The sequence below is a fragment of the Halorubrum sp. AD140 genome, from assembly GCF_034497445.1.
GTDB lineage: Archaea > Halobacteriota > Halobacteria > Halobacteriales > Haloferacaceae > Halorubrum.
Map to the genome: position 1 here is coordinate 1 of NZ_JAXRUU010000018.1, position 50,776 is coordinate 50,776.

Here is a 50,776-nt window from a genome sequence, read left to right on the forward strand (position 1 = left end):
GCCGGCGCCGGGCCGTCCGCCGAGGCTGGGGAGGCGTGAGGCTGCGGTTGCGGCGCGGGGCGGGATGGGACTCAAAGGGGCAGTCGCGAGGGCGACGGCGGCCGACGTAAGCACCGCAGCGAGCAACGCGAGCGAGGAGCGCAGCGAGGCCCCCGAGCCGTCGCGACTGGGGCTTTGGCGGTGTTCGTGTCATTCGGCAGTTTATAAACAGCATCCAGCCGAGCGGCTGGGGTTTGGCGGTGTTCACTGTCGTTCCAGTAGTCGTTATTTATAAACGAGTGACTGGGGGCTTCGGTGGCGTTCACCGGTGTGTTACCGTATTCTTCATTCGACCCAGCACAGCGGCCACCAACCACCGCTCGACACGCCACGTACGGAGCCAAACCGCTTTACGAGCGCCCCCGTAAGGGCCGGTAATGGCGACGTGCGACGTGTGTGGGGAGTACGAGAACCTCCCGTACCAGTGTAAGCGGTGCGGCCGGACGTTCTGTGCCGACCACCGTCTGCCGGAGAACCACGACTGTCCGGGGCTCTCGGAGTGGAACGACCCGGGCGGCGTGTTCGACAGCGGCTTCGACGAGAGCGCCGAGGTCGACGGAGCGAGCGCGTCGGGTTCCGGCGGGTCCGCGGGCGTCACGGACCGCGTCAAGCGCCGCATCGACCGCGAGACGAGCACGGGCGGGCTCGTGAGCTACGTCCGCGGGAACGCGACGTACGCCCTGTTGGCGGCGATGTGGGTGACGTTCCTCGCGCAGTGGGTCGTGACGCTCACCCTCGGCGAGGCCGCCCACAGCCAGATCTTCGTCCTCCGGTCGGACGCGATCGGCAACGTCTGGACGTGGGTGACGTCGGTGTTCTCCCACTCGCGGGTCCAGCTGTTCCACATCATCGGCAACAGCATCGTGATCCTGTTCTTCGGCCCACTCGTGGAGCGCGCGGTCGGCTCCCGGCGCTTCGTGGCGTTCTTCTTCGGGGCCGGGATCCTCGCCGGCCTCGGCCACGTCCTGTTCGCGGTCGCGACGAACGCGCCGACCACGGGCGTGCTCGGCGCCAGCGGCGCCGGCTTCGCGATCCTCGGCGTGCTCACCGTCTGGCGGCCGAACATGCAGGTGCTTCTCTTCTTCGTCATCCCGATGAAGATCAAGTACCTCACGTGGGGGATCGCGCTCGTCTCGGCGTTTCTCGTGCTCCAGACCGGCACGGGCGGCGTCGGCGGCATCGCGCACCTCGCGCACCTGATCGGGTTCGCGATCGGGCTCGCGTTCGGGAAGCGCAACGAGAGCCTCGCGCGCTCCGCGGGCGGCCCGGGCGGGATGAACATGGGCGGCGTGCGCGGTCCGCGTGGCCCGGGCGGCCCCGGCGGACGGTTTTAAATGGCGCCGTCGATCGGCCCGGACGCCGTGGCGCGCCCGGAGTTCCTCCCGGACCCCGCGCTTTCGCGGGCGGAGATGGAGTCGCTCCAGCGCGAGCTGGCCGCGGCGGCGACGTTCGCGGACGACCACGAGCTCGACCCCGCAGCGGTGGCGATCGAGGACCCGGCCGACCTCTCCGGCGGACTGCCGCCCGCGCGTCCGGACGCCGGCGCACCCGACTCGCGGATCGATCCCGGCCTGTCGGTCGGCCCCGACCCCGACGCGCCCGTCGTGGTCGGCGTCGACCAGGCGTTTCTGACGCCAGAGGACGGCGAGGACCGAGCGGTCTCCGCCGCGGTCGCCGTCCGAGACGGCGCCGTGATCGAGTACGCGAGCGCGACCACGCCACTCTCGATCCCGTACGTTCCGGGCCTCCTCGCGTTCCGCGAGGGGGAGCCGATGCTGGCCGCGCTGGCCGCGCTGGACGCCGATCCCGACCTGCTGGTCTGTGACGGCTCCGGCCGGATCCACTTCCGGGAGGCCGGCATCGCGACCCACGTCGGCGTCCTGCTGGACGTCCCGAGCGTCGGCGTCGCGAAGCGCCTGCTGTGCGGCGAGCCGGCGTCGACGACCGCCGAGCGACCCGAGGGGTGGCGGACGCCGATCCGCGCGGACGGCTCGGTGGAGACCGCGGATCCGGACGCTGCGACCGTGATCGGTCACGCCTTCCAGTCGCGGCAGTACCCGAACAGCCGCCGAGTGAACCCGCTGTACGTGAGCCCCGGTCACCGCGTCTCGGCCGAGACGACGGTCGAGCTGGTCGAGGCGCTGTGTGCGGGATACAAGCTCCCGGAGCCGACTCGCCTCGCCGACGCGCACGCCGACGCCGTGAAACGCGAGCGCGACTGACCGCCTCCGACCGACGCGTTCGAGCGGCCGCCGCTCGGAACGACGGTGACACCGATTGGCTCGGCCCGTCGGTTTATATATCGTGGCCCGCGAACGCGAAGGTATGGGAGACGAGGACACGGACGGACCGATGTCTGCCGAGGAGTTCCGAACGCTGCGCGACGGACTGGTGCGCCAGAGCTCCGGCGGGGGGACGACCGTTTACAAGAACGCCGCCGGCGTCGGCTGCCCGAACCCCGACTGCGACCGCGGCGTGTTCCAGACGCTGTTCGTCAGCGACCACGGCTGGCAGCAGATCGGCGCGACCCGCGACGGGATCGACCTCTGCCTGTGTAACACCGAGACGAAGCGGCTCGTCTTCATCCACGACGAGTAACCGGCCCGCTCCCGCGCTCCGGGCGGTCGGGACGCCTGAGACCACCGGAACGCCTGAAACCAGCGAGAGCCCTCTCAGTCGTCGTCGGCCGTCGACCCCGCTCCGGCGTCCGCGGCGCACCGGTTCGGTCCCAGCTCCAGTTCGATCGCCGCGGTCTCGTCCGGCGGCGCGTCGACCCCGCGGTTCGCCGCGATGACCGCCTCGTAGTTCGGCGGCTTCTCCGGCAGCGTCGCCGTGATCTTCTCCACGAACGCCTCGCGGTCGAGGCCGAGCACGCCGAGCCCTCGGCGCGCCGCGCCCACCGTCGTCGTCACCGGCTCGCCGGGCACGACGTCGCCGGTCGTCCCGTCGTTCGCGACCGCGAAGTGGCCGGGACAGACGACGACGCCGTCGGGCTCCGCGAGCAGCGTCCCGTGGAGCGAGTCGTAGAGCCGCTCGGCGCCGGTCGCCGCGCCGGCGATCTCGCGTTCCGCGGCGCCGGCGTCGTGATCGGCCGCGTCGTCGCCGCCCGCCGAGAACTGCAGCTCCGTTCGACCGACGCTGTCGGTGAACAGCGTGTCCCCGGTGAGCACCGCCGACCGGCCGACGAGGTAGCTCGCGGCGTCGTCGGTGTGTCCGGGGGTCGCGAGCGCCTTCACGGCGACCCCGCCGACGTCGAGCGTCTCGTTTCGCGCGAGCGGCTCGAACGCGTAGTCCACGTCGCGCTCGGTGGCCGCCGCCGGGAGGTAGTAGGGCACGCCGAGCTCGTCGGCGAGCGCCCGGCCGCCCGAGAGGTGATCGGCGTGGACGTGGGTGTCCAGCACCGCCGCGATCGACGCGTCGCGCTCGGCGGCCGCCTCCCGCCACTCGTCACCGTGTCGGGAGACGTCGACAGCGATGGCGAGGCGATCGGAGCCACCGGAATCAGCGACGGCGACGCGGTGGGAGCCGTCGGGATCGGCTTTCCGGTCGGCCGGCCGGCCGCCGACCACCAGGTACCCGAGGCACCCCTTCGCGCGACGCTGGACTTGGACGATCTCGAGCGGGTCGTCGCCGGCGTCGGGCAGCGGGACCGCGGTCCGGTCGTACACGCTCGACCAGCCGCGCATCCCGTCGGCGAGGACCGTGACGTCGTCGTAGCCCGCCGACTCGAGCTCCTCGGCGAAGTCGAGCGACGCCTTCCCCTTCGCGCAGGCGGTCACGATCGAGTCGTCCGGTTCGAGGCCGGTCTCGGCCTCGAAGTCGTCGACGTCGAACTCGTGGGACGGCTTGTAGAAGTAGTGGACCGAGTCGGCGATCCGCCACCCCTCGTAGCTCTCCTCGGGCCGGGTGTCGACGACCGCGAACGACCGCTCCCCGCGCCGGCGCTCGTCGATCCTGTCGCGGAACGCGTCCGCGTCGATGACGGTTGGCATGACCCACTGTTCGCGCCGAACGGCAAAACGCTGTGCGGTGGGATCGGAACCGCGCTCGCGGCGGGACCCGCGCCGCGGTGGCGGCTCCCGATTGCTCGCGATGGACAGCTTTTAGCCCGACGACCGGACAGGGTACGGCATGGTCGAGGCGTTCGCGGTCGCCAGCGGGAAGGGCGGCACGGGCAAGACGACGAGCACGCTCGCGCTGGGGATGGCGCTCGCGAACGAGCACGACGTCACCGTCGTCGACGCTGACACGGGGATGGCCAACCTCCTCTTTCACACCGGGCTCGACGACGCGACGGTCACCCTCCACGACCTGCTCGTCGAGGGGACCGCGACCGACGTCGCCGAGGCGACGTACGACCGGTTCGGGCTCTCGGTCGTCCCCTGCGGCACGTCGCTCGCGGGGTTCGAGGCGGCCGAACCGGCGCGGCTCCGCGACGTCGTCGCCGAGCTCGCGAGCGACGCCGACGTGCTCCTGCTCGACTCGCCGGCCGCGCTCGGCTCGAAGTCGGCCGTGCTCCCCGTGGTCCTCGCGGACCGCGTCGTGGTCGTCGTCGAGCCGACGATCCCCGCGCTCTCGGACGGGCTCAAGGTCCAGGAGTACGCCCGCTCGTACGGCACGGAGACCGCGGGCGTCCTGTTCAACAAGGTCCGCGATGACGCCGCCGACGTCGCCGAGCAGGCGGAGCGTCACTTCGGCGGGCCGGTGCTGGCGAGCGTCCCCGACAGCGACGCGGCCCGCGACGCGCGCCGCGCCGGCGAGCCGCTCCTCGCGCACGCTCCGGAGAGCGACGCGGCGGCCCGATTCCGGCGGGCCGCCGCCCGACTCGACGTGCGCGACGGCGACGGCGACGCGGTCGCCGACCGGTTCCGGAGCGCGGTCGTCCCCGACACGCCATGACGGGGCCGACGGACGACGCGACCGGAGCGACCGGACCCGACGACGCGACGCTCCGGATCCCTCGCGGGAACCTCCTCCGGTCCCGAGTCGTCTCCGACGTGGCGACGACCCTCTCCCGCGCGCTCGACCGGGAGCTGACCGGCTACGCGACGCTCGTCCCGCAGGAGACGCTCCTGTTGGCGGGCGAGGCGCGCGGCGTCCTCACCTTCGCCGACGGCGTCCCCGTGCTGGCGTACAACACGGTGAGCGACAGCGGCGGTCCCGACGCGCTCGCCGAGCTCGCGGTGCCCGGACCGTACCGCGTCGAGCTGTACGCGGTCGACGACGACGCCCTCGAGGCCGCCCACGGGGAGGAGGCGCTCCGAGTCGCGCCCGGCGCGCCGGCGACCGAGCTGGCGGACGACCAGCGGCTCGCCGACCGTACCCGCGAGGCGGCCCCCACGGAGCGGCTCGCGGATCGGACCGAAGAGGAGACCGACGCCGTCGCGGCGTTCCTGGCCGACGACGACCGGATCGGAGGCGGCCCGGCGCGCCGACGAGTGGGGACTCGACGCGGCGCTCGCCGGCGACGACTCCGGTCCGGACGACGGTCTCCGGGCCGATCCAGACGACGGCCTCCGGACTGAGTCCGACGATACCCTCCGGACCGACCGGAGCCGCGGGCCGCAGCGCTGAGCGGTGCGGTTTTGACGCCGGCGCGCGTATCGGCGGTATCACCGTCCTCCGCCTGCTCCGGCTGACGACTCCCGCCGACTTCGCCGACTGGTACGCGGCGAGCCGCGCGTACACCCGCCACGTCGCCGACGGCATGGGGTTCGCGGGCGCGGACGCGATCGACGGCGGACACGTCGCCGACCGGCTCCGAGACGGTCACGACACGCTCTCTCCCGGCGGGGCGCGTTCGGTCGCGGCGACGCTCCTCGCCGACGGCGCCTTCTCCGAGCCCTACTGCGAGTGGCTTCCGACCTGGTACGAGCTCGCCCTGCTCGCGCCGGTGCGGTACGGCGACTGGCGCCTCCGACGCGTCGCCGCCGCGGTCGCCGGGGCGGCCGACGTGACGGCGACGGCGCCGCGGTTCTCCCGGCCGCGCGACGTGATCGTCGACGGCGCCCCGGCGCTCGCGGCGGTGTCCGGCTTCCGCGACCGGTTCCTGCTGGCCGCCGCGCTGCTCCACTTGGAGTGGTTCGTCCACGCCGCGAACGCCGACGGGATCTCCGTCCCCCCGAGACTCGTCGAGCGCGCCCGAGGGGAGTCGCTGTCGTACTACGGGGGCGACCGAGAGGCGCTCTCGCCCGACGTCCGCCGATTTCAGCGGCTCCTGTTCGCCGACGACGCGTGGGTCCGACGCGTGAACGACCGATACGGCCTGCACAGCCGCCTGTTCGACCTCTGGGAGGGGATCCTCCGCGCGGAGCGCGAGCGACTCGCCGGCGACTGACGGCAGTCGTCCAGCGGTGTTACAGCTACTGTAACGAGTTACAGAAACCGAACACTTCCCCGGGGGTAAGTATACACGCGTGAGATTGGTACGACCATCCACGAGCCGTCGATCGGTTCGTCGCTCCCCGAATCACTTCGGCCCTCTCTCACGTCGCTCGTGCGGCGGTCGGCGTCGTCTGCGTCTTCTCCGCGTGCCCGCCTCTCCAGCCCCGGCGTCACTCGCCGCGGTGCTGACGCCCTCGCGGCCCGTCCCGTAACTCGTGACTGAGTAATCTTTTATTCACCGTTGCATCGGCCGGAAGCTTCATACGTCGGCTCGCGGATTCTCCGAACACACGAATGGCAGTACTCTGGCTGGAGGACGTCAACGCCGACGACGTCGGGACCGTCGGTGGGAAGGCCGCCTCGCTCGGTGAACTCATCGGCGCCGGACTCCCGGTCCCTCCGGGATTCGCCGTCACCGCGGGCACGTACCGGGCCTTCATCGAGGAGGCGGGGATCGACGAGGAGCTGTTCGCCGCCGTCGACGTCGACCCCGAGGACTCGGCCGCGCTCCGCGAGGCGGAGGAGACGGCCGAGCGGCTCATCCTGGAGACGCCGTTCCCCGACGAGGTCCGCGAGGAGATCTTGGAGCGGTACCGCTCGATGGGGAGCGAGGACGACGAGGCGTTCGTCGCCGTGCGCTCCTCCGCGACCGCCGAGGACCTTCCGGACTCCTCGTTCGCCGGCCAGCAGGAGACGTTCCTCAACGTCCGCGAGGACGACCTCCTGCGCCGGGTGAAGGAGTGCTGGGCCTCGCTCTTCACCCAGCGGGCGATCTACTACCGTCAGCAACGGGGGTTCCCGCACGCCGACGTCGACATCGCGGTCGTCGTCCAGCGGATGGTCGACGCCGAGAAGTCCGGCGTGATGTTCACGAGCCACCCCTCGACGGGCGATCCGCAGATCACCATTGAGGCCGCGTGGGGGCTCGGCGAGGCGGTCGTCTCCGGCACGGTCTCGCCCGACAACTACGTGTACGACCGCGAGCGCGGCGCCGTCGACGACGTGACCGTCGCGGACAAGAAGGTGGAGATGGTGAAAGACGAGGAGACGGGCGAGACCGTCCAGCTCGACGTCGGCGAGGAGCGCCGCACCGCGCGCGTCCTCTCCGACGAGGAGATCGAGGAGCTGGTCGCGCTCGGCGAGCGCGTCGAGGACCACTACGGGACGCCTCAGGACGTCGAGTGGGCGATCCACGGCGGCGAGATATACATGCTCCAGTCGCGCCCGATCACGACGATTCAGGAAGGGGCGGGCGAGGAGAGCGGAACGGAGGAGGCCGACACCGCCGGGGAGGCCCTCGGCGAGGCCGCCGCGGGCGACGCGGCGTCGGGACGGGCCGGGGTCGCCAACGGCGGCAACGGGAGCAACGGCGACGCCGAGGACGTCCTCGTCGACGGACTCGGCGCGAGCCCGGGGATCGTCTCCGGGGCGGTCCGGATCGTCCACAAGCTCGACCACCTCGACCAGGTCCAGGAGGGCGACGTGATGGTGACGGAGATGACGATGCCGGACATGGTCCCGGCGATGAAGCGCGCCGCGGGGATCGTGACCGACGAGGGCGGGATGACGAGCCACGCCGCGATCATCTCCCGCGAACTCGGCGTCCCGGCCGTCGTCGGCACCGGCAACGGGACCCGGGTGCTCGAAGACGGCCAGCAGGTCACGCTCGACGGCGACAAGGGGACCGTCCGCGCCGGAGTGGACGACGAGGCCGAGCCCGGCGAGGAGTTCGAGCCGGTGGAGGCGGCCCGCCCCGAGACGCCCGTGAAGCCGATGACGGCGACGGAGGTGAAGGTGAACGTCTCGATCCCCGAGGCGGCGGAGCGCGCGGCCGCGACGGGCGCCGACGGGGTCGGACTCCTCCGGATCGAGCACATGGTGCTCTCGCTCGGGAAGACGCCCGAGCGGTACATCGCCGACCACGGCGCCCGCGCGTACCAGGACGAACTCATCGAGGGCGTCCGCCGCGTCGCCGACGAGTTCTACCCGCGGCCGGTCCGCGTCCGGACCATCGACGCGCCGACCGACGAGTTCCGCGAGCTGGAGGGCGGCGAGGGCGAGCCGAACGAGCACAACCCGATGCTCGGCTGGCGCGGGATCCGGCGCAGCCTCGACAAGCCCGACCCGTTCCGCCAGGAGCTCGCGGCGTTCGCGCGCCTCTTCGAGATGGGGTACGACAACCTGGAGGTGATGTTCCCGCTGGTCAACGACGCGGCCGACGTCGAGGGCGTGAAGGGATACATGCGCGACGCCGGCATCGACCCCGAGACGCGTCGCTGGGGCGTGATGGTCGAGACGCCCGCGAGCGCGCTGCAGATCGAGGAGCTGGCGAACGCGGGCATCGACTTCGCCTCCTTCGGCACCAACGACCTCACGCAGTACACGCTGGCGGTCGACCGCAACAACGAGCACGTCGCCGACCGCTTCGACGAGCTCCACCCGGCCGTGCTCCGGCTGATCGGCGACACGATCGAGACGTGCCGCGAGCTCGGCGTCGACACGAGCATCTGCGGGCAGGCCGGCTCGAAGCCGGAGATGGTCGAGTTCCTCGTCGAGGCGGGCGTCTCCTCGATCTCCGCGAACATCGACGCCGTCCGCGACGTGCAACACGAGGTGAAGCGGACCGAACAGCGGCTCCTCCTCGACTCGGTGCGCTGACTCGCCCTCGTTCTCGGTGGCCGCACCGCCACGGCTCCCGTCGGCTCGGCCGCGAGGCCGGAGAGCGGAACGGGTAAGGCCCTCCGCGGCCACGTTTCGCCGAATGCAGCGCCCCGAGCCGCAGTCGTTCGACCGGGTGCTCTCCTCGATGTGCACCGAGCCGCACCCCGCGGCGCGGGCGGCGGCCGAGCGCTACCTCGCGACGAACCCCGGCGACCCAGCCACCTACGAGGCCGTCGCGTCGCTGGAGGCGCGCGCCGTCGAGCTGCTCGCGACGCTCGCGGCGCATCCGACACCGACCGACGCGGCCGGCTACGTCGCCTCCGGCGGGACCGAGGCGAACGTGCAGGCGGTCCGGTCCGCGCGGAACCGCCACGACGCCAGCGACGCGAACGTCGTCGTCCCCGAGAGCGGCCACTTCTCGTTTCACAAGGCGGCGGAGCTGCTCGACGTCGAGCTCCGGACGGTCCCCGTCGACGACGACCACCGGGCCCGGACCGACGCGGTCGCGGCCGCGGTCGACTCCGCCACCGCGCTGGTCGTCGGCGTCGCCGGCAGCACGGAGTACGGGCGCGTGGACCCGATCCCGGCGCTGACGGAGATCGCCCACGACGCCGGCGCGCGCATGCACGTCGACGCCGCGTGGGGCGGGTTCCTCCTCCCCTTCGCCGACCGCGCGTGGTCGTTCGGCGACGCCCCGGTCGACACGCTGACGATCGACCCCCACAAGTTCGGGCAGGCGCCCGTGCCGGCCGGCGGGCTCCTCGCCCGCGAGCCGGCCGCGATGGACGCGCTCGCGGTCGACACGCCCTACCTGGAGACGCGGTCGCAGGCGACCCTGACCGGCACCCGGAGCGGCGCCGGTGTCGCCGGCGCAGTCGCCGCGATGGAGGCGCTGTGGCCCGACGGCTACCGCGAGGTGGCCGAGCGCGCGACCGAGAACGCCGCGTGGCTCGCCGACGCCCTCGCGGCGCGCGGCTACGACGTCGTCGAGCCGACGCTGCCGCTCGTCGCTGCGGCGCTCCCCGAGCCCGAGTTCGACGCGCTCCGAGAGGCGGGCTGGAAGGTGTCGCGGACGGCGGCGGGCGAGCTCCGCGTCGTCTGCATGCCGCACGTGACGCGCGACGCGCTCCGGGCGTTCGTCGCCGACCTCGACCGGATCCGGGAGTGAGGGCGGATTCGACTCGCTCCCCGTCGCCGGCGAGTCCCGTCTACTCTCCGTCGTCGCCGGCGTACGTCTCCAGCGCCGCGAGCCGTCCCTCCGAGACGTCGAAGACGTCGACGAACGCGAACAGTTCGTCGCCGTCGGCGTCCAGCAGCCGGCCGCGGACCGCGACGCCCGGACCCTCCGGGTACACCGCGTCGACCGCGTGGGTCGTGTCCGTCATCGGTCGCTCGTCGCGCATGAACGTCACGAAGCGGTCGCGGCCCTCGAAGGTGCGGTCCGGCCGTCGCTGGACGAAGTCGGGGGCGAGAAGCTCTCGGAGCCGGTCGTAGTCGCCCGCGTCGAGTGCGGCGTAGTAGGCGCGGGCGAGGCTCTCGGGGTCGGTCACGACGCGAGCGCCGCGAACTCCCCGGCGGAGGTGCGCGTCCCCTTCGCGATGACGGCGTCGCCGGGGCGCAGGACGGTGTCGATGTCGTGGCCGATCAGCCACCCCTCGTCGGGCCGCCGGATCGCGATCACGCTCGTCGAGACGTCGGTCGTGGGGATCCCGTTCTCGACGCTCGTGCCCGCGAGGTCGCTTCCCTCTTGAACCACGGTGCGCGTGATGATCTCGTCGGACTCCTGGACCGCCAGCTCGACGACCGGGTGCACGCCGAGGTCGCGGGCGACGCCCTCGGTGATCTCCACGGCGGCGTCGGCGATCTCCTCGGTGGCGACGCCGAGGTGGATCAGCCCCCGGAGCGAGACCGGGTCCTCGGCCTCGCGGGCGGCGCGGAGGGTCCACGCCTCGAACCGCGACTGGAGCGCGTCGACCTCGACCTCCAGGTTGTGCACCTCCTCGGCCAGCGCCTCGTTGTTGAACAGGATCGAGCCGTACGCCAGGTCGACCGCCAGCTCGGAGAGGTCCTTCATCAGCACGATGGAGTCAACCGCGCGTTCTAGGTCGTCGATGGCGGGCTCCGCCGGCTCCTCCGGCTCGAACGGCTCGCCGGTCAGCTCGGGGTACGCCTCGGCGACGCCCGTCTCCGGGCCGCGGAGGAGCGTCACGTCGCCGGCTTCGATCCGCGTCTTCGGTCCGGGGTTGAACACCCAGTCGTCGCCGCGTCGGATCGCGATGACCCGGACCCCGGTCTTCGACTCCAGGTCGACGTCCGCGAGCGTGCGGCCGGCGTAGCCGGAGTCCGACGCGACGGTGCCGCGGACCAGCGTCTCGACGCCCTCCGTGAGCGCGCCGCGCATCGCCTCGGGGAGGCCGATCTCCTCGATGACGATCTTCGCGATGTCGCCGGCGGCGTCGGATATCTTGTCGGCCGCGCCGACGACGCCGAGCACCGGCGCGAGCGTCTCGGCCTCGTCGGGGCCCCGAGCCGCGAGCATGAGGCTCATCCGCGCCCGCATCTGGAGGACGTCCATCCGGTGTTCGAGCTCGACGACCTCGTGGGCGATCGTCGGGCTGCCGTGGAGCACCGCCGAGTACGACAGGTCGATCAGCAGCTCGGCGGTGTCTTTCATCTCCACGAGCAGGTCCTTCACGCTCGCCGGCTCGTACGTGACCGACAGCGGCGACTCCCGCCGGTCGAATCGTCCCATGCGAACACCTCTCCGGCGCCGAGTAAAAGGCTTGTTGCGGGGCGGATCCCCCGGTCCGGCCCGGGAGGCGCTCAGGCGACCGCTTCGGCCGCGTCGCCGGCGACGTAGGCGGCCGGAGCCGCCGGATCGTCGGTTCCATCCGCGTCGGCCGGCACCGGTCGCGCGAGCTCGACGAGCGCGAGCCATCGCAACAGGCGGTCCGCTCGGTCGCGCCACGTCGCCTCCCAGTCCAGGTCGCGGGCGCGGTCGTGTCTCGGGACCGACTCGCGCGTCGACTCGAACAGCGCGTCGGCGGTGAGCGGGTCCGCCGTCGTCGCCGCTCGGAGGGCGGCGAGCGCCTCCGGCACGAGCAGGACGCCCTCGCGGAGCCCCTCGCGAACCCGCGTCGGTGTCGGATCCGCCTCCGTCCTGACGAACCCGCGGGGCGTCTCCCGGGCGAGCCCCAGCGCGCGGAGGAACGCGAGCCAGTCGTTCGCGACCCGTCGGTTCGGGAGACCGCAGCGGTCCCGCAGGCGGGCGCAGCAGTCGTCGGTGCTCCCGGGGACGAGCGGCACCGCTCGCTGGAGCTCGCGGAGGTCGTCGAGGGCGGCCGGGGGTTCGGGGACGGGCTTGAGTCGCATCATCGGACCGCCTAGCGGTAGTCGAACGACTCGGCGAGCAGCTCCTCGTCCGTCTCGCCGACGGTGTAGACGGGGCCGTCGACGACGTCGACGGTGACCGTCGCGGGCGCGAAGACGCGCTCGTCGACCTCGTAGAAGTCCCAGCCGGCGTCCTCGAACACCTCGACGAAGGGGGTGCCGTACGCCTCCCGGGCGGTCGAGACGATCTGCTCGAAGCGGTCGTCGTCGCGCGCGACCTGCAGGTGGACCTCGCCGCCGTACGCGAGGGCGTCGTTCGTGCGTCCCATCGCGAGCGCCTCGTCGCGGGTCACGGGCGCCATGGGCGCGGCGCCCGAGGCGTGGAGCACGTCGGTCGGCTCGTAGCCGAGCTCCAGCAGGCGGAAGACGGCGAGCTCCGCGGCGCGCGCGGCGGTGGCGACCGACCCGGCGGTCGAGCCCGTGGCGTACGCCGGGAGGAACACGCCCTCGGGGTCGACCTCGGCGAGGTCGGCGACGTGCTCGGCGACCTCCTCGGTCGGGAGCGCGGTCGACTCGACGGTGAGGGTGGCGAACTCCGAGGAGTCGTAGTAGCCGACGCGCTCGAACTCGGTCTCCTGGCCGACGAGCGCGCGGGCGGGCCCGGAGCCGAGCCCCTCGTAGCCGGACTCGAAGTCGAGCTCCCAGCCGGCCTTCTGCGAGCAGAGCAGGGCGATCGCGGGGTGGTCCGTCGACAGCTCCACGTACTGGCGCGGCGCGCCCGCGACCTCGCCCATGCTGGTGCGGAGGTTCGCGAGCCCGGCGGTCTGGATCTCGGCGAGGAGCAGTCCCGCCTCGACCCCGCCGGCGGCGTCGACGCCGAAGTCGACGACGGTGGCGCCGTTCTCCAGCTCGTAGCCGACGACGTCGAGCTCGCCGGCGAAGTCGAGCGCCTCGTCGACGAGCTCGATCGCGGTCCGATTGATGCTTTCCATACCCGGCCCTTCTCGCTCACACATTAAGGGGCTTGTCTGTCGGCGACGGGGAGTGCGGGGCGGGATCGGCTGTCGACGTCGAGCGCTGTGACGCCAGACCGATCAGTCGCCGCCGACGGCGGCGACCGGCTCGACGTGGAACACGTAGTCCTCGTACGCGTCCTCCACGTTCGCCGGGGACTCCTCGGCGGTGTGGTCCACGCAGAGGAACGCGGTCGCCTCCACGGCGCCCGCCCCGGTCTCCTCCTGGTACCGCTCGGTGACCGAGAACGCCACCGGCTCGGAACAGCCCCGTCGGTGACACTCGGTCGGCGGGTCGGCGGTCGGATCCGGCTCGTCGCCCCGCTCTCGCGCCTCCGAGATGTCCCGCTGCATCCGTCGGCGCTCCTCGTCGCGCGCCTGCTCGTCGCGTCCCGATTTGGTGTCCGCCATACGTCCTCCTCGCGCCTCAGTGACATAACGCTACGGTCGATTCCGCCGGCGCTCGCCCGCGGCCCTACCAGAAGCCGCCGTCCGACCCGTCGGCGTCTCCGACGCCGCTCGGCCCCCGAGGTCCACGCGGACCGCTCGGCCGCGGGTCGGGGGCGATCTCGACCGGCTGGCTCTCGGTTCGGGGGTCGACCTCGATCCCCTCCTCGAACCGGACGAACGAGAGGTAGAACGGCTCCCCGCAGCCGGGGTCGCCGTCTCCGCTGCCACCGTCGCCCGCGCCCGCTCTGTCCCCCGCGCTCGCCCCGTCGCCCGCGCTCCCTCCGTCGACGTCCATCCCGCGCACTCCGTCGCGTGGGTTCCAGGCGGCCCCGTCGCTCTCGCCGCAGACGAATCGGACGCCGTCGACGCCGGATTCCTCCTCGAACGGTTCCGTCGGAGCGACGTACGTCCACCCCTCGAGGGGATACGGCGTCACGGCCTTGTCGGCGAGGTAGCCGTCGCGGTCGAGCGCGACGAGCGTCCCGCAGCGAGGGCAGTAGTAGGTGACCGGATGGCTCATGGGGTGCGTACGTGCGCGGTTTTTATACGCTCGTCGGCGGCCGGTCGCCCCTCGTCCGGAAGGCGTCGCTCCGGAGACTCGCTTTCGGCGCGCGCGTCATCGCCGAAAGTGCTTATTCCCTCGCGTCCGCACCCCCGAGACGATGGTATCCACCGGCGACACCGCGCCCGACATCTCCGCGACGGTCGGTACGAGCGAGCACGAGCCGTTCGAGCTCTCCGAGCACCTCGGCGACGGCCCCGTCGTCCTCGCCTTCTTCCCGGCGGCGTTCGCGCCGGTCTGCTCGAACGAGATGGTCGCGATCGAAGAGCGGATCGACCGGCTCGAAGCCGCCGGCGCGACCGTGTTCGGGATCAGCGCCGACGCCGCCTACTCGCTCGGCGCGTTCGGCGACGAGCACGACCTCTCGTTCGACCTCGTCAGCGACACCCGCGGCGACGCGCTCCGCGCGTACGGCGTGGAGACGGACGTCCCCGAGATGGGGCGGTACGGCATCGCCAAACGTGCCGTCTTCGTGCTCGACGGGGACGGCGAGGTCGTCTACGACTGGGTCGGGGACGAGCTGGGCGACGAGCCCGACTACGAGGGAGTCGTCGCCGCCGTCGAGAACGCGTAGCGTCGGTCCCCGTCGCGCTCGGTTCCGACGGCCGCGCTTCCCGCGGCCGGATCAACATATTCACTATAGCCCGTCACAAACCGGGAGGTATGAGCTCGGACGACGTCTCCCGGCGCGCGTTCATGCGGACCGCGGGCGGCGCGGCCGCCGCCGCCGGGGCGGCGACGGCGACGGCGGGGACAGCGGCGGCACAGGAGGAAGAGCCAGACTGGCCGAGCGGCGCCAGCGACGGGAACGTGGGGTCCTACGAGGACCTTCGCGGCGAGAGCGAGGTCACAATCGCGGTGGGCGCGGGCGACGACGGGCTCGCGTTCGACCCGACGCTGGTGTGGGTCGACACGGGAACGACGGTCACGTGGGAGTGGACCGGCAGCGGCGGCGGCCACAACGTGGTGACCGTCGAGGGTCCGGCCGAGCTCGACAGCGGCGACCCGGTCGAGGAGGAGGGAGAGACCTACGAGGTCGAGCTGGACGACGACGCGGCGGGGATCACCCACTACCACTGCGTCCCCCACGACGCGGTCGGGATGCACGGCGGCATTGCCGTCGGCGAAGACGTCGAGACGTCCGGCGGCGGCGGCGGTGGCGGATCCACCGCCGTCTTCGTCCCCGACGGCGCCCGCGCGCTCGGCGTCGCGACGTTCGTCGCGATGGTGAGCACGCTCGGTCTCGCCTTCGTGTTCATGAAGTACGGCGGCACGATCACCCCGGAAGAGTAGTCGACGCGGCCTCACGTCGCCGTCTGGCGTCGCTCGCGTTCTCGGTACGTCTCGCTCCCGAGGAGGTCCTACCTCCCGCTCCCGAGGAGGTCCCGGTACGTCTCGACGTACCGGTCCAACACCGGGCCGTGGTCGTACCCCGCGAAGTCGGGCTCGATCGACCGGCGGGGGAGGTCGCCGACGGCGACGAACTCGTCGGCGAGCTCGGCCGGGCTGGTGACGAGCCGTCCCCGCTCGCGCCCCTCGACGAGCTCGTGCGCGCTGGAGTCCGCCTGGTACTCGACGAGAGCGACGCAGCCGCACGCGAGCGCCCACAGCAGCTCCGTCGCGAACGTCTCCCACGTCGCCGTCGCGGCGACCACGTGCGTCCCCTTGAACACCTCGACGCGCTGGCGACGCGAGAGGTCGCCGAGGAACGACACCCGGTCGTCGATCCGGAGGTCGCTCGCGGTCGCCTCGATACGGTCGCGCTCGGGGCCGTCGCCGACGACGGCGGCGGTCCAGTCGCGGCCGCGGAGCTCCGCGAGTCCGAGCAGGAACGTCTCGACGTTGGCGTGGCGGTCCAGCCGCCGAGCGTACACCGCGTCGAACCGGTCGTCGACGCCGGCCGACTCCACGAGGTCGAAGTCGACGCTCTCGGGGACGACCCGCACGTCGTCCCCGTCGGCGCCGTGCTCGCGGATCCGGGTCTTCGTCGTGCGCGAGGGGGTCGTGACCGCGTCCGCGCTCCGCGCGAGCGGGCGGTATCGACGGGCGGCGTCCGCGGGGTGGTCCCGCCACCAGTCGACGACGACCGGCGTCCGCGAGAGCGTCCCGGCGACGGTCGCCCCGAGCCCCGGCGTCGGCGGGGAGTTGACCGCGTGGACGACGTCGGGGGCGACCCGGCGAAGCGCGAGCGGGAGCCGCGCCGCGAACGCCGACGGCGACGGCTCGACCGTCACCGACCGATAGGTGATCCCGTCCTCCTCGAAGGCGTCGCCGTCGCCGCCCCACCAGCGCGCGCAGAGCCACACCACGTCGTGGCCGCGGTCGGCGAGACCGCGGGCCACTCGTCGCGTTCGCGCCCGGGCCGGCGTGTCGCCGTGGCCCGGGGCGAAAAGCGAGACGAACGCGACGCGCATACGCCGACCGGACGACGGGACCGGATAAAAAGACCCGGCATCGGGCGCGACGGGGCGGGAGCGGCCCCGGAGATGGCCCCGGAAGCGGTCCCGAGGCGACCCGGAAGCGGTCCGGAACCGAACCCTCTGCCACCCGAAACGGTTTCCCACCGCGGACGGAACCGGACCCCATGCACCGGTACGACATCGAACGGTACCTCAACGTGCGGAGCGCCGGCGGCGCGGACCTGGGCCCCGACGGGCGGCTCTCCTTTCTGCTCGACACGACCGGCACCGGACAGGTGTGGTCGCTCGACGAGCCGCTGGGCTGGCCCGAACAGCACACGTTCTTCGAGGAGCGCGTCACGTTCGTCGACTCCTCGCCGGAGCGCGCCGAGGCCGTCTTCGGCATGGACGAGGGCGGCAACGAGCGCGCGCAGCTCTACCTGCTCAACTACGAGTCCGGCGAGGTCGTCGACCTCACCGCTCGCCCGGAGGCGAAACACCGCTGGGGCGGCTGGGACGGCGAGGGCGACCGGTTCGCGTTCGCGTCCAACCGGCGCGACGAGTCGGTGTTCGACGTGTACGTCCAGGCGCGGGACGCCGCCGGCGACGACGCGGAGCGCGTGTACGAGGGGGACGGCTGGCTCTCCGTGGCGGGCTGGTCGCCGGACGACGACCACCTGATCGTCCACGAGGCGCACTCCTCGTTCGACCACGACCTGTACACCCTCGACGTCGACCGCGGCGACCTCACCCACCACACCCCCCACGAGGGCGAGGCGCGGTACGGCAGTCCGGAGTGGGGGCCCGACGGCGAGGGGATCTACCTCGTCACCGACCGCGACAGCGACACGCTCCGCCTGGAGCGGGTGGAGCTCGCGACCGGGGAGTTCTCCGTGGTCGCGTCCGGCGAGGACGTGGGCGAGGCGGACGAGGACGACGAGACGGGCGCCCGCGCGACGCCCGGCGGCGACGGCTGGAACGTCGACGGCGTCGCGGTCCACGAGGAGTCCCGGCGGGTCGTGTACTCGCGGAACGTCGACGGCTACACCGAGATCGCGGTCGGCGAGCTGGTCGAGTCCGATCGGATCGATCCGCTGCCGTCTCCGGACCTTCCCCCGGGTGTCGCCGGCGGCGTGAGCTTCGGGCCGGACGGCGACCGCTTCGCGATCACCGCGACCGGGAGCGCCCACAACGCGAACGTGTACGTGGTCGACGCGACCACCGGAGAGGCGGAGCGGTGGACCGCCGCCTCGACCGCGGGGATCCCGCGGGACACGTTCGTCGAGTCCGAACTGGTCCACTACCCCACCTTCGACGGTCGGGAGATACCGGCGTTCTTCGCCGTGCCCGAGACGGAGCCCCCGGAGGGCGGGTACCCCGTAGTCGTCGACATCCACGGCGGGCCGGAGTCGCAGCGCCGCCCCTCGTTCGGCTCGGTGAAGCAGTACCTGCTGAACCACGGGTACGCGGTGTTCGAGCCGAACGTCCGGGGGTCCTCCGGGTACGGGAAGGCGTACGCCGCGCTCGACGACGTGGAGAAGCGGATGGACTCCGTGGCCGACGTCGAGGCCGGCGTCGAGTGGCTCCACGACCACCCCGAGGTCGACCCCGACCGCGTCGTCGCGATGGGCGGCTCCTACGGCGGGTTCATGGTGCTCGCGGCGCTCACCGAGTACCCGGACCTGTGGGCCGCGGGCGTCGACGTCGTCGGTATCGCGAACTTCGTCACCTTCCTGAAGAACACCGGCGACTGGCGCCGCGAGCTGCGCGAGGCGGAGTACGGCTCGCTCGAGGGGGATCGGGAGTTCCTGGAGTCGATCTCGCCGATCAACAACATCGAGAACATCGCCGCCCCGCTGTTCGTCCTCCACGGCGCCAACGACCCGCGGGTGCCCGTGGGCGAGGCCGAACAGATCGTCGAGGAGGCGCGCGAACAGGGGGTCCCGGTGCGGAAGCTGATCTTCGACGACGAGGGCCACGGCTTCTCGAAGCTGGAGAACCGCATCGAGGCGTACCGCGCGATCGTCGAGTTCCTCGAAACGCACGTCTGATCGGCGGCGCCGCCGACGGCCGGGATTTTATACACGTTCACGCGAGACGTAGAGGGGATGAACGAGTCCGAGCCTCTCGGACTGCTGCTCGACCACACCCAGGACAAGATCGTCCTCTTAGACGAGGCGGGGACGTTCGTGTACCTCAACGGAGCGGTGGAGCGGATTCTCGGGTTCACGCCGGACGAGCTCGTGGGCGAGAACGCCTTCGAGTACGTCCACCCCGACGAGGAGCGTCGGGTCCGCCGCGCGTTCCGCCGAGTGATCGAGAGCGACGGATTCGCCGAGGAGACCGTCGAGTACCGCCACGGGGCCGCGGACGGGTCGTGGGTCTGGCTGGAGAGCCGGATGTCGAACCTCACCGACTCCGCGCTCGACGGCTTCGTGGTCAGCTCTCGGGACGTCACCGACCGGGTCGAGGCCGAGCGCGAGCGCGCCGAGACCGCCTCGCACCTCCGGGAGATCGCGGCCGTCTCGGGCGACGTGCTCTGGATGTTCAACGCCGACTGGTCCGAACTGCTGTTCGTGAACCCGGCCTACGAGGACGTCTACGGGGGGTCCGTGTCGGAGGTCACCGACGACCCCAAGGCGTTTCTCGACACGGTCCACCCCGACGACGTGCCCGCGGTCGAGGAGGCGATGGGGCTGCTCTCCGAGGGGACTCCCGTCGACATGGAGTACCGGGTGAACCCCGACGAGGGGTACAGCCGCTGGATCTGGGTCCAGGGCGAACCGATCACGGTCGACGGCGAGGTGGTCCGCATCACGGGGTTCACGAGAGACATCACGGACCGGCGCCGCCGCGAGCGCCAGTTGGTCGTGATGGACAACCTCCTCCGACACAACCTCCGGAACGACCTCAACGTCATCCTCGGCACGGCCGAGGTCCTCGAGGACGTGCCGAACACGGCCGAACACACCGCCGTGATCCGTCGGGTCGGCGAACAGCTCTTAGAGACCGCCGAGAAGGAGCGCGAGATCATCGATCTCATCACCGGACAGGGGAACATCGAACGGATCCGGCTCGACGAGGCGGTCACCGAGTGCGTGGCGGCCGCCCGGGACCGCTACCCGCACGCCTCGATCGAGGTGTCGACGCTCGACCCGGTCGCGGTCGAGGGGTGTGCCGAACTCCGAGCGGCGGTGATCGAGCTGCTCGAAAACGCGATCCGACACGCCGACGGCGACGATCCGACCGTGGGCGTCCGGCTCCGTCGGACCCCGGAGCACGCGGAACTCGTGATTCGGGACGATCACACGCCGATACCGGCCATCGAGGCGAACGTCCTCACCGGCGACCACGACATGACCGACGTGTACCACAGCAGCGGGCTGGGGTTCTGGCTCGTCTACTGGTGCGTGGAGATCTCGAACGGGAGCATTACGGTGGAGTCCGGCGCCGATCGTGGGAACGAGATCACGGTCCGGCTGCCGGGGATCGTCGATTGAGCGGCGCCACGCCCACGGCAATTCCCGTAACCGGACGCGCGGCTGCGGTCGACGTCGAAACTACTCCCAGTCCGGTCCGAAGTCGGGGTTGAGCTGGCGGTCAGTCCGGCCGAGCTCGTCGATCGCCGCGACATCCTCGTCGTCGAGCTCGAGGTCGAGACTCGCGAGGTTGTCGCGGATGTGGTCGATCCCGGTCGCCTTCGGGATGGCGGTGACGCCGGACTCGCGGAGCCACGCGAGGCTTACCTGCGCTGCGCTGACGCCGTGTTTCTCGGCGATGTCGACGACCGCCGGGTCGTCGAGGACCTCGCCGCGGGCGAGCGGGGAGTAGGCGACGAGTTCGACGTCGTTGGCGTCGGCGTACTCGCGGAGCTCCTCCTGTCGGAGCAGCGGGTGCATCTCGACCTGGTTCGCGAACGGCGCCTCGCCGAGCGCGTCGGTCGCCTCGTCGAGGTGTTCCGGCTCGAAGTTGGAGACGCCGATGCGGTCGATCAGCCCTTCGTCGCGCAACTCGGCGAACGCGGGCAGCGTCTCCGCCGGCTCGTACTCCCCGGCCGGCCAGTGGACGTACATGAGATCGACCGCGTCGACGCCGAGCTTCTCTACGCTCTCGCGGGTCGACGAGGCGACGTCCGCGGGCGCGAGGTTGTCGATCCACACCTTCGACGCGAGGAAGACGTCCTCGCGGTCCACGTCGCTCTCGGCGATCCCCTCGCCGACCGCCGCCTCGTTGCCGTAGATCTGGGCGGTGTCGACGTGGCGGTAGCCGGCGTCGAGCGCGTTCGCCACCGATTCGGTACACTGCGCGGGGTCGTCGTTCTCCCACGTGCCGAGCCCGAGGACGGGCATCCCGTTGCGGGTCGGTACGGCGGGCTGCTGTGTTTGATCTGTCATCGCCCGCCACTACTCGCGTGAGCCGAAAGTCGCTTGTGGTCGGGGCGGGCGCGGCCGCGGACGGGCACGGGCCCGTCGTGGGACGGTCCCGAGGGGACTCAGTCGTCGGACAGCAGCGCGCGCGACGAGTTCGTCACCACGAGCAGGCTCGACGCGCCCATCGCGACGGCGGCGAACAGCGGGTTCAGCAGGCCGGTCGCCGCGAGCGGGATTGCGACCGCGTTGTAGCAGAACGCCCAGCCGATGTTCCCCTTCACGCGCCGGCCCGCCGCGCGCGCGAGCTCGAAGACGGTCGCCACGGAGCCGAGGTCGTCGTCCACGATGGCGGCGTCGGCGGCGTCGGCCGCCATCGCCGTGCCGCCGCCGAGCGCGATCCCGAGGTCCGCCGCGGCGAGCGCCGGCGCGTCGTTGGTCCCGTCGCCGACCATCACGGTCAGCCCGCTCGCCTTCAGCCGCTCGATCGTCTCGGCTTTCCCCTCGGGCGGGACGCCCGCGAACACCGAGGCGACCGCGTCGTGCTCGCTGAAGACGGTCGCCGCGCGCTCGTCGTCGCCCGTGAGCACGACCACGTCGACGCCCGCGTCCGCGAGGGCGGTCACCGTCTCCTCCCACCCCTCGCGCAGCTCGTCGCCGACCACGACGACGCCCTCGGCGGCGCCGTCGCGTCCGACAGCCACCGGGACGCGCCCCACGTCGCGCGCCTCGGCGACCGCCTCCCGGATCGCGTCGGAGACCGTCCAGCCGCGCTCGTCGAACAGGGCGGGGTGCCCCACGACGACCCGGACGCCGTCGACGACGCCGGAGACGCCGCGGGCGTGGCTCTCGAACGCCTCGACGACGGGCGTCTCGCGGGCGTCGTCCTCGGCGGCCGCGTCGGGCTCGCCGGCGGGCGATGCCGTCTCGGTCGTCCCGCCGTCGGCTACCGCGGAGGGGGCCGGGGACGCGTCGGTGTCTCGCGGGCCCCCGTCAGCGCTCGCTCGCGCCGCGGCGATCGCTCGCCCGACCGGGTGGGCCGAGCGCTCCTCCAGCGCGGCTGCGAGGCGGAGCAGGTCGTCGTCGACGTCGGCCCGAAGCACCTCCATCTCGCCGGTAGTGAGCGTCCCCGTCTTGTCGAAGACGACCGTCTCCGCGTCGCGGACCCGCTCGAAGACGGTGTCGTCGAAGATCACGATTGACCGCTCTAAGGCGTCGCGGATCCCCGCGGCGACCGCGAGCGGCGTCGCGAGACCGAGCGCGCACGGACACGAGACGATGAGCACGGTGAGCCCGACGAGCATCGCCTCGGTGACGCCGTTGCCGAGCGCGAGGTTGGCCGCGGCGGCGACGACCGCGACCGCGAGGACGACCGGGACGAAGACGGTCGCGAGGCGGTCGGCGAGCTTCTGGACGCCGTGGTTTCCGCTCTGGAGGTCCCAGACGAGCTCCGCGACGCGGTCGAGGCTGGAGCTCGCGTCCGGCCCGACCGCGACCGTGAGCGAGCCGTCCGCGACCACGGAACCGCCGACCACGTCGTCGCCGCGGGTCTTCCGGACCGGCATCGACTCGCCGGTGACGACCGACTCGTCGACCGCGGCGTCGCCCGCGACGACCTCGCCGTCGACCGGGACGCGCTCGCCGGCCCGCACGAGGAGGCGGTCGTCGGGGGAGAGCGCGTCGATGGCGACCTCCTCGGTCTCGCTCTCGTCTTCGCCCCCGACCAGCCGTCGGGCGCTGTCGACCTGCACCGCGGTGAGATCGGAGAGGAGGTCGGTCGCGCGCCGCTTGACCGAGTCCTCGTAGCGGTTGCCGACGGTGACGATCACGACGATCGCGACCGTCACGTCGTAGTAGATCGACGGCGACTCGACGAAGATCACCGCGAGCGTGCTGTACGCGTAGGCGCTCACCGCCGCGATGGCGACGAGGAGGTCCATGTTCGGCGACCGGGTCTTCGCGCTGACGTACGCCCCCCGCAGTATCGGCTTGCCGGTGAAAAACAGGACGACGGTCGTCAAGACCGCGATCACGATGAAGAAGTACGTCCCCGACGTCGACGACATCGCCTGGTTCAGGTACTCCAGCGTGCGCTCGTCGTAGAAGGGGAACGCGAAGTACGTCGGGTAGATGATAACGACGTACTGGAGCATGACGGCCATCCCGACCATGACGCCCGCCGCGACCCGCGCGGTCGCCATGTTGTCGGCCTGCCGGCGGGCGAAGGCGTCGTCGCGCGGGTACGCGCTGTAGCCGAGCCCGCTCACCGCCTCGGCGAGGTCGTCGGTCGACGCGGCGTCCGGGTCGTGGTCGATCCGCACCGTGTCCGTGACGTAACTCGCGCTGGCGGCGCTGACGCCCTCGGTCCGGGTCGCGACCGCCTCGATGAACGCCTCGCAGGTCGCGCAGTGCATCCCGTCCACCTCGAGGAACGTCGCCTCGTGGTCGGCGGGGACCTCGTCTCGGGGGCCGCCGCCCGCCTCCCCCTCGCCAGCCTGCCGCCGCTCGCGCACCGCCTCCGCGTCGACGTCGACGTCGCCGAGGGCCGCGTACACGTCCCGGCAGCCGGAACAGCAGAACTCGTTGCCGTCGCCGTCGACGACGTCGACGCCCTCGGTCGGGAGCTCACAGAGGGTGCAGTCGGGGGCGCTCATCGGTCAGTGACCTCCGGCCATTCCGGCGTCGAGCGGGTTCCAGAACGGGAGCCGCGGGTGCGGCACGTGGACCCCGATCGCCATCAGTCCGTGAGCGAACAGCACGTAGCCGAGCAGGACGAAGGCGACGCCGAGCAGCCGGTGGACCCGGCGCCGGTGGACCGCGTCGACGCTCTCGATCACGGTGCCGTAGAGGAACACCGCGGGCATGGTCCCGATCCCGAGCGCCGCCAGCGCGACCCCGCCGCTGACGGCCGAGCCGCTGGCGAACGCGTAGAGGTACGCCGGGTAGAGGATCGGACAGGGGAGCAGGCCGTGGACCGCGCCGAGCCCGACGATCCCGGGGCCGTTCGCGAGCCGGTCGACGTGACCGGTGAGCCAGCCGGTGACGCGTTCGAGCCCCGGGAGGTGGACCCCGCCGGTCGCGCCGCCGAGGACGTACCGGACGCCGACGAGGATGACGGCCGCGCCGACGCCGAGGCCGACGACACCGCGGACCGCCTCGGCCGCGCCGGTCAGCGTCGCCGTCGTGACGAGGACGGCGCCGCCGAGCGCGCCGAGCGCCGCGCCGATGGTCGCGTAGCTCGCGGCGCGCCCGAGGTTGAACAGCGCGTGCTGGCGCACCTCGTAGGTGGTCAGGTGGCTCCCGCGGCGGGTCGCGCTCCCGCCGGTCCCGGTCGGAGAGCCGGCGCCGTCGGCCGCGTTCCCGCCGTCGGCTCGGCCGCTCCCCTCCCGCATCCGCCCGGCGTACACCGTGACCAGCGGGCCGCACATGCCGATGCAGTGGGCGCCGCCGAGCAGCCCGATGGCGAGGAACAGGAGGACGTCGACTCCCAGCAGCGTCGAGGCGGTCATTGGTGGTTGATCACCGAGCGTTGTCGCCTCGCGCGGTAATGCGTTTCGTCCACGCCGGCCGGCCTCGCTCCAGGCTGCGCTGAGTCGGTCCGCCCCGGGCCGTGCGCGTCGCGGGCTCGCCGCACGTCACTCCTCCACGAAGACGGTCGCGTACATGCCGCCCGTCTCGTGCGGGAGACAGACGTAGTCATACCGGCCCGGGACCTCGAACGCGTGCGAGAACCGGTCGCCCGTCTCCAGGCCGCCGCCGAACTCCGAGGTCCACTCGGCGCGGGCGGTCGGCTCGTTCTCGTAGCCGCCGGAGGCGAAGTACTCGGCGTCGTCGGGGATGCCCCCCTCGTAGGCGGTGACGGTGTGGGTCCGCGAGCTCGTGTTCTCCCACACGACGGTGTCGCCGACGGAGACGGTCAGCTCCGCCGGGCGGTACCCGTCCGCGACCATCCCCACGTCGTAGTCCGGGTCGCCGCCGACGCCGGCGCACCCGGCGAGGGCGGCCGTCGCCCCGACCCCGATCCCGGCCGCGCCGACCCGTCGGAGGAGCCCTCTGCGATGCATACCTCACCTCGGGGCCTCGCGCGTTTTAACGCCGCGGTTGGCCCCGTCTCGCGGGAACGCCCCCGCCGTCGTGCCGGTCGCGCGCGCGCCGGCCGCCGACGAGGCGGACGAGAGAAAAGCGCTAAACCCGCGGCGGCGGTGAGATCCGGCATGAAACAGGCCATCGTCGCCCGGACGGACATCGGCATGGGCGAGGGGAAGCTCGCCGCGCAGGTCGCGCACGCGTCGCTGTCCGCGTACCAGGACGCGGGGCGGCGCGCCCGAAAGAAGTGGCAGGGCGAGGGACAGAAGAAGGTCGTGCTGAAGGGCGACTCCGAGCGCCAGCTGTTCGAGCTGGCCGACAAGGCGGACAAGGAGGGGCTCCCGTACGCGATCGTCCGCGACGCGGGCCACACCCAGCTGGAGCCCGGAACCGTCACCGCGCTCGCGGTCGGGCCCGCACGCGACGAGAGCGTCGACCGCGTGACCGGGGACCTCTCGCTGTACTAGATGACCGTCGACCACGCCCTCCGCGAGGCGCATCCGACCGAGCGCGCCGTCGGGATCGAGTACTACGTCAGCGACGCGGACGGGATCGGCGGTCGGCTCCGCGAGTCGCCCGAGGACTTCCGCGTCCGCGAACTGGAGGCGTTCGAGTCGGCGCCGCTCGACGCCGACCGCGGGGGCTACCCCGAGCTGGTCGTCCGCGTCACCCTGCGCGACTGGGACACGAACGACTTCGCGCGCCGGATCTCCGACGCCCTCGGGATCAGCCGCGAGCGCGTCTCCTGGGCCGGGACGAAGGACAAGCGCGCCGTCACCACGCAGCTGTTCACCCTCCGCGGGGTCGACCCCGACGAGCTCCCCGCGATCCGCGGCGCCGAGGTCGAGCCGCTCGGCCGCGCGGGACGCCGGCTCTCGTTCGGCGACCTCGCCGGCAATGCCTTCGAGATCCGCGTCGCCGACGCGGTTGAGGAGGCCCCCGAGCGCGTCGCCGACGCGGTGCGCGACCTCCGGGCGTTCGCGGGCGACGACGCGAGCGGCGGCGATGACGACGCTGGCGACGACTCCACGACCGACGCGACCGTCGGCGTCCCGAACTACTTCGGCCAGCAGCGCTTCGGCAGTCGACGGCCCGTCACCCACGTCGTCGGACTCGCGATCGCTCGGCGCGACCCCCGCGAGGCGGTCCGGCTGTACGCGGGTAACCCCGCCGAGACGGAGCCGGACGACACCCGGACCGCGCGCGACCGCGTCGACGCGGCGTTCGGGGCGGAGGGGGGATCCGGTCCCGCCGCTGACGGGACCGGCGACGGCGACTGGCGCGCCTGCCTCGACGCGATCCCCGGTAAGCTCCGGTTCGAGCGTTCGATGGTCCACCGGCTCGCCGACCGCGGCGTCGACCCCGACGCGCCCCCGGACCACGACGACTGGTGGCACGCGCTGGAGGCGGTGCCGTCGAACCTCCAGCGGCTGTTCGTCAACGCCGCGCAGTCGTTCCTCTTCAACCGGATCGTCAGCGAGCGGCTCCGCCGCGGGCTCCCCTTCGACCGTCCCGTCGCCGGCGACGTGGTCTGTTTCGCCGACCGCGACGCCCCCGACGGGCTGTACGCGCCGGACGCGGACCGGCTCCAGCGGATCGACGCCGACCGGGTGTCGGTCGTCTCGCGGCACTGCGAGCGCGGGCGGGCGTTCGTCACCGCCCCGCTCGTCGGCACGGAGACCGAGCTCGGCGATGGCGAGCCCGGCGACATCGAGCGCGAGGTCCTCGCCGACGCGGGGATCGAGCCGGGCGACTTCGCGCTCCCGGGCGAGTTCGACTCCTCGGGAACGCGGCGAGCGCTCCTCCTTCGCACCGACCTCGACGTGACGTTCGCGGACGGAGACCCCAGATTCGCGTTCGCGCTCCCGAGCGGGTCGTACGCGACCGTCCTGCTCCGGGAGTTCCTCAAGCAGGGGCCGCTCGACCTCTGATCGGGCCGCGGAGTGGCACCCTCCCACCGGCGATCTCCGTTTTGATCCGTATTCGTGTATCACTGTGGTAACGTAAGCGTTGAGATCACCACGATACTGCGTCCCGTTCCGAGCCGTTTTTGTGCGGGAGCCGTCAATCTGGGCCATGACCCGGATCGTCGTCATCGACCTCCACGGCCAGTTCACGCACCTCGAACGGCGGGCGCTCCGCGACCTCGGCGTCGACACCGAGATCGTCGACGCCGACGCGCCCGCCGACGAGGTCGAGGCCGACGGGATCGTGCTCTCGGGCGGCCCCGACATGGACCGCGTCGGCAACGCGCCCGACTACCTCGACCTGGACGTGCCCGTGTTCGGGATCTGCCTCGGAATGCAGCTGATCGCGGCCGAACTCGGCGGCGAGGTCGGCGGCGGCGACTACGGCGGCTACGCCGACGTCGACGTGGAGATCGTCGACGACGAGGACCCGCTCGTCGGCTCGCTCGCGCCCGAGACCCGCGTGTGGGCCTCTCACGCCGACGAGGTGAAGGGGCTCCCGGACGGGTTCACCCGGACCGCCACCTCCGACGTCTGCGGCATCGAGGCCATGTCGAGCCCCGAGGCGGGGCTGTACGGCGTCCAGTGGCACCCGGAGGTCGCCCACACCGAGCGCGGCGAGGAGGTCTTCGAGAACTTCGTTTCGATCTGCGAGTCGGCCTAGGGCGGTCTCACCCCTCCAGCCGCGCGGTCAACACCGGCACGCCGCTGTGACGCACGACCCGCTCGGCCACCGAGCCCGCGGCGACGAACCGGCCGATCCCCGTCCGCCCGTGGGTCCCCATCGCTATCAGGTCGACCCCGTAGTCGCTCGCGGCGTCCAGTATCTCCTCGTGCGGCCGGCCGCGTCGGAGGTGCTTCTCGACCGGAATCCCGCGTTCCGCGCCGGCCTCGCCGACGGCGTCGAGCGCGCGCTCGCCGCGCTCCTCCTCGCGCTCGACGACCACGTCCCAGCCGTCGGCGCCCGCGATCGTCTCGTCGACGACGAACAGCGCGTGGAGCCGCGCGTCGGCCAGCTCCGCAAGGTAACAGGCGTGTTCCACGGCGGCGCCGCTTCCGGAACTCCCGTCGATCGGGCAGAGGATCGCGTCGTATCCGTCGGCGCGACGCACGGTTCCGGCGACCCTAGAGCTGGTACCGCCGGACGTGCTCGGTCCCGCAGCTCGGGCACTCTCGGCGGTACTCGACGGTCGCGCCCGTGGTGGCCGCCTCCCATCCGCCCGCGTCGTCGACGAACCCGCACCCCCTGCAGGCGTGCGGCCGCTCGTCCAGCCGTACCCGGAGCCGCTCGAACGCCGATCTGCCGCCGTAGCTGGATGACATACGGTATCATTACACAATAATATGATTAATAGTTACCGATCGGTGGGCCCCACGCGATCGGACCGCTCGCGACCGTCGCGTTCCGCGTCGGACGCGCGTCGTGGACGCGGCGATTCGACTCGACGGTCGGGAGAACGGGAGGGAAAACGGCCGCCTACTCCGCGAACAGCTCGTCGACGGCCTCACCGGCGGCTTCGGCCGCCTCGCGGGCGACCGCGTCGGGATCGGGGTCGTCTGGGGCGTTCAGGTAGACGTCGACGTCGAGCACGCCCTCCTCGAACGTCACCGTGACGTCGAGGTCGGTCACCGCGGACTGGTCGTAGTGAGCGAAGACGACGCCCTCGGCCGCCGTCGCGGCGGTTCGGACGACCTCGTCGTCGCTCGGGTCGTCACCCCTCGGTCCGTCGTCGCTCGGCTCCCCGGTCGCCGGATCGTCGCTCATCGCTCGCTCACGCGCCGCCCGCGCCCGGACCGCCCGGGCCCATCGGGCCGCCGCCGGCGCCGCCCTGGAGCAGCTGCTGGAGCTCGCCCTGCAGGTCGTCGAACTGCTCTTCGACGCGCGTCTCCTGTTTCTCGAGCTGCTCGACGCGCACCTCGAGGGAGTCGACCTTGTTCTCGAGGTCGTCGTAGGCGGACTCGTAGTCGGTCTCGACGAGCACCTCGCCGATCTCGCGGTACATCCCGGCGTCCTCGTCGACGTCTTCGAGGGCGTCGAGAGCCGTCTTCGACTCGTTGAGCGCGGCCTTCGCCTGCTCCTTCTGCTGGGCGACCTGCTGTGCGGTCTCCTGTAGGTCCTGCAGCTCCTCTATCTTCTCCTGTGCCTCGGGCGGCATGTTCCCTTGCATGGGCGAATCGAGGCGACCCGGACGGAAAAACCCCCGACTTCTCGGCTGGCGGAGCGATCCCGCGGTAAAACCCGTATACTGCCGACTCGCGGGCGATCCGATAGTCGGACGGCGGCTACTCCCGACCGGCTCCGGCGTCGACCCGCTCGGCGACCCGGACCAGCCGCGACCAGCTGTTTACCCCCGCGCGGAGCGCGACGAGGTCGTCCGCGACGACGCTGACCCGGACCGCGTCGCCCTCGCGGACGACGTCCGCGGCCGAGCGGGCGTCGTCGATCTCGCCGACTTCCGGGGCCAGCGCGTCGGCGACGACCCGTGCGCGCCGCTCGGAGTGGTAGCGGAACGAGAGCGTCGTCCGGTGTGCGCGGGTCGCCGTCACGGGGAGTGGCGAGCCGGGGGGTTACTCGACGTTCACTTCCTTCATGTCGCCGCCGCGCTCCTTCAGGAGGACGCGGTGGCCACAGTACGGGCAGCGCACGCCGCCGTACTCGTCGAGGGTGACGTCGCGCTTACAGCGGGAGCACTTGTAGCTCACGGCCTACTCCTCGTCGGCGAGTGCGGCGCGGATGGAGCGGCGGACGGTGCGGCCGCCGGGCGTCTCGGGGCGGTACGCTCCGCCCGTGAACGTCTCGCCGGTCTCCTCGTTCACCCAGATGCCGGTGCCCTTGCGCGTGACGTCGTCGCCGTCGACGGTCGCGTTCTGCATCTCCTCTTCGATGTCCTGGACCCGCTTGCGGGAGACCCGCCCGTAGCGGGCGCCGAATCGGCCCGCACTCCCGGTGCTTCGTGCCTTGTCCTCAGCCATAGTGAGTCCGTCTACCGCCAGCGCGGGTAAAAAGGCTACGAGTCGGGGGCGTCGGGAGGCGTGCCATCCGACGGCCACGCGGCGGGCGGTCGCCCCGACCGCAACGCCTTTTACAACTCAGTAGTATTACTCAGTTTTATACACGGATTCGACGGCTTCAGCGACGTGAGCGAGACCGACGTGACGCGGGCCATCGGCGCGGAGTGGACCGACGTCTTCCTCGAGTTCACCGACTCCGACGTGATCGTCCTCGGTGGCGGCCCCTCCGGACTGATGGCCGCGAAGGAGCTGGCCGAGCGGGACGTGATGATAGTCGAGAAGAACAACTACCTCGGCGGCGGCTTCTGGCTCGGCGGGTTCCTGATGAACACCGTGACGGTCCGCGACCCCGCACAGGAGATCTTAGACGACCTCGACGTCGACTACGATCCGGTCGCGGACGTCGAGGGGCTGTACACGGCGGCCGGCCCCGAGGCGTGCTCCGGGCTGATCAAGGCGGCCTGCGACGCCGGCGCGCGCGCCCAGAACATGACCGAGTTCACCGACCTGGTCGTCCGCGAGGACCACCGCGTCGGCGGGATCGTGATGAACTGGACCCCCGTCCACGCGCTCCCGCGCGAGATCACCTGCGTCGACCCGATCGCGGTCGAGTCCGACCTCGTGATCGACGCGACCGGCCACGACGCGGTCGCGATCAGCAAGCTCGACGAGCGCGGCGTCCTGTCGGCGCCCGGCATCGAGCACGCGCGGGAGCACAACACCGGGATGGACCGGACCGGCGACGACCAGTACGGCGCCCCCGGTCACGACTCGCCCGGCCACGACTCGATGTGGGTCGGCGCGAGCGAGGACGCCGTCGTCGAGCACACCGGCGTCGTCCACGACGGGCTGATCGCGACCGGGGTGGCGGTCGCGACAGCCCACGGCCTCCCGCGGATGGGACCGACGTTCGGCGCGATGCTCGTCTCGGGCAAGCGCGCCGCACAGACCGCGCTCGACGAGCTCGGCGTCGACGGCCCCGAAGTCCGGCTCTCCGCCGGCGACGCCCCCGCCGACGACTAAGAGCGCACCGACGCGACGGAGGGGCCCCGAAACGACCGAGAAGCCCAAACGCGACGGAGAGCGCCGGCGTCCGAATCGGAACCGACCGCTCCGCGTCGCTCCCACGGGCGACGCATTTTTATTCGGGATGAGCGGATATCGAATATGTACTGGCGTGGGCACGTCGGCATCGCCCTGCTCGCGTACGCCCCCGTCGCGGGGGCCACGCTCACGGTCGGAGAGCCCGGCCTGACGCTCCTCGGCGGCGGTCTCTCCGTCGCCGTCGCCACGCTGCCCGACGTCGACCAGCAGCTCCCGGGACCGCACCGAGGACCGACCCACACCCTCGCGTTCGCGTTCGCGGCCGGTCTGCTCGCCGGGGTTCTCGCGGCGGTCGCGCTCGCCGGCGGCGCCGGCCACGCGATCCCGGGATGGACGCCCGCGTTCGTCGGCGGAACCGTGACGCTGTCGCTGTGTTCGCACATCGCTGGAGACGCGATCACGCCGATGGGGATCCGCCCCTTCAGACCGCTGTCGACGGCGCATTACACGCTCGATCTGATGCCGGCGAAGAACCCCCGGGCGAACCGGATATTCCTCGTCGCGGGCCTCCTCTCGACGGCGGTCGTCGTCGGCGTGGCCTACTGAGACCGGTCCGGGTCGCCGTCGGCGAGGAATATCCGATTCCGCTACGCATCGGCGGCGCTGCGGAGCCGATCGACGACGGACCGGGGGAGGACCCGTTCGGCGACTTCGACGTCCGCCGGAGTGACGACGCCGAGCGACCGCCCGGCGAGCGCGTAGGTGCCGACGACGGCGACCGGGAGCACCGAGGCCACCACCAGGCCGTTCGACACGAACGTGACGAGCAGCGCCCCGACCGCGAGCGCCGGAAGCCACGCGAGGACGACGAGGCCGAGTTCGTGCGTGAACGGGTGGATCCGTTGGTAGTGGTACACCTCGAGGAGCGCGGCGGTCCCGGAGAGCGTCAGCGCGAGCATCGTCCCGACCCCCGCGCCGAGAATGCCGTACCGCGGCACCAGAAGGACGCTGAAGACGACGTTGGCGACCAGGAGGATCGTGGAGTTGAGAAACACCATGCGGGAGTAGCCGAGCCCCTGGAGGAGCGTCCCGCCGGGACCACCCGCGGTCACGCTCACCAGGTAGCCGACGACCAGAGTGAGAACGACACCGCTCGCGGCCGTATACTGCGGTGTGAACACGAGCGAGAGGTACGCGTCGGCGCCGAGGACGAGGACGGCGGCCATCGGCAACGAGAGCGCGAGCACCCACCGCGTCGCGGTCCGATACCGCTTGGCGACCTCCTCGCGGTCCTGGCGCCGCTCGGCGATGAGCGGCTTGAACACGGGCGCGAGCGACGAGAAGAAGACCAAGAGGTTCGCCGCGAGCATGTACCCGATCCGGTAGATACCCACGTCGTCCGAGGACATGAAGTAGCCGACGACGAAGTAGTCGACCTGTCCCATCACGACGAAAATGACGCCCGCGAGCGCAAGCGGCAGTCCGTACCAGAGGATCTCGCGGACGGGCGTGAACACCGTCTGGCCGCCTTTCAGCGTGTCTCGTTGGGCCAGCAAGACGATCCCGAACAGGATCCCGACGACGAGGCCGATGACGTAGCCGCCGACGATACCGACGAGGCCGAAGCCGACGAGGAGCAGCCCGACCGTCGCGACCAGTCGCACCGTCGGCCTGGTGATGTCGCGGACGTACACCCGGTATTTGAGCCGCTTGATACCGCTGTAGGACGCCATCAATCCGTTGAAAACCGCAAGCAGCGGGAGCGCGACGGCGAGCATTCGAAGCCCCGTCGCGACGCCCGGTTCGTCGAACGCGGCCGCGAGCGCGTCCGCGGCGAGGAACACGCCGATCCCTGTCACCGTCGACGTCAGAAGCAGGAGGGCGAACACCTGTATCGTCACACCGCGGGCTCGACCGGGCTCGTCGCGGTCGAGGTACTGCGGAACGAAGTAGTCTATCGCGCGGTGTAACCCCGCGCTGGCGAACACCTGTGTGAGGTGAAGCACCGACGTCGACAGCACGAACAGCCCGTAGACGCCGGGGCTCACGAGCCGAGTGATCACGGCGACGACGAGGAAGCCGAACCCCTTTTTGATCAGCTCGCCTGCGAAGGTGATGCCGCCCTGCTCGGCCATCGTCTGGTCGCCGACGTTCGAGGTCGGCACCGACGTGTCCGTCGTGTCCTCGCGGACCTCGGTCGAGGGGCTCGAGGCCGTCGGTGACTCCGCCCCGTCGTCCGCGGTCGCGTCCGACGCCGCCCCAGGCGTCACGACCCGCACCCTGGGCCCGCGGATCGGTCACTGGGCGGCGTTCGTGGCTCGGCGGCGGTGCGGTCCGTGCGAGGAGCGGTGCGATCCATGTTAGGGATTTTCGACGACTTCGGCCTCGTGGTCGGCGACGAGCGCAGCCCGCTCGCCGACGTCGGGGAAGTCGACGGAGAACTCCCAGCGGTCGCCGTCGTCGACGTCCGACACCTGTTCGATCGTGGTGTCCAACACCTCGCCCTCGGCGTCGAGAAAGCGGACCCGGACCTCGAGGTACGTGATCTCCTCGTCGCTGGTCCGTTCGATGACGCCTTCGACCGTGACCGACTCGTCCTCGGTCCCCTCGTGTTCGCGAACGAGTTCGCTGCTGACGACCTCCGCTGGCGGCTCGAGGATCTCCTCATCCGAGTCGTCGCCACACCCGGCGGTGGCGAGCGTCGAGGCGGCCGCGAGCCCGGCGAGGAGGCGACGCCGTCGCATCTGACTCGTCTCTCAGCGGCGCTGGGTGATAAAATGATAGTGACCATCGCGGGTTCGGACGCGATCGGCGAGCGCACGCAACAGTCACGAACGTTCACTCGCCCCCGACTCAACCGTGTGCCTTTTTGCGCCCTTCCGCCAAAGCCGGCGGTATGCGCAACGCCAAGATCGTCTGTACGATCGGTCCCGCGTCGGACGACCGGGACGCGATCCGCGCCCTCGCCGACGCGGGAATGTCCGTCGTCCGGCTGAACGCCAGCCACGGGACGACGGCCCACCGCGAAAAGGTCATCGAGCGGGCCCGCGCGGTCGACGACGCTATCGACGACCCGCTCGCGGTGATGGTCGACCTGAAGGGACCGGAGGTCCGTACCGCCGAGCTCGACGAGCCGATCTCGCTCGCGACGGGCTCCGAGGTGGCGTTCGCGGCGGGCGACGACGCGACCCCCGAGCGCGTGGGGCTCACCCACTCCATCGCGGCCTCCGGCCCGGGCGACACCATCCTCCTCGACGACGGGCGGATCGAGTGCCGCGTCGAGCGGGTCGACGGCGAGTCCGTCGTCGCCACCGTCGTCTCCGGCGGGAAGCTCAGCTCCCGGAAGGGCGTCAACCTCCCGGGCGTCGCCATCGACGTCGACCTGATCACGCCCGCAGACGAGGCGGAGCTCGAGTTGGCCGCCCGAACGAACGCCGACTTCGTCGCGGCCTCCTTCGTGCGCGACGCCGACGACGTCTACCGGATCGCCGACGAGCTCGAGGAGCGCGACGGCGGCGACATCCCCGTCATCGCGAAGATCGAGCGGGCCGGCGCGGTCGAGAACCTCGAGGGCATCGTCGACGCGGCCGACGGCGTGATGGTCGCGCGCGGCGACCTCGGCGTGGAGTGTCCGCTGGAGGACGTGCCCGTCATCCAGAAGCGGATCATCCGGACGTGCGTCAACGCGGGCGTCCCCGTCATCACGGCGACGGAGATGCTCGACTCGATGGTCCACTCGCGCCGCCCCACCCGGGCGGAGGCCTCCGACGTCGCCAACGCGGTCCTCGACGGCACCGACGCGGTGATGCTCTCGGGCGAGACCGCCATCGGCGACGACCCCGTCAACGTCGTGGAGACGATGGACCGGATCGTCCGCCAGGTCGAGTCCAGCGACGAGTACGCGGAGACGCGCGAGCAGCGCGTCCCGACCGCCGCGGAGGGCTCGCGCACCGAGGCGCTGGCCCGCTCCGCGCGGTACCTCGCCCGCGACATCGGCGCCTCGACCGTCGTCGCGGTGTCGGAGTCCGGCTTCACGGCCCGCAAGACCGCCATGTTCCGACCGGGCGTTCCCGTGGTCGCGACGACCCCGAACGACCGGATCCGGCGGCAGCTCGCGCTCTCGTGGGGGGTTCGCCCCGTCCTGACGGAGTACGCCCACGACATGGAGTCGATCCTCGACAACGCGGTCGACGCGGCGCTCGACACCGGCGGCGCCTCCTCCGGCGACACGCTCGTCGTGCTCTCCGGCATGCTGACGGAGTTCGAGGGGACGAACACGACGAACACGTTGAAGGTCCACGTCGCCGCCGAGACGCTCGTGACGGGGAAGGCGGTCGTCGCGGGCCGCGTCGCCGCGCCCGTCCACCGGACCGACGACGGCGACCTGAGCGAGGTCCCCGCGGGGTCGATCGTCGCGCTCGGCCGCGGCTTCGAGGGCGAGTTCTCCGGCGACCTCGACGCGCTCGCCGGGATCGTCGACGCCCGCGAGGGGATGACCGGCTACCCCGCGGTCGTCGCCCGCGAGCTCGGCGTTCCCATGGTCTCCGGCGCGACGCTCCCCGAGAGCGTCGTCGACGGCGCCGTCGTCACGCTCGACGGTGAGCGCGGCGTCGTCTACGACGGCGACGTAATCGCGGCGGCGCGCAAGCGGTAGACGAACTCGCGTTCACCGACCGCGGCTCCCGGGACCGCTGTTCTCTCACCCGCCAGCCATTTACCGTCCACCCGCCTACCCCCGGGTATGCGAAGCGAGGACGACGGCGACACGCGGAGTCGGGCGAACGAGACCCGGTCCGACGCCGCCGACGAGGGGCGCCAGTGGCGGTTCGCCGTCGAGGACGTCGGACCGGACGGTATTACGGAGGACAGCGGCACGCCCGAGGACGAGCCGATCGAACCGGGGACGATCGACGTCGAGAACGCAGCCTTCGTCGCGCTCGGCGTCGCGCTCACGGTCGGCGTCCTGCTGTTCGGGTTCTGAGCGCGCCGAGCGCGCCGTCCGCCTCGCCGGCCGGGCGCCGGACCGTCCCGTCGGTCGCCCACTACTTATATCGACGCAGCCGTACGTCCGCACATGGACCTGTTCTTCGGGACGGGGGCGCTCCTCCAGTCCGGGCTGCTCAGTCCGGACACGCTCCCGCTCCTGTTACTGACGGCCGGCCTGCTGCTCTCGATGGCGGAGGCGCTCGCGCCGGGCGCGAACTTCATCGTCGTGGGCATCGCGCTGATCGGCGCGGGGCTCGGCGGGCTCCTGTTGACCTCGCTCGGTATCGTCGGCGCGGGCCTCACGCTGGTCATGGCGCTGTTGACGCTCGTCTTCGGCGCGGCCGCCTTCTACGGCTACCACGAGTTCGACCTGTACGGCGGAAAGGGGCAGCGACAGACGAGCGACAGCGACTCGCTGAAGGGCAAGACCGGAACCGTCACCGAGCCGGTGACGCCCTCGGGCGGCGAGGTGAAGCTCTCCGGCGGCGGTTTCAACCCCTACTACGCCGCCCGCTCTCTCGAGGGCGAGATCGAGGAGGGCGAGGAGGTGATGGTCGTCGATCCCGGCGGCGGCAACGTCGTCACCGTGGAGTCGATGGGGTACGTCGAGGACGACATCGACAGGGAGCTCGCCGCGGACCGCGCCCGGAAGAGCGCCGCCGAGGACGCGCGCGCAGAGAGCCCCGCCGACGGCGCGGCGACCGAGACCGAGGGGGACGCGGCGACCGAGACCGAACGGGAGTGACCCGCACGGCGGCGGACGCCGCGCTCCGAGGGACAAAACACTTGTAGAATCTGGCGAATCTCTCGACCATGCCCTCCCCGCTCGCCCTCCTCCAGCGGTTTGCTCGCGGACTCCTCGACCGCTCCCGCGCCGGCTTCGAGAGCGACCGGCTGACCTCGGGTCTCGTCGCGCTCGGCCTCGTCGCCCTCGTCACCGTCGCGACGACCGCCGGGATCGTCGGACTCGGGATCGCCTTCGACGCGACGATCGACCGAGAGGTCACCGTCGACAACCCGGACCGTCCGCCGGCGTCGACCTGCGACTCGTTCGGCGACGACGAGGACTCGCTCACGCCAGTCATCGAGGAGCGCTGCGACGAGCCCGAGCGCGTCGAGGTCGACGTCGGCGAGGAGCTGCGGAGCGCGACCGGCGGCTACGCCGGGTACGGACTGATCGGCGTCCCGATCTGGTGGGCGATCTTCGCGCTCGCGCTCCACGCCGGCGCGCGCCTCACCGGCGGGAGCGGCTCCGTGGGCGACTCGTTCGTGATCGCGGCGTGGTCGCTCGTTCCGGAACTGCTCCGGCTGGTCGCCGGGCTCGCCGCGATCTGGTACGCGCTCGCGACGACGACGGTCGAGGGGACCACGGTCGAGGCGATCGCGGACGAGGTCGTCGCGGCGATGTCGACGGTGGAGGGACCGCTTCTGGCGGCGTCACTCGTCGTGATCGCGGTCCAGTGGGTGATCGTCGTCGGCGGGCTGGAGGCGACCCACGACCTCGACCGCGGAACCGCGGGGGCCGTCGCCGGCGTGCTCGCGGCCCTCGGCTTCCTGCTCGCGGCGGCGTGAGGACGGGCTGGCGGCGACGGCCGCTCGCGTCGGCGACCCGCGTCGGGACCGACGAGGCGACTCACGTCGCATTCGGGAGCTTTTAAGCCGGCCGGACCCCGTCTCCCGACATGATCCTGTCGGACGCGGACATCCTCGACCGGCTCGCCGAAGGGGACCTCGTGGTCGAGCCGCTCGACGACGTCGACCAGCAGGTCCAGCCCGCGAGCGTCGACCTGCGGCTCGGCGAGCGCTTCCTGGAGTTCCAGCGCACGAACATCCCCTGTATCCACCCGACCCAGGCCGACGAGGTCGGCGAGTACGTCACGGAGACGACCGTCGCGGAGGGCGACGAGTTCATCCTCCACCCCGGCGACTTCGTGCTCGGGACGACGACGGAGCGCGTCGAGATCCCGGACGACCTCGTCGCGCACGTCGAGGGGCGCTCGTCGCTGGGGCGGCTCGCTATCGTCGTCCACGCCACCGCCGGCCTGTGCGACCCCGGGTACAAGGGACAGATAACGCTCGAACTGTCGAACCTCGGCACCGCCCCAGTCGCGCTCTCGCCCGGGATGCGCGTCTCCCAGCTCACGTTCACGGAGCTCAAATCGCCCGCTGACCGCCCATACGGCGCGGAGCGCGGCTCGAAGTACCAGGACCAGGACGGCCCGCAGGCGTCCCGGATCGGCGACGACCCGGAGTTCGACGGCGACGACGGTGAGGCGGGGACGTCGCCGGCCGGGGGTGACCGCGACGGGGGGGACCGCAGGTGAAGTTCATCGAGGAGGTCGTCGTCGACGAGTTCCTCCCGACGGTCCGCTCCATGCTCGCCGAGGACCTCCGCGACCGCGGCTTCACGCAGCGGGAAGTCGCCGACGCCCTCGGCATCTCGCAGTCGGCCGTCTCGAAGTACGCCCACGGCGACGTGGCGCGCCACGAGCGGATCGTCGCCGACGAGCGCGTCCGCGACCTGGTCGACCGGGTCGGCGAGGGGCTCGCCGCCGGCGACCTGAGCCCCGTCGCCGCGCTCGTCGAGATCGAGGTGCTGATCCGGCGGTTAGAGGAGGGCGACCTCCTCGCCGAGCTCCACGAGGAGGCGATGCCTGCGCTCGCCGACGCCGACGTGGAGTTCTCGGTCCACGACCCCGACAGCGGGCTCCGCGAGCGCGAGCGCGTCCTCGGCTCGGTGCGGCGCGGCCTCCGCACCCTGACGAACGCCTCCGGCTTCGCCGCGCTCATCCCGAACGTCGGCGCCAACGTGGCCGAGTGCCTCGACGACGCCCGGACGATCGACGACGTCGCCGCGGTCCCCGGCCGCCTCGTCGACGTGAAGGGGCGGGCGATGGTCCCCGGCGAGCCCGAGTTCGGCGTGAGCGAGCACGTCGCGACGGTCCTGCTCGCGGCCCGCGAGGCCGGCGCGACCGCCCGCGGCGCCGTTAACGTTCGGTACGACCCCGACACGGTCGAGGCGCTCGCCGAGTCGCACTCGACCGTCGAGTTCGACGCCGAGCGACCGACGCGCGAGGCGGTCGCCGCCGCGGTCGCGGCCGCCGACCTCCCGCCGGGTGAGGAGGCGGGGGCGCTCGTCCTCTACCAGACGGGCGCGGTCGGCGTCGAGCCGATCGTCTACGTGCTCGCGCCGACCGCCGCCGACGCGGCGCGGGCGGTTCGGGACCTGTTGTGAGCGCGCCTCCGACGGTTCCGAACCAGCGGGCTTTAGGCCCGTATCCACGACGAGACTAACACACACCACATGAGCCACGACGACTTCCCCACCGACCGTCCCGCGGTGGTGACCTGTGGACTGCCGTACGCCAACGGCGACCTCCACATCGGCCACCTGCGCACGTACGTCGGCGGCGACGTGTACAGCCGCGCGCTCGAACGACTCGGCCAGGAGACCGCGTTCGTCTCCGGCTCGGACATGCACGGGACGCCCGTCGCGGTCAACGCCGAGCAGGAGGGCGTCTCCCCCGAGGCGTTCGCGCTCGACTGGCACGAGCGGTACGCCGCGACGTTCCCGAAGTTCAACGTCGCGTTCGACAACTACGGCCACACCCACGACGAGACGAACACCGCGGTCACCCAGGCGCTCGTCCGCGACCTGGAGGACGCGGGCCACGTCTACGAGAAGGAGATCATGGTCGCGTACGACCCGGTCGACGATCAGTACCTCCCGGACCGGTACGTCGAGGGGACCTGCCCGTACTGCGGCGCGCACGCCCGCGGCGACGAGTGCGACGAGGGGTGTCAGCGCCACCTCGAACCCGGCGAGGTCGAGGACCCCGAGTCGACGATCACCGGGAACCCCGCCGAGTACCGCGAGCGCACTCACAAGTTCTTCGCGGTCTCGGAGTTCTCGGAGTACCTCTCCGGCTTCCTCGACCGGCTGGAGGGCACCTCGAACGCCCGGAACCAGCCCCGCGAGTGGATCGAGCAGGGGCTCCAGGACTGGTGTATCACCCGCGACATGGACTGGGGGATCGACTACCCCGGAGAGAACCCGCAGGACCTCGTCCTCTACGTCTGGGTCGACGCCCCGATCGAGTACATCTCCTCGACGAAGCAGTACTCCGAGCGCGTCGGCGCCGATGAGTTCGACTGGGAGGCCGCGTGGACGGAGGGAGCGAGCGAGGACTACCCCGAGGGCGGCGAGATCGTCCACGTGATCGGCCGCGACATCATCCAGCACCACACGATCTTCTGGCCCGCGATGCTGGAGGCGACCGGTCACGCCGAGCCGCGCGCGGTGATGGCGAGCGGTTTCGTCACCCTCGGCGGCAAGGGGTTCTCGACGAGCCGCGACCGCGCGGTCTGGGCCGACGAGTACTTAGAGGAGGGGTTCCACCCCGACCCGCTGCGCTACTACCTCGCGACCAACGGCGGCTTCCAGCAGGACGTCGACTTCTCGTGGGAGAAGTTCGCCGACCGCGTCAACACCGAGCTGGTGGGGACGGTCGGCAACTTCCTCTACCGCTCGCTCCTCTTCGCCCACCGCAACTACGACGAGGCGCCCGTCGCGGACGCGACGAGCGACGAGGTCGAGGAGCGCATCGACGAGGCGATCGCCGACGTCGAGGCCGCGGTCAACGACTACTCCGTCCGCGCGCTCGGCGACGCGGTCACCGGGCTCGCCCGCTTCGGCAACGAGTACATCCAGCGCAACGAGCCCTGGAAGCTCGTCGACGACGAGCCGGACGAGGCCGCCCAAGTCATCCACGACTGCGTCGCGATCGCGAAGGCGATCGCGGTCCTCTTCGAGCCGATCGCCCCGGAGAAGTGCGAGCGGCTGTGGGACCAGCTCGGCGAGGACGGCTCGGTCCACGAGGTCACCGTCGAGGCGGCCCGCGAGGGGCCCGCGGGCGACCTCGCGGAGCCGACCGAGCTGTTCGAGCAGATCGAAGACGAGCGCGTCGAGGCGCTCAACGAGAAGCTGGAGTCGCGGGTCGCCGAGGCGGAAGCCGGCGGCGAGGACGACGGCGCCGGAGCAGACGCCGTCGACGAGGAAGAATCGACCGACGACGCCACCACCGACGAATCCGACATGACCGACATCGAACCCATCAGCGACGACCGCATCAGCTTCGACGAGTTCCAGGAACTGGACATCCGGATCGGCCGGATCGAGGAGGCCGAGGGGATCGAGGGCGCCGACGACCTCCTGCGGCTCCGCGTCGACCTCGGCGCCGAGACCCGGACGATCGTCGCGGGGCTCAAGCGGCTCCACGACGTCGACGACCTGCCCGGGACGAAGGTCGTCGTGCTCGCCAACATGGAGAAGGCGGAGCTGTTCGGCGTCGAGTCGAACGGCATGGTGCTCGCCGCCGGCGAGGAGGCCGACCTCCTCACGACCTACGAGGACGCCGGTCCGGGCACGAAGGTGAAGTGAGGGACGGGCGGGGCGTCGATCCCGTCGCGCCCGATTTCAGGCGTCCAGCACTTCGATCAGGTTGCCGTCGGGGTCGACGACGAACAGGATCGTGGTCCCGCTCTCGGTCGTTCGCGGTTCGCTGAGGGTTTTCACGTCATCGTCCAGCTCGCGGTAGAACTCCCCTACGTCGCCGACGGAGAGCCCCAGGTGGATCGCGCCCGGTCGGTTCAGCACCGGATCGGGAGCCGCCTCCCCCTCGGGGTCGTACGCGACGAGTTCGATTATCGTCCGGGTATCTTCCCCGTCAGCGACGAGGTGCGCGAACTCGGCGGCCGCGCCCTCGACGGCGACGGCGTCCGCGAACGCCTCGCCGCCCACGGCGAACTCGGCGGCGACGTCGAGGTCGAACGTCTCCGTGTAGAAGTCGACGGCGCGGTCGAGGTCGGAGACGGTGACGCCGACGTGGTGTGGGGTCGGATCGGACACGGGTCGAGCGTCGGCGACCGGCGAGAAAACGGTGTCGACCGCGGGCGGGGTGAGTCGGCGTCTCCGGCCCTCGGCCGTTCAGACGAACGCCGCGATTCCCATCGCGTCCGCGAGCGGCACGCCGGCGACGACGGAGCCGATCAGGTAGCCGCCGATGGCGCCGCCGTTCAGGAGGGGGAGCCCGGCGTGCGGTCGGCCCCTGATCACCCAGCTCATCAGCACGACGAGCCCGGCGAGACTCCCGACCATCGCGAGCAGCGCGGGGAGGTTGATCCCGACGAGCGGGACCGCGAGCCCCGCCGCCGGCGAGAACGTCGCCGCGCTCGCGACCAGCACCGCCGGGATCACGGCGTCGCCGAGCCCGATGAAGAACGCGTCGCGATCCTCGATCGGGGTGGGCTCTGCGACGTCGGCGCGCTCGGGGTCGTCCGCGTCGGCCTCGTCGGGGTCGTCCTCGTCGGCGTCGGCGCCGACGGCCGCGGAGTCATCGTCGCCGTCGGGGTCCGACGCTCCCCCCTCGTCGCTACCCAGGAGCGAGTACGACAGCGACAGCGGGATCACGAGCACGACGGGGATGTTCAGGTCCATCACGCCCTCGGCGAGCGACAGCATGTGCTCGGTGCCGTACACCGAGACGGCGTCGTAGACGGCGAGGATCGAGAGGAGAAGCAGCGCGGGGAGCAGCCCGAACGAGATGCCGAACAGGCCGGCCGCGCCGGCGCCCATCAACACTCCGGCCGCGTCGATCACGTACCACTCGGGGTGGACGAGCAGGGCGACGCCGACCGCGGCCGCCGGCACGGCAGCCGCGAGCGGCGACACCAGCGCGGAGAACACGTACCACGAGAGCCACGCGGAGACGCCGACGATCAGGAGCCGGACCGCGCCGTCGAAGTCGTACTTGAACGCGGCGAGCATCACGCCGGTCATGACGAGGATCGCGACGACGTACACGACGCTGTTCGTCGGGTTCTCGGGGTTTTCGACCGCCTGATAGCCGCTCTCGGAAAACTCGGGAACGAGCGCCAACGCGCCCAGCTGGACGACGAGGAACAGGCCGACGACGAAGGCGACGCCGCGGTACTCGCGGGGGAACATTCGACCGACGGTTCGGGATCCGGGGGTTTCGTCCTTGCGCTTCGAAACGGTTCCGTCGTCGGAGGGATCCGATGCCGCGAACGCCTGTACCATGCGGGTCGCCGCGCGCCGCAGAACGGGATCGGGTACGGTGTGGGAGCGGATCGGACCCGAACCCGAGAGCCGGCGGACGACGGACGGTGGAAGCGAGTCTCCGGTCGGTCCGCCCGAAGCGGGGTTGGGCCGGCCGGTTCGTCCGCGGCGTCTGCCGTCACCCGAACGAGAGACAAGAATCTATCGTCCGAATTATCGGAACCGATACTTGTCGGCGGTCGCCGCTCGACGAACCCCCCGAACGCGCGGCGAACACGAACGTCGGCGGGGAATGTGACGGACGGCGAAAGGGAAGGGTCGAGCGGTGGACGAGAGGCGAAGGGGAGCGTAGCGGACGGGAGGCGGGCGGGCGGCGGCCAGACAGCGGACCCCCGGGCTGTCGTCGGCGTCGCCGCCCGAGTGGTCGGGACGGGCGCGTTGTTGTCGCCGAACTCCAACGAGAAAAGCGTCGGACTTCGGCAAGCGCTCCTAGTGGCTTCTCCGGTATAAACCAGACGGTCCGCGCTCGGACGACCGGGGTCGAGACCGACGCTCGCGACGCTGCGGTCAGCGCCGGTCCCGCAGCGCGGGGAACTCCTCGCGCACCGCCGCCACCCGTTCCGGGTCGACCTCGGCGGTCACCGTGGTCGGCTCCTCGTCCGCGGACGCGAGCGTGGTGCCCCACGGGTCGTAGACGGTCGTCCGCCCGCAGAGCGCGTCCCCGTCGAACGCGCCGCTTCCGTTGACGGTCGCGACGTACGCGAGGTTCTCGATCGCCCGCGCCCGACCGAGCGTCCGCCAGTGCTCCACGCGCGGGTACGGCCAGGCGCTCGGCACCAGCACGCACCCGACGCCGGCCGCGACCATCTCGCGGAACTGCTCCGGGAACCGGAGGTCGTAACACGTCGTGACGCCGATCCGCACGCCCTCCAGGTCGATCACCGGGACCTCCTCGCCGGGGACCATCCGGTCGGTCTCCTCGGAGCCGTAGCCGAACAGGTGGTGTTTCCGGTAGACGAGCCGTCGCTCTCCCTTGCGGTCGAACAGGACGGCCGCGTTCGCGAGCCCGTCGTCCGCCGGGACGTCGAGCCCGTCGGCGGCGGATGCCGCGAGGTCCTCGACGACGGTCCCCGCGAGGAGGTTGACGTCGGCGTCAGACGCGACCGCGGCGAGCCGCGACAGCCGCTCGCCGGCGAGGCTCTCGGCCGCGCGAGCGTACGCCTCGAACGCGAAGTACCCCACGTCGAACAGCTCCGGGAGGACCACCAGGTCCGCCCCGTCGTCGGCGGCCGCCCGGACCCGCTCGACCGCACTCTCGACGTTCCGCTCGACGGCGCCGCCCTCGACGCCGAGCTGGACGCAGGCGACTCTCATGCCGCCGAGCGCAGCGAGTCCCGGAGCGCCGCCTCGAGGTTGTCGAGCTCCGCGTCGAAGTTACGTTCGAAGAACGACTCGATCCCCGGCAGCCGCCCGTCGACGACGAACTCGTTCGCCAGCCGGCACCCCCCGTCGGTCTCCGTGATCGTGTGTTCGCCGGTCACGCGGAACGCCTTCGACTTCCCGACGAACTTCACCCGGTTCGGCGGGTCGCGCTCGACCTCCTCCGTCTCGACTGCGATCGTCGAGCGGATCATCGGGATAGGGAGCGCGACGTGCCAGGTCGCGCGTCCGTCGCCGTGGATGTCGTAGGTGTCGACCACGCTGATCGCTCCGGCGCGCTTTTCGGCGTCCGAGATGAACGCCCACACGTCCGCTGCGGGCGCGTCGAACTCGAACGTCCGGGAGACTCGGACGGTCATACCCCTCAGTAGGCACCACGGGGGTTAAAAATACGGGAGTCGGACGGCGGTCGCACGTGTTCGGGGAAGAGCGGTGGAGCTCGGAGGGCGTAGCGGTCACGGAGGGCGGTCTCGACTCCGGGCGCCCTCAGCCCTGCGGCGTCACGCGCCACGTCGTCGAGCGGGCCCGGCCCCACTTTTCGATGTCGACGTCGTCGGACTTCTCCGCGAGCCGGGGGAGCCGCGAGCCGACCTGCTTGGCCGTGAGGCCGATGGCGTCGGCGATCGTCTTGGAGCGGACGTAGCGCTCGCCGCGGGTGACGCTGTCCGTGAGGTACGCGAGGATCCGCTGTTCTTCCTCGGTGTACTCGCTCATTACGCGAGCGTAGGCGTCAGACGTTCTTAACGGTTTCTCGTCGATCGATCGTCAGTCGAACACGTGGACGGCGACGATCGCACAGAGGGCGAAGACGAACGCCGCCGCGAATCCCCCCGCGCGACCGATCTGCGACGGGTAGCCGAACAGCAGCGCCGTGCCAACGAGCGCGACGGCCCCGAACGCGAGCGCCACGCCGATCTCCATGTCTGACTCGATAGATCCCTCACTCATACCCGACGCTTCGCGGGCGCCTACTTAGTTCATACGAAGGGCGCGATACGGGGACGGTCCGACAGGTGCGATACGGGGACGGCGTCTTCGCCCGCGGCGACGCGACCGCGCTCAGATGATCTCGACGTGCTCCGACTCCTCGTTGAGCGCGAGATTCGCGGCGATCTCCGCGTTTCGCATCGCGTACTCGGCGGTGTGCTGGAGGCTGACGAGGACCTCGCGGGTCATCAGCAGCGTGTCGTTGTCCAGGTCGCTCGGGAGCTCCCCGAGGATCTCCTGCTCGCGGTCCTCCAGTCGGGCGAACAGCTCGCGGCACTCGACGGTGAGGTCGTAGTCGCGCTCGACGACGGCCCTGACCGCGAGCGCCGTCAGATCGTCCACCTGGTCGGTGAACTCGCGGATCTGCCGCATCGTCGCGCTGTCGACGTCGAGCGTGTGGCCGTCCGCCTCCATCACGATGTCGGCGATGTCCTCCGCGTTGTCCGCGGTGAGTTCGAGGTTCTTCGCCACGGAGCGGTAGCCGATGAGCGGGAACCCCTCCTCTAACCCCACGGCGCGCGCGAGGTTCGGGTTCTGGTACGCCGTGAAGATGAGCCGCAGGAGGAGCACGAAGATCTTGTTCGCCTGCCGCTCGCGGTTGAGCGCGCGCTGCGCGAGGTCCGGGTTACCGTGCGCGAGCGCCTTCACGGCCTCGCCGCGCATCGTCGACCCCGTGTTCTCCAGCCGCTCGAGCAGGTTGTCGAGCGTGAAGTCCTCCGGGTCGACCGAACAGCGGATGGAGATGTCCTCGGGCGTCTCCTCGATGACGCCGAGCCCCATCAGCTGCGTCTCGGCCTTGTAGACGGCGTTGATGTGCTCGCTGTCGAGGGTGCCCTCGCTCCGGACGTGGATCACGCGCCGCCCGAGCACGTACTGCGCGACGATGGCTCGCTCCAGCGACCGCGCGTCGAGCCCGTCGGCGTTGATCACCGCCTCTGCCTCCTCCGTGCTCACCGACTCGGGGAGGACCGTGAGGGTACCCTTCCCGCCCATCCGCAGCGACACCTCGTCGCCCTTGTTGACGCCGTGTGCCTTCGCCCACTCGGCGGGGAGGGTCATCGCCAGCGTCGACGGACCCAGCCGTTGGACCTTCCGCGTTTCCATGCGGTACCGTATCGCGGGATACACCTTAACCTTGTTCCTATGTTCATTATACGCTTGATCAAATATACAAGGGCTTGATGTACGAGTCGACCGCGCTCGTTCGGCTCGTCGCCCGTCGGTCCGCGCGCTTGTCGTCGTTCGACGTCGTCGATGAGACGGAGGGCGGCGTGAGGGCGGCAGAGCCGTCCGCGGGGACACTGGCGGTCACGGGGCTGCGGTGACGGTCGAACCCCCTGTCACTCCGGGGCGAACGAGCGGAGGATCGACGAGAGCGCGCTGGCGAGCTCCTCGAACCGATCCATCTCCATCGAGTCGGTCGTCACCCACACCCCGTGTTCCCCGGCGATCACGCGCGTGAGGTACCCGTTCTCGAACACCCGGACGGTGAACTGGTAGTCGCCGAGCTGCGTGTTGGCGTACAGCGACTGCGCGTGGAACCCGTGCCGCTCGCTCTCCGCGAAGCCGACGAGGTCGGCGGTTCGGCTCAGGTCGCTGCGGAGGTACAGCTGCTCGACGTCCTCCTCGGTGAAGTAGGTGAGGCTACGGAGCTCGTCGCCGGTCGCCGTCCGTGCCGCGCTGAGCAGCTCGTCGACCCTGGAGTCCGGTGGGTGTGGCATGCTATCACGATCGATCGTCTCATACATGAGCGTATGGGTGTCCGCAGGATCCTTCGGCGCGGTCGCGTCCCGATCGCGTCCCGGTCGCGACCGTCGACCGCGACGGAAGGACAGCGTTTACGAACCCGCCCGTCTTCGACCCGTCAATGAGCGACTACGACGACGTCTGCGTCCTGTTGCCCGCGATGGACGAGGTCGAGACGGTCGCGCGCGTCGTCGACGCGTTCCGCGAGGTCGGCCTCGACGACGTCCTCGTGATCGACGGGGGGTCGACCGACGGGACGCGGGCGGCCGCCCGCGACGCCGACGCGCGCGTCGTCGAGCAGTCCGGCCGCGGGAAGGGACAGGCCGTCCGCGAGGCGGTGCGCGACCACATCGACGCCCCGTACGTGGTGATGGCCGACGCCGACGCGACGTACGACGCGGCCGACGTCGACGCGATGCTGGAGCCGCTGTTCGCCGGCGAGGCCGAACACGTCATCGGGAACCGGTTCGCGGACATGCGTCCCGGGGCGATGACCCGACTGAACCGGGTCGGAAACCGCGTCATCAACCTCGCGTTCCGCGCGATCCACGGCGAGGGCTACCGGGACATCCTCTCGGGGTACCGCGCGTTCACCCGCGAGTCGTTCTACCGACTCCACCTCACCGCCGACGGGTTCGGGGTCGAGACCGAGATGGCCGTCGAGTGCGTGAAGAACCAGGTGCCGGTCGCCGTCGTCCCCGTCACCTACCGGGAGCGCCCGGGCGGCTCCGCGACCAACCTCCACCCGCTCCGAGACGGGGGCGTGATCTTCCTCGAGCTGTACCGCAAGGCGAAGACGAACAACCCCCTGTTCTACTTCGGCAGTCTCGGTGCGGTGTCGACGTCGGCGGGCGCGTTCATGACTGCGTACGTCCTCTATCGGTGGTTCGCGTTTCGGGTGAGCCACGAGGTGATCGCCATCGGCGCCGTCGGCGCGACGATCCTCGGCATCCAACTGCTGATATTCGGCGTGCTGGCGGACATGATCCTCTCGCTGCACCGCGAGCAGGTGGCACGCTTGGAGCGGGCGGTCGACGTCGAGGGGTCCGGGACGGGTCGCGCTGGCGGCGGCGAGGGTTCCGGCGGAGCGGTCGACGAGCGCGACGGCGACTGAGGTCGGCCTCACAAGGGAGTGGTTACTTATATCGATCGGGGCAGATGATGGCCCATGGACGAGAAGCGGTTCGTCATCGCCCTCTTCGGTCTCATCGTCGCGAGTATCGTCGGATTCATCGCCTATCGGTTCGTCGCCCCGCTCACCGTCGCCGTCTTCTTGTACTACTCGACGCGTCGGCTCTTTCACCGGCTCGAACGCTTCCGTCTCCCCGCGCGGGTCCGGGCGATCGTCGCGCTGTCGCTGATCGGGATCCCCCTCGTCGGCCTCCTGGGCTACACCCTGCTGCTGGTGCTGATCGAGGCGCGCCGATTCATCGACCAGTACCCGGTCGCGGAGACGGTCGGCGCCGAGAACTCGTGGGTCGGCGACCTCGCGGAGCTCTCGAACCCCACCTTCGACGGCGTCGTCGCGGCGTACCGCTCCGGGCAGCTCGACCCGCTGATCGACTTCGTCTCGGATCAGGCGGCCCTCCTGGCGAGCACGCTCTCCGGGCTCGTGCTCAACCTCCTGATCGTCGTCGTCGTCACGTACTACCTGCTGCTCGACGGCTCCAAGTTCCACGAGTGGCTGCTCACCTTCGACGACGACGCGGTCGTCCGCGAGTACCTCGAAACCGCTGACGCGGAGCTGGAGGCCGTGCTGTACGGGAACCTGCTCAACGTCATCGCCATCTCCATCATCGCCGTCGTGGTCTACACCGGCTACAACGTGGTCGCGCCGGCCGCTGTCGAGGTCCCGTACCCGGCGCTGGCGGGTGCCCTGACCGGCGTCGCGAGCCTGATTCCCGTGATCGGAATGAAGATCGTGTACGTCCCGCTGGCGGCGGTGACGTCGGTGCCGACGGTCCTCGACGGCGACCTCGCGCTGCTCGCGTACGTCGTCGGCTTCCTCGTCTTAGCGTCCGTCATCGTCGACACGATCCCCGACATCGTGCTCCGCCCGTACTTCAGCGGCAAGACGACGCACGTCGGTCTGCTCATGCTCGCGTACATCTTCGGCCCCGTGGTCTTCGGGTTCCACGGGCTGTTCCTCGCGCCCATCGTGTTGGTGTTGGCGCTCACGTTCGCCAGCACGGCCCTCATTCAGTTGCTCGGCGGCGACCCCGACGATCTCGGCGTCGAGTCGGACCACGGGGCGGTCCCTCGGGGACAGCGCAGACTCGACGAGTTCTGACCGCCGGGGTCGCGGGCGGGTGGACCGCGTCCGCGCCGCCGAGCCGAAAAGATAAACCCCCGGTCGACGACCGAGGTGACGTATGCGCCTTCACGTCATCGGGCTCGGCGGCGCCGGGGGTCGGGTCGCCGACAGGATCGTCACCGACCGCGGCGGCGACCGGTTTCTCCAGGGGGTCAACGCGTTCGACACCGACGCCGCGGCCCTCGACGCGCTCCGCTCGCTCGACGAGTCGCGCCGCTATCGGTTCGGGGACGCCGCCAACGGGAGCGGGCTCGACGGCGACCTCCACGCCGGCCGGCGACTCGGGGACGCCCACGCCAGCGAGCTCGGTCGCGCCATGGACGGCGAGAACCCGTCGCGCGCGGAGGCGTTCCTGCTCGTCGTCGGGCTCGGCGGCGGGGCCGGGGCGGGGGTCGCGCCGGCGCTCGCCGAGGAGCTGTCGCGGCTCTACGACGCTCCGACGTACGCCGTCGGCCTGCTCCCGACGCCCGCGGAGTCGGAGCCCACCGAGGTCGACCCGGCTCGCGCGAGCGCGGCCGCCGCGGACGAGCGCGAACCCGCGCGTCCGCTCGCCGAGAAGAACGCTGCGCGGACGCTCGACGCCCTCTCTGACCGCTGTGCGGCCGTCTTCCCGTTCGACAACGACGAGTGGCTCCGTCCCGGCGAGACGCTCGCCGACGCCCGGGACCGGCTGAACGGGGTCGTCGCCGAGCGGATCGCGGCGCTGTTCGGGGCCGGCGAGTCGGACGACGCGGCGTCGACTCCCCAGCAGGTGCTCGACGCCAGCGACGTCGCCCGCGCCGTCGGAGACGACGGGGAGATCGCCGCGATCGGCCACGCGAGCCAGGCCGTGGAGCCGCCGGAGTCCGGGTCGCGGTTCGGGCTCGGGCTGTTCGGCGGCGACGAGCCCGCCGAGGTCGACACCTCCGCCG

Annotated in this window: 56 protein-coding genes and 1 pseudogene; 28 read left to right on the top strand and 29 right to left on the bottom strand. The window is 71.4% G+C overall.

All coding sequences use genetic code 11. The annotated features are described in order from the left end of the window. Nucleotides 1–416 precede the first annotated feature (416 nt). The 3 genes from U4E84_RS06550 to U4E84_RS06560 all read left to right on the top strand — a co-directional run bounded on the left by U4E84_RS06550 (nucleotide 417) and on the right by U4E84_RS06560 (nucleotide 2,637). Nucleotides 417–1,373, top strand: a complete 957-nt coding sequence (locus U4E84_RS06550) for a rhomboid family intramembrane serine protease (RefSeq protein WP_322531292.1) — start codon at nucleotides 417–419, stop codon at nucleotides 1,371–1,373. Further along, nucleotides 1,374–2,261, top strand: a complete 888-nt coding sequence (locus tag U4E84_RS06555) for an endonuclease V (protein WP_322531293.1) — start codon at nucleotides 1,374–1,376, stop codon at nucleotides 2,259–2,261. It abuts the gene before it with no gap. Nucleotides 2,262–2,364: 103 nt separating this feature from the next. After that, on the top strand, nucleotides 2,365–2,637 hold the full coding sequence (locus U4E84_RS06560; RefSeq protein WP_322531294.1) for a hypothetical protein: 273 nt from the start codon (nucleotides 2,365–2,367) through the stop codon (nucleotides 2,635–2,637). 74 nt (nucleotides 2,638–2,711) lie between these two features. On the opposite strand, the gene U4E84_RS06565 is transcribed toward U4E84_RS06560, so the two are convergent. Continuing rightward, nucleotides 2,712–4,031 carry a rhodanese-like domain-containing protein gene (locus U4E84_RS06565; RefSeq protein ID WP_322531295.1) on the bottom strand — a complete coding sequence of 440 codons (1,320 nt, stop codon included), beginning with the start codon at nucleotides 4,029–4,031 and terminating at the stop codon, nucleotides 2,712–2,714. A 139-nt stretch (nucleotides 4,032–4,170) separates the two neighbouring features. Between U4E84_RS06565 and U4E84_RS06570 the strand changes: the two genes are divergently transcribed. The 5 genes and pseudogenes from U4E84_RS06570 to mfnA all read left to right on the top strand — a co-directional run bounded on the left by U4E84_RS06570 (nucleotide 4,171) and on the right by mfnA (nucleotide 10,252). Then, nucleotides 4,171–4,938, top strand: coding sequence for an AAA family ATPase (locus U4E84_RS06570; RefSeq protein WP_322531296.1), 768 nt, complete (start codon nucleotides 4,171–4,173; stop codon nucleotides 4,936–4,938). Next, nucleotides 4,935–5,613 (top strand): annotated as a pseudogene (locus tag U4E84_RS06575) (hypothetical protein). Before U4E84_RS06570 ends, U4E84_RS06575 begins: the two are co-directional and overlap by 4 nt. Nucleotides 5,614–5,746: 133 nt before the next feature. Further along, nucleotides 5,747–6,376, top strand: coding sequence for a hypothetical protein (locus tag U4E84_RS06580; RefSeq protein ID WP_322531297.1), 630 nt, complete (start codon nucleotides 5,747–5,749; stop codon nucleotides 6,374–6,376). A gap of 341 nt (nucleotides 6,377–6,717) precedes the next feature. Then, on the top strand, nucleotides 6,718–9,081 hold the full coding sequence (gene ppsA, locus U4E84_RS06585) for a phosphoenolpyruvate synthase (protein ID WP_322531298.1): 2,364 nt from the start codon (nucleotides 6,718–6,720) through the stop codon (nucleotides 9,079–9,081). A gap of 103 nt (nucleotides 9,082–9,184) precedes the next feature. Further along, on the top strand, nucleotides 9,185–10,252 hold the full coding sequence (gene mfnA / locus U4E84_RS06590; protein ID WP_322531299.1) for a tyrosine decarboxylase MfnA: 1,068 nt from the start codon (nucleotides 9,185–9,187) through the stop codon (nucleotides 10,250–10,252). A gap of 40 nt (nucleotides 10,253–10,292) precedes the next feature. Here the strand turns inward: mfnA and U4E84_RS06595 are convergent, their stop codons facing one another. The 6 genes from U4E84_RS06595 to U4E84_RS06620 form a co-directional block, all read right to left on the bottom strand. Next, complete coding sequence (locus tag U4E84_RS06595; RefSeq protein WP_322531300.1) at nucleotides 10,293–10,634, bottom strand: nuclear transport factor 2 family protein; 342 nt, start codon at nucleotides 10,632–10,634, stop codon at nucleotides 10,293–10,295. Next, nucleotides 10,631–11,836: a TrkA C-terminal domain-containing protein gene (locus U4E84_RS06600; protein WP_322531301.1), complete on the bottom strand. Its 1,206-nt coding sequence runs from the start codon at nucleotides 11,834–11,836 to the stop codon at nucleotides 10,631–10,633. Before U4E84_RS06600 ends, U4E84_RS06595 begins: the two co-directional genes overlap by 4 nt. Before the next feature lie 71 nt (nucleotides 11,837–11,907). Then, complete coding sequence (locus U4E84_RS06605; RefSeq protein WP_322531342.1) at nucleotides 11,908–12,456, bottom strand: hypothetical protein; 549 nt, start codon at nucleotides 12,454–12,456, stop codon at nucleotides 11,908–11,910. A gap of 11 nt (nucleotides 12,457–12,467) precedes the next feature. After that, nucleotides 12,468–13,406, bottom strand: a complete 939-nt coding sequence (gene mch / locus U4E84_RS06610) for a methenyltetrahydromethanopterin cyclohydrolase (RefSeq protein WP_322531302.1) — start codon at nucleotides 13,404–13,406, stop codon at nucleotides 12,468–12,470. 102 nt (nucleotides 13,407–13,508) lie between these two features. Further along, entirely contained in the window at nucleotides 13,509–13,838 is a 330-nt protein-coding gene (locus U4E84_RS06615) for a hypothetical protein (RefSeq protein ID WP_322531303.1), read from the bottom strand. Between the two features lie 64 nt (nucleotides 13,839–13,902). After that, on the bottom strand, nucleotides 13,903–14,397 hold the full coding sequence (locus tag U4E84_RS06620) for a hypothetical protein (RefSeq protein ID WP_322531304.1): 495 nt from the start codon (nucleotides 14,395–14,397) through the stop codon (nucleotides 13,903–13,905). A gap of 142 nt (nucleotides 14,398–14,539) precedes the next feature. Between U4E84_RS06620 and U4E84_RS06625 the strand changes: the two genes are divergently transcribed. Continuing rightward, nucleotides 14,540–15,013, top strand: a complete 474-nt coding sequence (locus U4E84_RS06625) for a redoxin domain-containing protein (protein ID WP_322531305.1) — start codon at nucleotides 14,540–14,542, stop codon at nucleotides 15,011–15,013. Nucleotides 15,014–15,102: 89 nt separating this feature from the next. Further along, nucleotides 15,103–15,732 (top strand): halocyanin domain-containing protein, encoded by a 630-nt coding sequence (locus tag U4E84_RS06630; protein WP_322531306.1) that lies wholly within the window; start codon nucleotides 15,103–15,105, stop codon nucleotides 15,730–15,732. A 68-nt stretch (nucleotides 15,733–15,800) separates the two neighbouring features. Here the strand turns inward: U4E84_RS06630 and U4E84_RS06635 are convergent, their stop codons facing one another. Further along, a complete protein-coding gene (locus U4E84_RS06635) occupies nucleotides 15,801–16,853 on the bottom strand; it encodes a glycosyltransferase (protein WP_322531307.1) in 1,053 nt (350 codons plus the stop codon). Between the two features lie 170 nt (nucleotides 16,854–17,023). Here U4E84_RS06635 and U4E84_RS06640 point away from each other — a divergent pair, with 170 nt between their 5' ends. Further along, nucleotides 17,024–18,889 (top strand): S9 family peptidase, encoded by a 1,866-nt coding sequence (locus tag U4E84_RS06640; RefSeq protein WP_322531308.1) that lies wholly within the window; start codon nucleotides 17,024–17,026, stop codon nucleotides 18,887–18,889. A 57-nt stretch (nucleotides 18,890–18,946) separates the two neighbouring features. Next, on the top strand, nucleotides 18,947–20,338 hold the full coding sequence (locus U4E84_RS06645) for a PAS domain S-box protein (protein ID WP_322531309.1): 1,392 nt from the start codon (nucleotides 18,947–18,949) through the stop codon (nucleotides 20,336–20,338). 60 nt (nucleotides 20,339–20,398) lie between these two features. Here the strand turns inward: U4E84_RS06645 and U4E84_RS06650 are convergent, their stop codons facing one another. The 4 genes from U4E84_RS06650 to U4E84_RS06665 form a co-directional block, all read right to left on the bottom strand. Next, nucleotides 20,399–21,187, bottom strand: coding sequence for an aldo/keto reductase (locus U4E84_RS06650; RefSeq protein ID WP_322531343.1), 789 nt, complete (start codon nucleotides 21,185–21,187; stop codon nucleotides 20,399–20,401). A gap of 143 nt (nucleotides 21,188–21,330) precedes the next feature. Further along, nucleotides 21,331–23,859, bottom strand: a complete 2,529-nt coding sequence (locus U4E84_RS06655; protein ID WP_322531310.1) for a cation-translocating P-type ATPase — start codon at nucleotides 23,857–23,859, stop codon at nucleotides 21,331–21,333. A 3-nt stretch (nucleotides 23,860–23,862) separates the two neighbouring features. Further along, nucleotides 23,863–24,714 carry a sulfite exporter TauE/SafE family protein gene (locus U4E84_RS06660; RefSeq protein ID WP_322531311.1) on the bottom strand — a complete coding sequence of 284 codons (852 nt, stop codon included), beginning with the start codon at nucleotides 24,712–24,714 and terminating at the stop codon, nucleotides 23,863–23,865. Nucleotides 24,715–24,840: 126 nt separating this feature from the next. After that, a complete protein-coding gene (locus U4E84_RS06665; RefSeq protein ID WP_322531312.1) occupies nucleotides 24,841–25,269 on the bottom strand; it encodes a plastocyanin/azurin family copper-binding protein in 429 nt (142 codons plus the stop codon). A gap of 150 nt (nucleotides 25,270–25,419) precedes the next feature. Here U4E84_RS06665 and pth2 point away from each other — a divergent pair, with 150 nt between their 5' ends. From pth2 to U4E84_RS06680, 3 genes are all read left to right on the top strand, one after another. Next, nucleotides 25,420–25,758, top strand: a complete 339-nt coding sequence (pth2, locus tag U4E84_RS06670) for a peptidyl-tRNA hydrolase Pth2 (protein ID WP_322531313.1) — start codon at nucleotides 25,420–25,422, stop codon at nucleotides 25,756–25,758. Further along, nucleotides 25,759–27,222, top strand: coding sequence for a tRNA pseudouridine(13) synthase TruD (gene truD, locus U4E84_RS06675; RefSeq protein WP_322531314.1), 1,464 nt, complete (start codon nucleotides 25,759–25,761; stop codon nucleotides 27,220–27,222). Nucleotides 27,223–27,367: 145 nt separating this feature from the next. Beyond that, nucleotides 27,368–27,922, top strand: a complete 555-nt coding sequence (locus U4E84_RS06680; RefSeq protein WP_322531315.1) for a GMP synthase subunit A — start codon at nucleotides 27,368–27,370, stop codon at nucleotides 27,920–27,922. Nucleotides 27,923–27,929: 7 nt separating this feature from the next. Here U4E84_RS06680 and U4E84_RS06685 read toward each other — a convergent pair whose 3' ends face one another. The 7 genes from U4E84_RS06685 to U4E84_RS06715 all read right to left on the bottom strand — a co-directional run bounded on the left by U4E84_RS06685 (nucleotide 27,930) and on the right by U4E84_RS06715 (nucleotide 30,231). Beyond that, complete coding sequence (locus U4E84_RS06685) at nucleotides 27,930–28,370, bottom strand: universal stress protein (RefSeq protein ID WP_322531316.1); 441 nt, start codon at nucleotides 28,368–28,370, stop codon at nucleotides 27,930–27,932. 13 nt (nucleotides 28,371–28,383) lie between these two features. Next, complete coding sequence (locus U4E84_RS06690; RefSeq protein WP_322531317.1) at nucleotides 28,384–28,581, bottom strand: HVO_0649 family zinc finger protein; 198 nt, start codon at nucleotides 28,579–28,581, stop codon at nucleotides 28,384–28,386. Between the two features lie 154 nt (nucleotides 28,582–28,735). Beyond that, nucleotides 28,736–29,023 carry a DUF3194 domain-containing protein gene (locus U4E84_RS06695; RefSeq protein WP_322531318.1) on the bottom strand — a complete coding sequence of 96 codons (288 nt, stop codon included), beginning with the start codon at nucleotides 29,021–29,023 and terminating at the stop codon, nucleotides 28,736–28,738. A 7-nt stretch (nucleotides 29,024–29,030) separates the two neighbouring features. Next, on the bottom strand, nucleotides 29,031–29,414 hold the full coding sequence (locus tag U4E84_RS06700) for a prefoldin subunit beta (protein ID WP_322531344.1): 384 nt from the start codon (nucleotides 29,412–29,414) through the stop codon (nucleotides 29,031–29,033). A gap of 127 nt (nucleotides 29,415–29,541) precedes the next feature. Next, complete coding sequence (locus U4E84_RS06705) at nucleotides 29,542–29,805, bottom strand: KEOPS complex subunit Pcc1 (protein ID WP_322531319.1); 264 nt, start codon at nucleotides 29,803–29,805, stop codon at nucleotides 29,542–29,544. Between the two features lie 21 nt (nucleotides 29,806–29,826). Next, nucleotides 29,827–29,961, bottom strand: coding sequence for a DNA-directed RNA polymerase subunit P (locus tag U4E84_RS06710; protein WP_322531320.1), 135 nt, complete (start codon nucleotides 29,959–29,961; stop codon nucleotides 29,827–29,829). Between the two features lie 3 nt (nucleotides 29,962–29,964). Then, nucleotides 29,965–30,231 (bottom strand): hypothetical protein, encoded by a 267-nt coding sequence (locus tag U4E84_RS06715; protein ID WP_008004716.1) that lies wholly within the window; start codon nucleotides 30,229–30,231, stop codon nucleotides 29,965–29,967. A gap of 138 nt (nucleotides 30,232–30,369) precedes the next feature. Between U4E84_RS06715 and U4E84_RS06720 the strand changes: the two genes are divergently transcribed. Together U4E84_RS06720 and U4E84_RS06725 are read left to right on the top strand one after the other, a co-directional pair. Further along, a complete protein-coding gene (locus U4E84_RS06720) occupies nucleotides 30,370–31,293 on the top strand; it encodes an NAD(P)/FAD-dependent oxidoreductase (protein WP_322531345.1) in 924 nt (307 codons plus the stop codon). 144 nt (nucleotides 31,294–31,437) lie between these two features. Beyond that, nucleotides 31,438–31,920 (top strand): metal-dependent hydrolase, encoded by a 483-nt coding sequence (locus tag U4E84_RS06725; RefSeq protein ID WP_322531321.1) that lies wholly within the window; start codon nucleotides 31,438–31,440, stop codon nucleotides 31,918–31,920. Nucleotides 31,921–31,961: 41 nt separating this feature from the next. On the opposite strand, the gene U4E84_RS06730 is transcribed toward U4E84_RS06725, so the two are convergent. Further along, nucleotides 31,962–33,584, bottom strand: coding sequence for a flippase (locus U4E84_RS06730; RefSeq protein ID WP_322531322.1), 1,623 nt, complete (start codon nucleotides 33,582–33,584; stop codon nucleotides 31,962–31,964). Between the two features lie 90 nt (nucleotides 33,585–33,674). Next, entirely contained in the window at nucleotides 33,675–34,058 is a 384-nt protein-coding gene (locus tag U4E84_RS06735; RefSeq protein WP_322531323.1) for an FxLYD domain-containing protein, read from the bottom strand. 152 nt (nucleotides 34,059–34,210) lie between these two features. On the opposite strand from U4E84_RS06735, the gene pyk reads away from it, so the two are divergent. The 7 genes from pyk to metG all read left to right on the top strand — a co-directional run bounded on the left by pyk (nucleotide 34,211) and on the right by metG (nucleotide 41,740). Beyond that, nucleotides 34,211–35,968, top strand: coding sequence for a pyruvate kinase (gene pyk, locus U4E84_RS06740; RefSeq protein ID WP_322531325.1), 1,758 nt, complete (start codon nucleotides 34,211–34,213; stop codon nucleotides 35,966–35,968). Between the two features lie 87 nt (nucleotides 35,969–36,055). Beyond that, the gene (locus U4E84_RS06745; protein ID WP_322531326.1) at nucleotides 36,056–36,295 is read left to right on the top strand and encodes a hypothetical protein; all 240 of its coding nucleotides are present in this window, start codon (nucleotides 36,056–36,058) and stop codon (nucleotides 36,293–36,295) included. 93 nt (nucleotides 36,296–36,388) lie between these two features. Continuing rightward, nucleotides 36,389–37,045, top strand: coding sequence for an NfeD family protein (locus U4E84_RS06750; protein WP_322531327.1), 657 nt, complete (start codon nucleotides 36,389–36,391; stop codon nucleotides 37,043–37,045). 68 nt (nucleotides 37,046–37,113) lie between these two features. Continuing rightward, on the top strand, nucleotides 37,114–37,872 hold the full coding sequence (locus tag U4E84_RS06755) for a Yip1 family protein (RefSeq protein ID WP_322531328.1): 759 nt from the start codon (nucleotides 37,114–37,116) through the stop codon (nucleotides 37,870–37,872). Between the two features lie 110 nt (nucleotides 37,873–37,982). Then, the gene (dcd, locus tag U4E84_RS06760) at nucleotides 37,983–38,624 is read left to right on the top strand and encodes a dCTP deaminase (protein ID WP_322531329.1); all 642 of its coding nucleotides are present in this window, start codon (nucleotides 37,983–37,985) and stop codon (nucleotides 38,622–38,624) included. Continuing rightward, nucleotides 38,621–39,535, top strand: a complete 915-nt coding sequence (locus U4E84_RS06765) for a thiamine-phosphate synthase family protein (protein ID WP_322531330.1) — start codon at nucleotides 38,621–38,623, stop codon at nucleotides 39,533–39,535. The genes dcd and U4E84_RS06765 overlap by 4 nt, the downstream gene beginning before the upstream one ends. A gap of 69 nt (nucleotides 39,536–39,604) precedes the next feature. Continuing rightward, complete coding sequence (gene metG, locus U4E84_RS06770) at nucleotides 39,605–41,740, top strand: methionine--tRNA ligase (RefSeq protein WP_322531331.1); 2,136 nt, start codon at nucleotides 39,605–39,607, stop codon at nucleotides 41,738–41,740. A gap of 36 nt (nucleotides 41,741–41,776) precedes the next feature. On the opposite strand, the gene U4E84_RS06775 is transcribed toward metG, so the two are convergent. The 7 genes from U4E84_RS06775 to U4E84_RS06805 form a co-directional block, all read right to left on the bottom strand. Next, nucleotides 41,777–42,208: a VOC family protein gene (locus U4E84_RS06775; RefSeq protein WP_322531332.1), complete on the bottom strand. Its 432-nt coding sequence runs from the start codon at nucleotides 42,206–42,208 to the stop codon at nucleotides 41,777–41,779. Nucleotides 42,209–42,286: 78 nt separating this feature from the next. After that, a complete protein-coding gene (locus U4E84_RS06780) occupies nucleotides 42,287–43,306 on the bottom strand; it encodes a presenilin family intramembrane aspartyl protease PSH (protein WP_322531346.1) in 1,020 nt (339 codons plus the stop codon). 639 nt (nucleotides 43,307–43,945) lie between these two features. Beyond that, entirely contained in the window at nucleotides 43,946–44,752 is an 807-nt protein-coding gene (locus U4E84_RS06785; RefSeq protein ID WP_322531333.1) for a carbon-nitrogen family hydrolase, read from the bottom strand. After that, nucleotides 44,749–45,177, bottom strand: a complete 429-nt coding sequence (locus U4E84_RS06790) for an SRPBCC family protein (protein WP_322531334.1) — start codon at nucleotides 45,175–45,177, stop codon at nucleotides 44,749–44,751. Before U4E84_RS06790 ends, U4E84_RS06785 begins: the two co-directional genes overlap by 4 nt. Before the next feature lie 127 nt (nucleotides 45,178–45,304). Then, nucleotides 45,305–45,532 carry a hypothetical protein gene (locus U4E84_RS06795; RefSeq protein WP_007998354.1) on the bottom strand — a complete coding sequence of 76 codons (228 nt, stop codon included), beginning with the start codon at nucleotides 45,530–45,532 and terminating at the stop codon, nucleotides 45,305–45,307. A gap of 51 nt (nucleotides 45,533–45,583) precedes the next feature. Next, on the bottom strand, nucleotides 45,584–45,766 hold the full coding sequence (locus tag U4E84_RS06800) for a hypothetical protein (RefSeq protein ID WP_322531335.1): 183 nt from the start codon (nucleotides 45,764–45,766) through the stop codon (nucleotides 45,584–45,586). A gap of 111 nt (nucleotides 45,767–45,877) precedes the next feature. Then, nucleotides 45,878–46,909: a phosphate uptake regulator PhoU gene (locus tag U4E84_RS06805; RefSeq protein ID WP_322531336.1), complete on the bottom strand. Its 1,032-nt coding sequence runs from the start codon at nucleotides 46,907–46,909 to the stop codon at nucleotides 45,878–45,880. A gap of 77 nt (nucleotides 46,910–46,986) precedes the next feature. Here U4E84_RS06805 and U4E84_RS06810 point away from each other — a divergent pair, with 77 nt between their 5' ends. Next, nucleotides 46,987–47,130 (top strand): hypothetical protein, encoded by a 144-nt coding sequence (locus tag U4E84_RS06810; protein ID WP_322531337.1) that lies wholly within the window; start codon nucleotides 46,987–46,989, stop codon nucleotides 47,128–47,130. Nucleotides 47,131–47,145: 15 nt separating this feature from the next. Here U4E84_RS06810 and U4E84_RS06815 read toward each other — a convergent pair whose 3' ends face one another. Then, nucleotides 47,146–47,526: a hypothetical protein gene (locus tag U4E84_RS06815; RefSeq protein ID WP_322531338.1), complete on the bottom strand. Its 381-nt coding sequence runs from the start codon at nucleotides 47,524–47,526 to the stop codon at nucleotides 47,146–47,148. Between the two features lie 146 nt (nucleotides 47,527–47,672). On the opposite strand from U4E84_RS06815, the gene aglJ reads away from it, so the two are divergent. The 3 genes from aglJ to U4E84_RS06830 form a co-directional block, all read left to right on the top strand. Beyond that, complete coding sequence (gene aglJ / locus U4E84_RS06820; protein ID WP_322531339.1) at nucleotides 47,673–48,665, top strand: S-layer glycoprotein N-glycosyltransferase AglJ; 993 nt, start codon at nucleotides 47,673–47,675, stop codon at nucleotides 48,663–48,665. A gap of 54 nt (nucleotides 48,666–48,719) precedes the next feature. Then, entirely contained in the window at nucleotides 48,720–49,841 is a 1,122-nt protein-coding gene (locus U4E84_RS06825; protein ID WP_322531340.1) for an AI-2E family transporter, read from the top strand. Nucleotides 49,842–49,923: 82 nt separating this feature from the next. Next, a partial coding sequence (locus tag U4E84_RS06830) for a cell division protein FtsZ (RefSeq protein ID WP_322531341.1) occupies nucleotides 49,924–50,776 on the top strand: 853 nt, incomplete at its 3' end.

Coding starts and splice junctions, on each gene's coding strand:
- U4E84_RS06680 (WP_322531315.1), top strand. CDS start 27,368: ATGACCCGGATCGTCGTCATCGACCTCCACGGCCAGTTCACGCACCTC.
- ppsA (WP_322531298.1), top strand. CDS start 6,718: ATGGCAGTACTCTGGCTGGAGGACGTCAACGCCGACGACGTCGGGACC.
- mfnA (WP_322531299.1), top strand. CDS start 9,185: ATGCAGCGCCCCGAGCCGCAGTCGTTCGACCGGGTGCTCTCCTCGATG.
- pth2 (WP_322531313.1), top strand. CDS start 25,420: ATGAAACAGGCCATCGTCGCCCGGACGGACATCGGCATGGGCGAGGGG.
- U4E84_RS06565 (WP_322531295.1), bottom strand. CDS start 4,031: ATGCCAACCGTCATCGACGCGGACGCGTTCCGCGACAGGATCGACGAG.
- U4E84_RS06650 (WP_322531343.1), bottom strand. CDS start 21,187: ATGCCCGTCCTCGGGCTCGGCACGTGGGAGAACGACGACCCCGCGCAG.
- U4E84_RS06605 (WP_322531342.1), bottom strand. CDS start 12,456: ATGCGACTCAAGCCCGTCCCCGAACCCCCGGCCGCCCTCGACGACCTC.
- U4E84_RS06735 (WP_322531323.1), bottom strand. CDS start 34,058: ATGCGACGGCGTCGCCTCCTCGCCGGGCTCGCGGCCGCCTCGACGCTC.
- U4E84_RS06640 (WP_322531308.1), top strand. CDS start 17,024: ATGCACCGGTACGACATCGAACGGTACCTCAACGTGCGGAGCGCCGGC.
- U4E84_RS06600 (WP_322531301.1), bottom strand. CDS start 11,836: ATGGGACGATTCGACCGGCGGGAGTCGCCGCTGTCGGTCACGTACGAG.
- U4E84_RS06805 (WP_322531336.1), bottom strand. CDS start 46,909: ATGGAAACGCGGAAGGTCCAACGGCTGGGTCCGTCGACGCTGGCGATG.
- U4E84_RS06745 (WP_322531326.1), top strand. CDS start 36,056: ATGCGAAGCGAGGACGACGGCGACACGCGGAGTCGGGCGAACGAGACC.
- U4E84_RS06695 (WP_322531318.1), bottom strand. CDS start 29,023: ATGAGCGACGATCCGGCGACCGGGGAGCCGAGCGACGACGGACCGAGG.
- U4E84_RS06555 (WP_322531293.1), top strand. CDS start 1,374: ATGGCGCCGTCGATCGGCCCGGACGCCGTGGCGCGCCCGGAGTTCCTC.
- metG (WP_322531331.1), top strand. CDS start 39,605: ATGAGCCACGACGACTTCCCCACCGACCGTCCCGCGGTGGTGACCTGT.
- U4E84_RS06780 (WP_322531346.1), bottom strand. CDS start 43,306: ATGTTCCCCCGCGAGTACCGCGGCGTCGCCTTCGTCGTCGGCCTGTTC.
- U4E84_RS06790 (WP_322531334.1), bottom strand. CDS start 45,177: ATGACCGTCCGAGTCTCCCGGACGTTCGAGTTCGACGCGCCCGCAGCG.
- U4E84_RS06615 (WP_322531303.1), bottom strand. CDS start 13,838: ATGGCGGACACCAAATCGGGACGCGACGAGCAGGCGCGCGACGAGGAG.
- mch (WP_322531302.1), bottom strand. CDS start 13,406: ATGGAAAGCATCAATCGGACCGCGATCGAGCTCGTCGACGAGGCGCTC.
- U4E84_RS06825 (WP_322531340.1), top strand. CDS start 48,720: ATGGACGAGAAGCGGTTCGTCATCGCCCTCTTCGGTCTCATCGTCGCG.
- truD (WP_322531314.1), top strand. CDS start 25,759: ATGACCGTCGACCACGCCCTCCGCGAGGCGCATCCGACCGAGCGCGCC.
- aglJ (WP_322531339.1), top strand. CDS start 47,673: ATGAGCGACTACGACGACGTCTGCGTCCTGTTGCCCGCGATGGACGAG.
- U4E84_RS06815 (WP_322531338.1), bottom strand. CDS start 47,526: ATGCCACACCCACCGGACTCCAGGGTCGACGAGCTGCTCAGCGCGGCA.
- U4E84_RS06700 (WP_322531344.1), bottom strand. CDS start 29,414: ATGCCGCCCGAGGCACAGGAGAAGATAGAGGAGCTGCAGGACCTACAG.
- U4E84_RS06580 (WP_322531297.1), top strand. CDS start 5,747: ATGGGGTTCGCGGGCGCGGACGCGATCGACGGCGGACACGTCGCCGAC.
- U4E84_RS06800 (WP_322531335.1), bottom strand. CDS start 45,766: ATGAGTGAGGGATCTATCGAGTCAGACATGGAGATCGGCGTGGCGCTC.
- U4E84_RS06645 (WP_322531309.1), top strand. CDS start 18,947: ATGAACGAGTCCGAGCCTCTCGGACTGCTGCTCGACCACACCCAGGAC.
- U4E84_RS06715 (WP_008004716.1), bottom strand. CDS start 30,231: ATGGCTGAGGACAAGGCACGAAGCACCGGGAGTGCGGGCCGATTCGGC.
- U4E84_RS06725 (WP_322531321.1), top strand. CDS start 31,438: ATGTACTGGCGTGGGCACGTCGGCATCGCCCTGCTCGCGTACGCCCCC.
- U4E84_RS06750 (WP_322531327.1), top strand. CDS start 36,389: ATGGACCTGTTCTTCGGGACGGGGGCGCTCCTCCAGTCCGGGCTGCTC.
- U4E84_RS06755 (WP_322531328.1), top strand. CDS start 37,114: ATGCCCTCCCCGCTCGCCCTCCTCCAGCGGTTTGCTCGCGGACTCCTC.
- U4E84_RS06625 (WP_322531305.1), top strand. CDS start 14,540: ATGGTATCCACCGGCGACACCGCGCCCGACATCTCCGCGACGGTCGGT.
- U4E84_RS06630 (WP_322531306.1), top strand. CDS start 15,103: ATGAGCTCGGACGACGTCTCCCGGCGCGCGTTCATGCGGACCGCGGGC.
- U4E84_RS06620 (WP_322531304.1), bottom strand. CDS start 14,397: ATGAGCCATCCGGTCACCTACTACTGCCCTCGCTGCGGGACGCTCGTC.
- U4E84_RS06560 (WP_322531294.1), top strand. CDS start 2,365: ATGGGAGACGAGGACACGGACGGACCGATGTCTGCCGAGGAGTTCCGA.
- U4E84_RS06660 (WP_322531311.1), bottom strand. CDS start 24,714: ATGACCGCCTCGACGCTGCTGGGAGTCGACGTCCTCCTGTTCCTCGCC.
- U4E84_RS06810 (WP_322531337.1), top strand. CDS start 46,987: ATGTACGAGTCGACCGCGCTCGTTCGGCTCGTCGCCCGTCGGTCCGCG.
- U4E84_RS06550 (WP_322531292.1), top strand. CDS start 417: ATGGCGACGTGCGACGTGTGTGGGGAGTACGAGAACCTCCCGTACCAG.
- U4E84_RS06570 (WP_322531296.1), top strand. CDS start 4,171: ATGGTCGAGGCGTTCGCGGTCGCCAGCGGGAAGGGCGGCACGGGCAAG.
- U4E84_RS06795 (WP_007998354.1), bottom strand. CDS start 45,532: ATGAGCGAGTACACCGAGGAAGAACAGCGGATCCTCGCGTACCTCACG.
- dcd (WP_322531329.1), top strand. CDS start 37,983: ATGATCCTGTCGGACGCGGACATCCTCGACCGGCTCGCCGAAGGGGAC.
- U4E84_RS06635 (WP_322531307.1), bottom strand. CDS start 16,853: ATGCGCGTCGCGTTCGTCTCGCTTTTCGCCCCGGGCCACGGCGACACG.
- U4E84_RS06785 (WP_322531333.1), bottom strand. CDS start 44,752: ATGAGAGTCGCCTGCGTCCAGCTCGGCGTCGAGGGCGGCGCCGTCGAG.
- U4E84_RS06665 (WP_322531312.1), bottom strand. CDS start 25,269: ATGCATCGCAGAGGGCTCCTCCGACGGGTCGGCGCGGCCGGGATCGGG.
- U4E84_RS06690 (WP_322531317.1), bottom strand. CDS start 28,581: ATGTCATCCAGCTACGGCGGCAGATCGGCGTTCGAGCGGCTCCGGGTA.
- U4E84_RS06655 (WP_322531310.1), bottom strand. CDS start 23,859: ATGAGCGCCCCCGACTGCACCCTCTGTGAGCTCCCGACCGAGGGCGTC.
- pyk (WP_322531325.1), top strand. CDS start 34,211: ATGCGCAACGCCAAGATCGTCTGTACGATCGGTCCCGCGTCGGACGAC.